This window comes from Borreliella japonica, assembly GCF_900099615.1.
Lineage (GTDB): Bacteria > Spirochaetota > Spirochaetia > Borreliales > Borreliaceae > Borreliella > Borreliella japonica.
This window is the reverse complement of the sequence record NZ_FMTE01000002.1, coordinates 404,758-456,229: the sequence shown is the minus strand read 5'-3', so window position 1 is coordinate 456,229 and position 51,472 is coordinate 404,758. Positions and strand designations below refer to the sequence as shown.

54 protein-coding genes, 4 tRNA genes and 1 other RNA gene (2 of these 59 running past the window's edge) are annotated in these 51,472 nt (G+C 27.9%); 42 read left to right on the top strand and 17 right to left on the bottom strand.

The genetic code is table 11. The annotated features are described in order from the left end of the window. Together BLO14_RS02150 and rsmI are read right to left on the bottom strand one after the other, a co-directional pair. Positions 1-265: the 5' end (the start) of a nucleoside 2-deoxyribosyltransferase gene (locus BLO14_RS02150; RefSeq protein ID WP_091972251.1), read on the bottom strand. Its footprint begins 284 nt before the window's first position; 265 of the gene's 549 nt are visible here — the first part of the coding sequence; the start codon lies at positions 263-265; the stop codon falls past the left edge of the window. Between the two features lie 92 nt (positions 266-357). Further along, positions 358-1,032 (bottom strand): 16S rRNA (cytidine(1402)-2'-O)-methyltransferase, encoded by a 675-nt coding sequence (gene rsmI / locus BLO14_RS02145; protein WP_200780481.1) that lies wholly within the window; start codon positions 1,030-1,032, stop codon positions 358-360. Positions 1,033-1,233: 201 nt separating this feature from the next. Here rsmI and BLO14_RS02140 point away from each other — a divergent pair, with 201 nt between their 5' ends. Beyond that, positions 1,234-1,551: a hypothetical protein gene (locus tag BLO14_RS02140; RefSeq protein ID WP_091972247.1), complete on the top strand. Its 318-nt coding sequence runs from the start codon at positions 1,234-1,236 to the stop codon at positions 1,549-1,551. 29 nt (positions 1,552-1,580) lie between these two features. Here the strand turns inward: BLO14_RS02140 and BLO14_RS02135 are convergent, their stop codons facing one another. After that, positions 1,581-1,970: a DUF1893 domain-containing protein gene (locus tag BLO14_RS02135; protein WP_006433995.1), complete on the bottom strand. Its 390-nt coding sequence runs from the start codon at positions 1,968-1,970 to the stop codon at positions 1,581-1,583. A gap of 117 nt (positions 1,971-2,087) precedes the next feature. Between BLO14_RS02135 and BLO14_RS02130 the strand changes: the two genes are divergently transcribed. From BLO14_RS02130 to BLO14_RS02120, 3 genes are all read left to right on the top strand, one after another. Then, positions 2,088-2,693, top strand: coding sequence for a YigZ family protein (locus tag BLO14_RS02130; RefSeq protein ID WP_200780479.1), 606 nt, complete (start codon positions 2,088-2,090; stop codon positions 2,691-2,693). A 93-nt stretch (positions 2,694-2,786) separates the two neighbouring features. Then, positions 2,787-3,539, top strand: coding sequence for a ParA family protein (locus tag BLO14_RS02125; protein ID WP_091972245.1), 753 nt, complete (start codon positions 2,787-2,789; stop codon positions 3,537-3,539). A 2-nt stretch (positions 3,540-3,541) separates the two neighbouring features. Continuing rightward, positions 3,542-4,285, top strand: a complete 744-nt coding sequence (locus BLO14_RS02120) for a hypothetical protein (RefSeq protein WP_091972243.1) — start codon at positions 3,542-3,544, stop codon at positions 4,283-4,285. Between the two features lie 238 nt (positions 4,286-4,523). Here the strand turns inward: BLO14_RS02120 and BLO14_RS02115 are convergent, their stop codons facing one another. The 3 genes from BLO14_RS02115 to gyrB form a co-directional block, all read right to left on the bottom strand. Continuing rightward, on the bottom strand, positions 4,524-5,306 hold the full coding sequence (locus BLO14_RS02115; protein WP_091972241.1) for a ParB/RepB/Spo0J family partition protein: 783 nt from the start codon (positions 5,304-5,306) through the stop codon (positions 4,524-4,526). Between the two features lie 118 nt (positions 5,307-5,424). Next, on the bottom strand, positions 5,425-7,857 hold the full coding sequence (gyrA, locus tag BLO14_RS02110; RefSeq protein WP_091972239.1) for a DNA topoisomerase (ATP-hydrolyzing) subunit A: 2,433 nt from the start codon (positions 7,855-7,857) through the stop codon (positions 5,425-5,427). An 11-nt stretch (positions 7,858-7,868) separates the two neighbouring features. Then, on the bottom strand, positions 7,869-9,773 hold the full coding sequence (gene gyrB, locus BLO14_RS02105) for a DNA topoisomerase (ATP-hydrolyzing) subunit B (protein ID WP_091972237.1): 1,905 nt from the start codon (positions 9,771-9,773) through the stop codon (positions 7,869-7,871). 186 nt (positions 9,774-9,959) lie between these two features. On the opposite strand from gyrB, the gene dnaA reads away from it, so the two are divergent. The 9 genes from dnaA to fbaA all read left to right on the top strand — a co-directional run bounded on the left by dnaA (position 9,960) and on the right by fbaA (position 18,520). After that, positions 9,960-11,417 (top strand): chromosomal replication initiator protein DnaA, encoded by a 1,458-nt coding sequence (dnaA, locus tag BLO14_RS02100; RefSeq protein ID WP_091972235.1) that lies wholly within the window; start codon positions 9,960-9,962, stop codon positions 11,415-11,417. A 240-nt stretch (positions 11,418-11,657) separates the two neighbouring features. Continuing rightward, entirely contained in the window at positions 11,658-12,815 is a 1,158-nt protein-coding gene (gene dnaN, locus BLO14_RS02095; RefSeq protein ID WP_091972232.1) for a DNA polymerase III subunit beta, read from the top strand. A 97-nt stretch (positions 12,816-12,912) separates the two neighbouring features. Beyond that, positions 12,913-13,212: a hypothetical protein gene (locus tag BLO14_RS02090; RefSeq protein WP_091972230.1), complete on the top strand. Its 300-nt coding sequence runs from the start codon at positions 12,913-12,915 to the stop codon at positions 13,210-13,212. 90 nt (positions 13,213-13,302) lie between these two features. Further along, positions 13,303-13,458 carry a 50S ribosomal protein L34 gene (gene rpmH, locus BLO14_RS02085; protein ID WP_004791483.1) on the top strand — a complete coding sequence of 52 codons (156 nt, stop codon included), beginning with the start codon at positions 13,303-13,305 and terminating at the stop codon, positions 13,456-13,458. Next, positions 13,439-13,774, top strand: coding sequence for a ribonuclease P protein component (rnpA, locus tag BLO14_RS02080; protein ID WP_091972229.1), 336 nt, complete (start codon positions 13,439-13,441; stop codon positions 13,772-13,774). Before rpmH ends, rnpA begins: the two co-directional genes overlap by 20 nt. Before the next feature lie 10 nt (positions 13,775-13,784). Next, positions 13,785-15,419 carry a membrane protein insertase YidC gene (gene yidC / locus BLO14_RS02075; RefSeq protein WP_091972227.1) on the top strand — a complete coding sequence of 545 codons (1,635 nt, stop codon included), beginning with the start codon at positions 13,785-13,787 and terminating at the stop codon, positions 15,417-15,419. Positions 15,420-15,431: 12 nt separating this feature from the next. Further along, entirely contained in the window at positions 15,432-16,163 is a 732-nt protein-coding gene (locus BLO14_RS02070; protein WP_091972225.1) for a Jag family protein, read from the top strand. Positions 16,164-16,208: 45 nt separating this feature from the next. Continuing rightward, the gene (locus BLO14_RS02065) at positions 16,209-17,276 is read left to right on the top strand and encodes an NAD-dependent epimerase (RefSeq protein ID WP_091972223.1); all 1,068 of its coding nucleotides are present in this window, start codon (positions 16,209-16,211) and stop codon (positions 17,274-17,276) included. A gap of 164 nt (positions 17,277-17,440) precedes the next feature. Beyond that, the gene (gene fbaA, locus BLO14_RS02060) at positions 17,441-18,520 is read left to right on the top strand and encodes a class II fructose-bisphosphate aldolase (protein ID WP_091972220.1); all 1,080 of its coding nucleotides are present in this window, start codon (positions 17,441-17,443) and stop codon (positions 18,518-18,520) included. Positions 18,521-18,911: 391 nt separating this feature from the next. Here the strand turns inward: fbaA and aspS are convergent, their stop codons facing one another. From aspS to BLO14_RS02025, 7 genes are read right to left on the bottom strand one after another with little or no spacing between them, the layout of a single operon-like run. Then, on the bottom strand, positions 18,912-20,672 hold the full coding sequence (gene aspS, locus BLO14_RS02055; protein WP_091972218.1) for an aspartate--tRNA ligase: 1,761 nt from the start codon (positions 20,670-20,672) through the stop codon (positions 18,912-18,914). Positions 20,673-20,675: 3 nt separating this feature from the next. Continuing rightward, positions 20,676-22,781, bottom strand: a complete 2,106-nt coding sequence (locus BLO14_RS02050; RefSeq protein WP_091972216.1) for a cation:proton antiporter domain-containing protein — start codon at positions 22,779-22,781, stop codon at positions 20,676-20,678. Further along, entirely contained in the window at positions 22,778-22,972 is a 195-nt protein-coding gene (locus tag BLO14_RS02045) for a hypothetical protein (RefSeq protein WP_091972214.1), read from the bottom strand. The genes BLO14_RS02050 and BLO14_RS02045 overlap by 4 nt, the downstream gene beginning before the upstream one ends. Before the next feature lie 14 nt (positions 22,973-22,986). Beyond that, complete coding sequence (locus tag BLO14_RS02040; RefSeq protein WP_091972212.1) at positions 22,987-23,280, bottom strand: HPF/RaiA family ribosome-associated protein; 294 nt, start codon at positions 23,278-23,280, stop codon at positions 22,987-22,989. Next, the gene (gene rpoN / locus BLO14_RS02035) at positions 23,270-24,529 is read right to left on the bottom strand and encodes an RNA polymerase factor sigma-54 (RefSeq protein ID WP_091972209.1); all 1,260 of its coding nucleotides are present in this window, start codon (positions 24,527-24,529) and stop codon (positions 23,270-23,272) included. Before rpoN ends, BLO14_RS02040 begins: the two co-directional genes overlap by 11 nt. 2 nt (positions 24,530-24,531) lie before the next feature. Beyond that, positions 24,532-25,065 (bottom strand): chromate transporter, encoded by a 534-nt coding sequence (locus BLO14_RS02030; protein WP_091972207.1) that lies wholly within the window; start codon positions 25,063-25,065, stop codon positions 24,532-24,534. Next, positions 25,062-25,667, bottom strand: coding sequence for a chromate transporter (locus tag BLO14_RS02025; RefSeq protein ID WP_091972205.1), 606 nt, complete (start codon positions 25,665-25,667; stop codon positions 25,062-25,064). Before BLO14_RS02025 ends, BLO14_RS02030 begins: the two co-directional genes overlap by 4 nt. Before the next feature lie 210 nt (positions 25,668-25,877). Between BLO14_RS02025 and BLO14_RS02020 the strand changes: the two genes are divergently transcribed. Then, the gene (locus tag BLO14_RS02020; RefSeq protein ID WP_091972203.1) at positions 25,878-26,720 is read left to right on the top strand and encodes a mechanosensitive ion channel family protein; all 843 of its coding nucleotides are present in this window, start codon (positions 25,878-25,880) and stop codon (positions 26,718-26,720) included. Here BLO14_RS02020 and BLO14_RS02015 read toward each other — a convergent pair. After that, on the bottom strand, positions 26,712-27,866 hold the full coding sequence (locus BLO14_RS02015; protein WP_091972201.1) for a glycosyltransferase family 4 protein: 1,155 nt from the start codon (positions 27,864-27,866) through the stop codon (positions 26,712-26,714). The two genes, BLO14_RS02020 and BLO14_RS02015, sit on opposite strands and share 9 nt — an antisense overlap. 56 nt (positions 27,867-27,922) lie before the next feature. On the opposite strand from BLO14_RS02015, the gene holA reads away from it, so the two are divergent. Both holA and BLO14_RS02005 read left to right on the top strand, forming a co-directional pair. Continuing rightward, positions 27,923-28,912, top strand: coding sequence for a DNA polymerase III subunit delta (gene holA, locus BLO14_RS02010; protein WP_091972199.1), 990 nt, complete (start codon positions 27,923-27,925; stop codon positions 28,910-28,912). 3 nt (positions 28,913-28,915) lie between these two features. Beyond that, positions 28,916-29,557, top strand: a complete 642-nt coding sequence (locus tag BLO14_RS02005; protein WP_091972196.1) for a hypothetical protein — start codon at positions 28,916-28,918, stop codon at positions 29,555-29,557. 65 nt (positions 29,558-29,622) lie between these two features. Here BLO14_RS02005 and uvrC read toward each other — a convergent pair whose 3' ends face one another. Next, positions 29,623-31,437, bottom strand: a complete 1,815-nt coding sequence (gene uvrC, locus BLO14_RS02000; RefSeq protein ID WP_091972194.1) for an excinuclease ABC subunit UvrC — start codon at positions 31,435-31,437, stop codon at positions 29,623-29,625. A 122-nt stretch (positions 31,438-31,559) separates the two neighbouring features. On the opposite strand from uvrC, the gene BLO14_RS01995 reads away from it, so the two are divergent. The 4 genes from BLO14_RS01995 to BLO14_RS01980 all read left to right on the top strand — a co-directional run bounded on the left by BLO14_RS01995 (position 31,560) and on the right by BLO14_RS01980 (position 34,674). Next, positions 31,560-33,077, top strand: coding sequence for a fibronectin type III domain-containing protein (locus BLO14_RS01995; RefSeq protein WP_091972192.1), 1,518 nt, complete (start codon positions 31,560-31,562; stop codon positions 33,075-33,077). Next, positions 33,070-34,380: a tetratricopeptide repeat protein gene (locus tag BLO14_RS01990; protein ID WP_091972190.1), complete on the top strand. Its 1,311-nt coding sequence runs from the start codon at positions 33,070-33,072 to the stop codon at positions 34,378-34,380. The genes BLO14_RS01995 and BLO14_RS01990 overlap by 8 nt, the downstream gene beginning before the upstream one ends. 62 nt (positions 34,381-34,442) lie before the next feature. Then, a tRNA-Ser gene (locus tag BLO14_RS01985) sits at positions 34,443-34,531 on the top strand. A gap of 56 nt (positions 34,532-34,587) precedes the next feature. Continuing rightward, positions 34,588-34,674, top strand: a tRNA-Ser gene (locus tag BLO14_RS01980). A gap of 25 nt (positions 34,675-34,699) precedes the next feature. On the opposite strand, the gene BLO14_RS01975 is transcribed toward BLO14_RS01980, so the two are convergent. Continuing rightward, complete coding sequence (locus tag BLO14_RS01975; RefSeq protein WP_091972188.1) at positions 34,700-35,407, bottom strand: hypothetical protein; 708 nt, start codon at positions 35,405-35,407, stop codon at positions 34,700-34,702. Between the two features lie 74 nt (positions 35,408-35,481). Between BLO14_RS01975 and BLO14_RS01970 the strand changes: the two genes are divergently transcribed. The 16 genes from BLO14_RS01970 (at position 35,482) to BLO14_RS01895 (ending at position 47,058) form a co-directional block, all read left to right on the top strand. Further along, positions 35,482-35,555: transfer RNA gene (locus BLO14_RS01970), tRNA-Arg, on the top strand. 16 nt (positions 35,556-35,571) lie between these two features. Then, a tRNA-Ser gene (locus BLO14_RS01965) sits at positions 35,572-35,658 on the top strand. A 3-nt stretch (positions 35,659-35,661) separates the two neighbouring features. After that, positions 35,662-35,758: signal recognition particle sRNA small type (gene ffs / locus BLO14_RS01960), an RNA gene on the top strand. Positions 35,759-35,997: 239 nt separating this feature from the next. Next, positions 35,998-37,683, top strand: coding sequence for a DNA polymerase III subunit gamma/tau (gene dnaX / locus BLO14_RS01955; RefSeq protein ID WP_091972186.1), 1,686 nt, complete (start codon positions 35,998-36,000; stop codon positions 37,681-37,683). A 4-nt stretch (positions 37,684-37,687) separates the two neighbouring features. Next, positions 37,688-37,987, top strand: coding sequence for a YbaB/EbfC family nucleoid-associated protein (locus BLO14_RS01950; protein WP_091972184.1), 300 nt, complete (start codon positions 37,688-37,690; stop codon positions 37,985-37,987). A 175-nt stretch (positions 37,988-38,162) separates the two neighbouring features. Continuing rightward, positions 38,163-38,672, top strand: coding sequence for a nucleoside-diphosphate kinase (locus BLO14_RS01945; protein ID WP_091972182.1), 510 nt, complete (start codon positions 38,163-38,165; stop codon positions 38,670-38,672). 285 nt (positions 38,673-38,957) lie between these two features. Then, positions 38,958-39,485, top strand: a complete 528-nt coding sequence (locus tag BLO14_RS01940; RefSeq protein WP_091972181.1) for a hypothetical protein — start codon at positions 38,958-38,960, stop codon at positions 39,483-39,485. Next, entirely contained in the window at positions 39,482-40,165 is a 684-nt protein-coding gene (locus BLO14_RS01935) for an LptA/OstA family protein (protein WP_091972179.1), read from the top strand. The genes BLO14_RS01940 and BLO14_RS01935 overlap by 4 nt, the downstream gene beginning before the upstream one ends. Continuing rightward, entirely contained in the window at positions 40,155-40,946 is a 792-nt protein-coding gene (lptB, locus tag BLO14_RS01930; RefSeq protein ID WP_091972177.1) for an LPS export ABC transporter ATP-binding protein, read from the top strand. The genes BLO14_RS01935 and lptB overlap by 11 nt, the downstream gene beginning before the upstream one ends. Then, entirely contained in the window at positions 40,943-41,632 is a 690-nt protein-coding gene (gene pgeF / locus BLO14_RS01925) for a peptidoglycan editing factor PgeF (protein ID WP_091972175.1), read from the top strand. Before lptB ends, pgeF begins: the two co-directional genes overlap by 4 nt. Position 41,633: 1 nt before the next feature. Further along, positions 41,634-42,380, top strand: a complete 747-nt coding sequence (locus tag BLO14_RS01920) for a Nif3-like dinuclear metal center hexameric protein (protein WP_091972173.1) — start codon at positions 41,634-41,636, stop codon at positions 42,378-42,380. 10 nt (positions 42,381-42,390) lie between these two features. After that, the gene (gene lspA, locus BLO14_RS01915; protein WP_091972171.1) at positions 42,391-42,897 is read left to right on the top strand and encodes a signal peptidase II; all 507 of its coding nucleotides are present in this window, start codon (positions 42,391-42,393) and stop codon (positions 42,895-42,897) included. Positions 42,898-42,948: 51 nt separating this feature from the next. Further along, positions 42,949-43,128: a hypothetical protein gene (locus BLO14_RS06105; protein ID WP_091972304.1), complete on the top strand. Its 180-nt coding sequence runs from the start codon at positions 42,949-42,951 to the stop codon at positions 43,126-43,128. Between the two features lie 13 nt (positions 43,129-43,141). Continuing rightward, complete coding sequence (locus tag BLO14_RS01905) at positions 43,142-43,963, top strand: TIGR00282 family metallophosphoesterase (protein WP_091972169.1); 822 nt, start codon at positions 43,142-43,144, stop codon at positions 43,961-43,963. Positions 43,964-44,065: 102 nt separating this feature from the next. Beyond that, a complete protein-coding gene (gene murA, locus BLO14_RS01900; RefSeq protein ID WP_091972167.1) occupies positions 44,066-45,349 on the top strand; it encodes a UDP-N-acetylglucosamine 1-carboxyvinyltransferase in 1,284 nt (427 codons plus the stop codon). Between the two features lie 344 nt (positions 45,350-45,693). After that, on the top strand, positions 45,694-47,058 hold the full coding sequence (locus tag BLO14_RS01895; RefSeq protein WP_091972166.1) for an MATE family efflux transporter: 1,365 nt from the start codon (positions 45,694-45,696) through the stop codon (positions 47,056-47,058). Between the two features lie 195 nt (positions 47,059-47,253). Here BLO14_RS01895 and BLO14_RS01890 read toward each other — a convergent pair whose 3' ends face one another. Continuing rightward, positions 47,254-47,643: a hypothetical protein gene (locus tag BLO14_RS01890; protein ID WP_091972164.1), complete on the bottom strand. Its 390-nt coding sequence runs from the start codon at positions 47,641-47,643 to the stop codon at positions 47,254-47,256. 489 nt (positions 47,644-48,132) lie between these two features. Between BLO14_RS01890 and tuf the strand changes: the two genes are divergently transcribed. The 6 genes in view from tuf to rplB are tightly spaced (at most 51 nt apart) and all read left to right on the top strand, a layout consistent with a single transcriptional unit that may run on beyond the window. Then, positions 48,133-49,317, top strand: coding sequence for an elongation factor Tu (gene tuf / locus BLO14_RS01885; RefSeq protein WP_091972162.1), 1,185 nt, complete (start codon positions 48,133-48,135; stop codon positions 49,315-49,317). Between the two features lie 51 nt (positions 49,318-49,368). Then, positions 49,369-49,680: a 30S ribosomal protein S10 gene (gene rpsJ, locus BLO14_RS01880; protein ID WP_091972160.1), complete on the top strand. Its 312-nt coding sequence runs from the start codon at positions 49,369-49,371 to the stop codon at positions 49,678-49,680. Positions 49,681-49,715: 35 nt separating this feature from the next. Continuing rightward, positions 49,716-50,336 (top strand): 50S ribosomal protein L3, encoded by a 621-nt coding sequence (rplC, locus tag BLO14_RS01875; protein WP_091972158.1) that lies wholly within the window; start codon positions 49,716-49,718, stop codon positions 50,334-50,336. Between the two features lie 9 nt (positions 50,337-50,345). Next, a complete protein-coding gene (gene rplD, locus BLO14_RS01870) occupies positions 50,346-50,975 on the top strand; it encodes a 50S ribosomal protein L4 (RefSeq protein WP_091972156.1) in 630 nt (209 codons plus the stop codon). Positions 50,976-50,997: 22 nt separating this feature from the next. Beyond that, on the top strand, positions 50,998-51,294 hold the full coding sequence (rplW, locus tag BLO14_RS01865; RefSeq protein WP_091972154.1) for a 50S ribosomal protein L23: 297 nt from the start codon (positions 50,998-51,000) through the stop codon (positions 51,292-51,294). 21 nt (positions 51,295-51,315) lie between these two features. Further along, positions 51,316-51,472: the beginning of a 50S ribosomal protein L2 gene (gene rplB / locus BLO14_RS01860; RefSeq protein ID WP_091972152.1), read on the top strand. It continues 677 nt past the right edge of the window; 157 of the gene's 834 nt are visible here — the first part of the coding sequence; the start codon lies at positions 51,316-51,318; its stop codon lies off the right edge, out of view.

Here is a 51,472-nt window from a genome sequence, read left to right as displayed (position 1 = left end):
AAGCTGTACCTGCATCAACATAATTAACCAAAGCTAAAACAATATCGCTACTAACTAACTCTTTTAAGTCCATTTCCCTTACCTTCTCTCTTACATCTCTATTTGCAAACTTATAATCAACCTTTTCAAGCAATCCCATCTTTTTGACAGCATGATGCTCTGGAGAAAATACATCCAAATTAAATTCTTCAAGAAATTTCAAAACCTCATTTCTCAGTTTAATTTGCTCTTCGTTAAAAAATGGAGAAGCTAAATAAATTTTCATAAAAACCCCCATTAAACTTAATTATAACACAATAAATCAATCGAGTAAAACTAGTAATAAATAAAGTTTTGACTCTAAATAGAAAACATTTATTATGAACGACTTCTACTGACTAAAATAGTAAATTCTCCTTTAACCTTCTCCTTACTCGATTCAAAATAATCTTTTAATTCTAAGGGCTTACCAATTTGATATTCTTCATAAATTTTTGTCATCTCGCGCCCAATAAGAATCTTCACATCCAAACTAACAGAAGAAATTTCAACAAGCAATTTCAAAAGTCTATGACCAGATTCAAGCAATACAAATGCATCACCCCTTTTGTATAGCTCAGCAATTCTTTTAAATCTTTTAAGGCCTTTGTTGGGCAAAAATCCCTCAAAAAGAACTGATTTATCTCTAAAAGGATTAACGCTTACAATCGTATTAAAAGAGCTTGCCCCAGGAATTGGACAAACTTTATATCCCTCTCTAAAAGCAGCGGCAACTAAAAGGCTACCCGGATCACTAAGACCTGGAGTGCCCGCGTCACTCACAAAAGCTACAGAATCTCCTTTTGCTAAATAATTCAACAGTAAGCCTATTTTCTTATTTTCTGTTATGGCATTACAAGAAATCATCTTTTTATTAATTTTATATCGCGACAAAAGTTTGCTAGTAACTCTCGTATCTTCTGCAAAGATAACACTTACCGATTTTAAAACATCAATCGCCCTATAAGTGATATCTCCTAAATTACCTATTGGCGTAGCAATAATGTATAACATAATTCTTTCTAATTCCTCCAAAAATCAAAAATAAAGATACTAAAAACATCTTTCTTAATGAAGAAAAATTTAAAATCCTTTATTCACTAAATCAAGCTATAAGCTAAATTTTATATGTCTATCGAAATACTTGCTTTTGTATTACATTTAGTTATATCATTAAGTATTAATGATTAAAAAGTTAAAAGAAAGGGAAAGTTTATGTTTGCATTAATTAGAAAAATATTTGTAATTTATTTTCTATGCATTACTCTTGCAGGCTTTGCCATGATTTTTATTGACAGTAAATTTACCGAACAGCCTGATGCTAAAGAAAATCAAAACAAAATTAATCAACATACAATCGAACCTAATTTAATTATGTTTACATCTTCTATAGGGGGATTTTTAGGTGTTTATGCTGGAATTTGGATCTTTAACTACAATAAAAACAATTTTTACCTAAATTGGGGAAATTTAATAATATTAATATATAATATAGCCCTAATTATCACTATATACTCAAAATCACATAGTTAGCTAAAGCACAACTTAATTATTTTAATAATTTACAGGCTGTTAACTATAATACCTCTTTTGATCATATACTTGTAAACCTCTTCAGGATTTTCCAAGCTTTCAATCAAGCTTTCTGCCCTGTCATTTATTTTTTCCACCAATTTCTTATAAGCTACTTTTATTCCTCTACTTTCTAAAAAATCCTTTGCAGGTTGAGAAACAACTCCAGCTTGAACATTTTGAAGCCCTATATTATAAATAATAATAGCCGCCGCCTTGCCTACAACTTTATCATAAATCTCTAGCCCCTCTTTATTCTGAATATACTTATTGATAAAATTATCTACTTCTAAAAGGGGCTTCAACCCCCTTTCCATGTTAGAATAAAGTATTTTATGATCTTTAAACAACCTTAATGTTGGATTTAAGCCTGATATCATTTAAAACCCCTTTTTTTGACCATACTTTATAATAATCAATAATAAAACAAACACTATTAATAATATACATAAACAATAAATACTGCAATATCTAAAAAGATAGTATACTTACGTTATATGATGTTCGTGCCAAAAAACAACAGTAATTCTAAAATTAAAATAAAAAAATCTATCTTTATTTCATATATTTTTAATATTGAAAAAAAAGAAGATATAAATAAAACTATTAAAAAATATAAAATAAAATTTAAAAATGCTACGCATGTAGTTTATGGATTTAGAATTGGAAATAAGAATTCATTCTTAAATGGAATGAATGATGACAAAGAGCCTAATTTAACGGCTGGAAAACCCACATTAGATGCCATAATACATAATAATTTAACTGATACCTTAATAATCACATTGCGATATTTTGGAGGCACTTTGCTTGGCAAAGGGGGATTAATTAAGGCATATTACAAATCCGCCAAAGAAGTTATTAAGAATACATCTATAATGGAAAAAGAAGAATTAGAAATTTTAAGCTTAAATTTAAATTATAATCAATACAATTTACTATTAAAAATGAAAAACAAACTTGAAATAGAGATAACAGACTCAAACTTTTCAAATAAAATAAACACTTCGATTAAATTTAAAACAAAAAACAAGCAAAAAATATCTGAATTTTTTATAAAAAACGGCTTAATTCAAGAAATTTTCAAGCCTCATAAAGAATAATATACATGTCAAATAATCAAATATTTAAAACCTAATTTAAAGTATTATTATTTTTGCCATTTATGTTTTAAAATATAAAAAGAGAAAATTTATATGAAAATAATATCTGTAATCAACCAAAAAGGGGGCGTAGGAAAGACTACAAGCGCCATTAACATTTCTTATTCAATGACCTTGCTTAATAAAAAAATTCTTTTAATAGATATTGATTCACAAGGAAACTCTACTAGCGGCACAAACACATCAGAATACACAGCCGAAAACTCAAGTTATGAACTTATTAATAAAAAAATAAAGGTCAAACCTTTAAATCATTTTAAATTAGACATAATCCCATCTAGTATTAAATTAGCCTTACTCGAAAAAGAATTAATAAATGAACTCTCAAGAGAAAATTTTTTAAAAAATGCATTAACGCTATATGAAAAAGACAAATATGATTTTATTATTATTGACTGCCCTCCCACACTTTCAATATTAACTATAAATGCTCTTATTGCAAGCAATTGCTTGTTAATACCAATTGAAACAGAATTTTTTGCATTTGAAGGTATAAATCAACTGATAGACACAATAAATACCGTAAAGCAAATAAACAAAAATTTAGAAATTGGGGGTGTTTTTATAAACAAATATGATATAAGAAACAAAAGTAAAGAAAAATATGTAAGATCGTTAAAAAAAGTATTCAAAGAAAAACTTTTAAATACAAAAATAAGGAAAAATATAGCCATTTCAAAATCTCAAGAAGCAAAAATACCTGTATATGAATATGATAAAGAAAGCAATGCTGCAAAAGATTTCTTAGAACTCTCAAAAGAGATAATAAACAAAATTAAGGAATAACTATGTCTGACAATCTAGAAACTTTAATGTTTTTAATGGGAAAAAAATTAAAAACATCTTCGAACAATTTAGAAAATACAGAAAAAAAAGAAATTATTTCGATTGAAATAGAAAACTTTGACTACAGCAAGCTAGATAAAGATATTTCTGATTTTTTAAAAACAAAACAATATGAAATTTTCAATATTTTTAATAATACTTATACAAAAATTGGAAAGATACTTAAAGACGCTCAAGATAAATTAAAAGGAAACAATCAATATAACGGACTCTTTTACCAGTGGTTCAAAAGTATGGGATTTAAAAAAGACAAGGTTTACGCTTTAATATCAAGATACAATCTGCTTATCGAAAATTCCGACAAGCAGATCGCTATAGAAAAATTACCATTATCATTATCATATGAAATATCTAAAAAATCTTGCCCATCTATTTTAAAAAACGAAGTTCTAAATGGCAAAATAAATTCTTTAAAAGAATTTAAAATTGTTTATAAAAAAAGTTTTGATTTAAAGAATGCACGCAAATCATTGCTCAAAAAAGATAAAAAATATGAAAACGATATAAAAGAAGCGCTGGACTTCATATTAAAAAATACAAAGGAATTTAAAAATATTGAATTTAACAAACTAAATCAAGAGAACTTGAAATTATTTTTTCATTCTATTTTAGAAATAAAGAAAAAAATACAATATATTAAAAATAGTTCTATCCATATTTACAACAGAGCCAATGAATATAAATAAAATATATATTCTTATTGTTCATTTTGCAAATAATAGGTTGTCTTTTGCTTTTAAATTTAACTATAAATAACATAATATAAACTTTACCCTTCATTTAAAGCTTAAGATTTCTTTACGAAAACTAGATAATTCTAAAACAAGCTTAAAAAATTTATACATTGTAACAAATACTTAAAAAATAAAAACTCTCATAAAATTAAGAAAAAATATTTTACAATCTTTAAATTATAAAAACAATTTAGCTAATATGGCCGAAAAAGGAAACAATCCTTCTTAAATCACCCGATGTAAAATACTCTATCTCTATTTTCCCTTTATCTTGATTTCCCTTAATATCTATTTTTGTTTGAATTTTATCAAATAAAAATTCTTTTATATTGCTTAAAAAAGGATCTTGTTCTAGTTCTCTTTTTTTTACTATAGATTTATAAAAATTTTTAACATATTTTTCTGCATCTCTTACAGAAAATTTTTTCTTCAGTATCATTAAATAAAGATTATACCTGTCTTGCTTATCTTTTAAAGATAAAATAACCTTAGCATGCCCAAAAGAAATTTCTTTCCTGTGAACTGCATTTAATATTTCTTGTTCAAGATCTAAAATTCTAACTAAATTTGAAATATAAGCCCTACTTTTGCCAATTTTTTCAGACAAATCCTTTTGAGTTAAAGAATATTTATTCATTATATTTTTATAAGCATAGGCTTCCTCAACAGGCGTAAAATTTTCTCTTTGAATATTTTCAACCAAAGGCATAAAATCTCTACAAGATTCTTTTATGTCAACCTCGATAACAGGAATACTTGTCATCTGGATAAGTTTAGCAGCCCTAAACCTTCTTTCTCCTACTATTATTTTATATCTCTCATTTGCTTTACAAACAATTATAGGTTGCAAAATTCCATTTTCTTTTATGGAAACACTTAACTCTTCTAATTCAACAAGACTAACAGATTTTCTTGGCTGATCATTATCAATATCTAAAAGTTGAATATCTATCATTTTAAAAACTCCATCCATATTGTCACAACCTCCTACAACACAAAATTTTATCAGGTTATAATATTGAATTACAATTTAAGAATAAAAAAAAAGAATGTTCCACGTGGAACATTCTTAAATAAAAAAAACCAATTTTTTACTTAATAAATTTTGAAACAGAAATCAAGCTGTCATTATCAAGAAATAATACTTGAATTCCTCTAGCATCTTTGCCTTGTTCGGATACTTTTCCAGCTACTGTTCTTAAAGCTTTTGAACGTTTACTTACAAGCAAGATTTCATCATCTTCTGAAACTGCTATAGCATCAACAACACTACCCGCTTTTTTATCAGATTTTTTATAACTAGTATAACCAGTGGCTCCTCTTTTAAGCTCAGATATTTTAGAAATGCTCAATCTTTTTCCATATCCATTCTCAGAAACAATCAAAAGATAAGGATTTTCTCTAACCGCTAAAACTTTAACAAACAAATCCCCTTCTTTTAATTTCATTCCACAAACACCCTGGGTACCTCTATTAGTAAGCCTAACATCCTTTGAATTAAATATAAATGCACTACCCTTTTTAGAAAGACAAATTACTTTTTCATCCTTATAAACAATCTCTGCACTTGTAACAAAATCTTTATCATTAAGTTTAACAACAATAACACCTCGAGACTTTACTGTTTTAAAATCTGTAGATTCAAATCTAGCTATCTTTCCAGTTGCAGTTGTAAGCAATAAATAGGCATCATCAGTAAAATCCTTACTATTCTTAATAGTTAATATTTCTTCCTGGTCTCCCAAATTAATAAGCTCACTAATATTTTGACCTTTTGAAGCCCTTGAAGAATCTTTTATCTCATAAGCATTAATTAAATAAAGTTTCCCTTCATTTGAAATCATAAACAAATAATCGTGAGTATTGACACACAAAGCAATAACAATCTCATCTCCATCACCAAGATCAAAAGAACTTAGACCTTTTCCTCCCGTACCTTGCAATTTATACTCATTTTGTGAAAGTCTTTTAAGGAAACCCTTCTTTGTAAGCATAACAACAATATTTTCTTTTTGCATTAAATCCGACATACTAGTTTTTAAAACCTCCTCATCATAAATTATTTTAGTTCGACGTTCATCGCCAAATTTCAAACCTAAATTTATAGTTTCTTCTCTTATGATATTAATAATCCTTACTGGATTCAAGAGAATATCTTCATAATCTTTTATTAAGCTTAAAAGAACATTAAATTCTTCTTCAAGCTTAAAAAGTTCAAGAGCTGTAAGTTTTTGCAACTTCATATCAAGGACAGAATTAGCTTGAATCTCTGAAAGGCCAAAATTTGCAACAAGCCTCTCTTTTGCATCTTTTGCTAATTTAGATGATTTAATAATCTTAATAACCTCATCTATATTATTTAAAGCAATATTCAATCCCCCAAGAACATGTGCTTTCTCTTTTGCCTTTCTCAAGTCAAATTCAATACGTCTTTCAATAATATTTTTTCTATGCTCAATAAATTCAAATAATAATTCTTCCAAATTCAACTGCTTGGGAATACCATTAACAAGAGCTAAATTATTTATACTAAAATGCTTTTTAAATTCAGTATATTCATAAAGCAAATTCATAATAACATGAGGATCAAATCCTCTTTTAACTTCAAGAACTATTCTAATACCTTCTCTATCAGACTCGTCTCTTATATCTAAAAGTCCTTCTAGCTTTTCTTCTTTTGCCAAAAACGCAACTTTCATAAGAAGTGCAGATTTATTTACTGCATAAGGTATTTCTGTAACAATTATAGCACTTTTATCTTCTATTCTTTCTTCAATATGATATCTTGCTCTAATAACAACACTTCCCTTGCCAGTTTTATATGCTTTAATCAAATTATCATTATAAACAATCTCTCCAAAAGTTGGAAAATCAGGACCTTTAACTATCTTGAGTAAATCAAAAATGGAAACATTCTCATTATCTAACATATAAACAATAGCATCACAAATTTCTCTTAAATTGTGGGGCGCCATGCTAGTGGCCATTCCAACAGCAATTCCACTAGAGCCATTCACCAAAAGAAATGGAAATGATGAAGGCATAATCTCAGGTTCACTTAAAGAATCGTCATAATTAGACTTAAAATTAACAGTTTCTTTATCTATATCCTTAACAATACATTCAGTTATCTTTTCCATTTTAGCTTCAGTATATCGCATAGCAGCGGGAGGATCTCCGTCAATAGATCCAAAATTTCCCTGCCCCCGTATTACAGGATATCTAAGTGAAAAATCTTGAGCAAGTCTTACAAGAGCATCATAAATTGATTGATCTCCATGAGGATGATATTTCCCAAGAACATCCCCTACTATTCTTCCAGCTTTTTTAAAAGCTTTATCAGAACGAAGTCCCATCTCGTACATAGAATAAAGTATTCTCCTGTGAACTGGCTTAAGACCATCTCTTACATCTGGAAGAGCTCTGGAAACAATAACTGACATTGCATAATTCAAATAAGAAGTTTTTATTTCATCTTCTATCTTAATATTTAATATTTGTTCTTTACTTTCTCCAACTGCCATTAAAGCTCCAATTACACATCAAGATTAATTACATTAAGTGCATTCTGTTCAATAAATTCTTTTCTAGGTTCAACCAAATCTCCCATAAGAGTAACAAAAATTTTCTCAGCCTCAACAGCATCATCTATATTCATCAATCTCATCTTTCTTCTAGCAGGATCCATTGTAGTTTCCCAAAGCTGAGTTGGATTCATCTCTCCAAGTCCTTTATATCTTTGAAGAAGAACGCTATTGCGATTTTTAGTTTCAATAGAATCTAAAAATTTTTCTTTTTCCTTCTCGTCATAAAAATAATAAATACGATTATCATACTTTATTTTATAAAGAGGAGGCATGGCTATATATATATAGCCATTTTCAATTAAATCTCTCATATATCTAAAGAAAAAAGCTAAAAGCAAAGTTCTAATGTGAGATCCATCAACATCGGCATCTGCCATAATAATGACCTTGTGATAACGAAGTTTTGTAATATCAAAAGTTTTACCAACCCCTGCACCAAGAGATGCAATTATAGGAATAAGCTTATCATTGGTAATCACCTTGTCTTCTCTTGTTTTCTCAACATTAAGCATTTTTCCCCATAATGGCAAAATGGCCTGAAAAAATCTATTTCTACCCATTTTAGCACTTCCTCCAGCAGAATCACCTTCTACAATATAGATCTCTCTTTCCAAGGGATTTTTAGAAGTACAATCAGCCAATTTCCCGGGCAATGCCAAACTTTCAAATGCATTTTTTTTTCTTTCTGATTCTCTTGCTTTTCTTGCAGCCTCACGAGCACGAGCAGCTTTTATTGCTTTCCCAAGAATAGTGTCTATCTCTAAAGGATTTATATTAATAATTTCCAATAAATGCTCATAGACAACAATCTCAACTATTTTTTTTATCTCAGAATTGCCAAGTTTACTCTTTGTTTGACCTTCAAATTGAGGTTCTGGAACTTTTACAGAAATAACAGCTGTAAGTCCCTCTTTAAAATCATCTCCTGTAAGATTTGGAATATCTTTTTTACTTATTTTTGAATTTTTAAAAGCTTCGTTCATAGCCTTAGTAAGACCACTTTTAAAGCCCGCAACATGGGTCCCTCCTTCTCTTGTATTAATATTATTAACAAAAGAAAGAATATTATCAGAATAGCTTTCGGTCCATTTAAGCCCCACATTAACAATAACATCATTAAGAAAACCATCAATATAATAAGATTCCGATTGAAAAGCTTTACTGTTATTAGTTAAATAATCTACAAAAGATTTTATCCCGCCTTCAAAATAAAACTTCGAAGATCTTTCTTTACCAAATCTTTTATCTTCAATTGAAATGCATATTTTATCGTTTAAAAAAGCAAGCTCTTTAAGCCTTTTTTCAAGAACATCAAAATTATAATCTAAAGTTTCAAAAATTTCAGAATCTGCTAAAAAAGTAACCTTGGTTCCTGTAATAGAAGATTCTCCCACAACTTCTACTTTAGAAGTTGGAATACCTTTTGAAAAGGTTTGCCTAAAAATCTTTCCATCTCTATTAATACAAACCTCTAAAAACGAAGACAAAGCATTTACAACCGAAATTCCAACACCGTGCAATCCTCCAGAAACCTTATAAGTACCTTTATTAAATTTTCCACCAGAATGTAGTTTTGTTAAAACAAGTTCAAGCGCACTAATTCCCTCCTCTTCATGGATATCAGTAGGAATTCCTCTCCCATTATCAATTACAGTTATAGTATTATCTAAATTGATAACAACATCTATTCTGTCACAAAACCCAGCTAAAGCCTCATCAATACTATTGTCAACCACTTCATAAACCAAATGGTGTAACCCATTAATAGAAACAGATCCCACATACATGCCAGGCCTTTTCCTAACAGCCTCAAGTCCTTTTAAGACCTGAATGTTACTAGCAACATAATTCATAAACCTTCCATTCATTTAATCAAAATTAAGACACAAATAAATTCTACATTAAAAAAAAAATAATATCTATTACATAAAAAGTACCAAAAATTTAAAAAAATCCACAAACGACTCAGATAGAATCTGAATTCAATATTATACTATATAATGTTAAAAGTATAGTACTAAAACCAACAAGGACAAAAAATGGAAAAATCAAAAAATATATGGAGCTTGATTTTAACAGAAATAAAAAAAGAACTATCAGAAGAAGAGTTTTATGTTTGGTTTGAAAATTTATGCTTTTTAGAATCAATAGGAGAAAATATTCAAATATCTACTCCAAATTTATTTCACAAAAATCAAATAGAAAAAAGATTTGCAAAAAAAATCAAAGAAATCCTCACAAACAATGGCTACAATAACGTAACCATTGTATTTACAAATCAGCCGACTAAAACCCATTTTAACAAACAAGAAAGCGAAAAAACAATTCTTAACGAAACTTTTCCAAATTTCGACAAGCTTAAAGGAAACACACTTTCTAAAGAACCAATTCAAAGCATTAAAGATCGAATAAAAATGTATATCAAAAAGGAAGAAGAGCCTACACATTTTAAAAATCCCTTTCTTAAAAAAAGATATACATTTGAAAATTTCATTATAGGCCCAAATAATAAGCTTGCATATAACGCCAGCTTGTCAATCTCAAAAAATCCTGGTAAAAAATATAACCCGTGTCTAATTTACGGTGGAGTTGGACTTGGAAAAACGCATTTACTTCAAAGCATAGGAAATAAAACAGAAGAACTGCATCATAACCTTAAGATATTATACGTTACTGCTGAAAATTTTTTAAATGAGTTTGTAGAAAGTATAAAGACAAATGAAACAAAAAAATTTAAAAAGAAATATAGATACCTAGACATGTTGCTTATAGACGATATCCACGACTTACAAAAAAAAGAAGGCATACAAGAAGAGCTTTTTCATACATTTAATGCCCTTTATGAAGACAATAAACAATTAGTATTCACGTGTGACCGATCTCCTTCTGAACTTACAAATTTTACAGATCGATTAAAAAGCAGATTCACAAGGGGACTAAATGTTGACATATCAAAACCCAATTTTGAACTCAGAGTAGCCATTATTGAAAAAAAAGCAGAGGAGGATGGCATAAAGGTCCCTAAAAATATACTAAATCTGGTTGCACAAAAAGTTACAACAAATGTAAGAGATCTTGAAGCTGCTGTAACAAAACTAAAAGCATATATAGATTTAGATAATATAGAAATTGACATTGACATTGTTGAAAAAATAATCAAAGAAATAATAATTTACGAAAAAGAAACAACCAATGAACCAAACAATAAAATCAATATCGAAAATATAAAAAAAATACTCTTAAGAGAGCTAAAAATTGCGCACAAAGACATTGAGGGGCATAGTAAAAAACCAGAGATAACAAAAGCTAGACATATTTATGCATACCTTTTGAGAAATTTTACAGAGCTATCAACAGTTGAAATTGGAAAAATTATTGGGGGGAAAACCCATTCAACAGTGCTTTATTCGATAAATAAAATAGATAGAGACAGAAATAATGACAAAGAAATTAACAATTTAATCACAGAACTTATGAACAAAATAAAAAAAAAATAAATCTAATTGAAAAATCAAAAATTCTTTTAAACAATTGAAACAAATAATTTATCAAAATTACACCAAAAAACAACCTATAATTAAACAATACATTTCTTTATATCATATACTACTAGATACAATTAAACAATCAAACAGAACCCTACTACTGCTACTACTATATATATATATAAAAATCAAAATATAAAAAATAAAAAAACTTACAAAGATAAAATGTAATAAAATATATAGGGAGGCATTATGATAAATAACACATTTTTTATTTGCGAAACAAATCAAATTATAAATGAGATAGAAAAAGCAAAAGGAATAATATTAAACAGAAATATGAATGACATTTGGAGTGCATTGTTAATCGAAGTAAAAACACCTAATCTCATAATTAGATCAACAGACCGAAATATATTTTTTGAGAGTACAATTTCAATTGTTTCAGAAACAGATTTTAAGGTGTTAATTAATGCTTCAAATTTTTATGATGCAGTAAAAGCATTCAATTTTTATAAGAAAATTAAAATAGTTTTTAATGAGAGTAACAGCAAATTGGAAATTATGGGAGAATCAAAAGATGAGAAAGAAGAATATGAAGATCATTTAAAAGAACCCACCTTTTCATATGAAGAAATAGAAAATTACAACTATGATATGGTTAATGAAAATTACACTTTTGAAATTGAAGTAAAACAAAAATCTTTTAAAAAAATAATAAGCAGAATAGCTTTTTCAGCACATCTTGATGAATCCAAGAACGTATTAAATGGTGTGTATTTTACAAAAGATGAAGATTCCAAGTTATTACTTGTTTCTACCAATGGACACAGAATGTCTATTTGTAAAACAGAAGTCATATTTAAAGAAGATGTAAATTTTATAGTTCCTGTAAAAATATTTAATTTTTTAAAACATCTCATGTCAGGAGAAGGTATGGTTAAAATAAAATCTTCGGATAAAAAATTTTATGTTGAATTTGATAATTATAAAATAGCTTGCAGCTTGATTAATGGTAATTATCCCGATTATAAGAGTATTATACCTAAAGAACAGGAAAATAAATCTTTAGTTTCGCTAGGTATTTTAAAAGACAGACTTTCAAGAGTTAATTTATATGTTGATAGGTCAAGAAAGTTGATTTTAAATTTTTCTGATGCTCAATTAAAACTTCTTGGAGAAGATTTAATTACAGGAAGAAGAGGTGAATTTTTTATTAAAAATCCAAATTATATGTATGAAGGATCAGATGAAATTATGGCTATTAATATTTCATATTTTATTGAAGCCATTACTGTTTTTGAAACTTCAAAGATAGAGATACAATTTAATTCGGGAAATGTATTAAAATTGAGTGAACCCGAAAATTTTAATTTTACGCACTTGATAATGCCGATGTCTTTGGGTTAAAGTAAATTATTAATGTGGTTTTGAGTTTGAATATTAAAATGAGATTTTCTAAAGTTTATTCAATGTTATTTTTTGCATTGTGGTATAAAAAATTGCTATGAATGATTCTTCTTTTAAAAAAATAGGCAATGTTCTTAAAAATTATTTAGAATCTAATTTGCTTATTGATAAAAAAATAAGTTCAAAATTATTGATTGCTGATAAATGGAATCAGATTTTTAAGACTTTATCAGATGATGTGAAATTTTTAGATCTTAAAAATGAGAGGATTCTTTTTCTTAAGGTAAGTAATTCAAGCATTTTATACAGTATATCGATCAATAAGTCAAAGATAATAAGTTTAATAAAAAAATTAACGGGAATTGAAATACTAGATATAAAGGTTTTAGTAAAGTAGTTATTATTGACAATCGCATTTATATGCTATACCATGGTAGTGTTCAATTTATAGCTTAGTAGCGGGAAATTGTTTTAATGGAGGAGCGTTTTGAAAAGGACTTATCAGCCTAGTCGTGTTAAAAGAAATAGAAAATTTGGGTTTAGAGCTAGAATGAAGACTAAAGGTGGAAGACTTATTCTTGCAAGACGAAGGGCAAAGGGAAGAATAAAATTAACTGTTTCTGATGAAAAAAAGAAATATTAGTCTAAAATCAAAAATAGAAATTCAAAAAATTTTCAAAGAAGGCAATTTGATTAGATTTAGCAATCTTAATCTTAAAATGTTCTTTAAATCAAATAATTTGATTTATTCCAGACTTCTTGTTACCTTTTCTAAAGACTTTAAGGGGTCTGTTAAAAGAAATCGTACTAGAAGGCTTTTTAAAGAGGTTTTTAGGAAAAGATTAGAATTATTAGAAGATAGAGCCGTAGATTTTGTTTTTGTAGTTTCTTATAACAGGTTAAATTTGACTTATTTTGGTATTGAATCCCTTATGAAAAGTTTAGTTTTAATGGTATGAAGGGGTATAAGTGAATCGAAGTAAGAAAATTTTAAGAACGGTTTATTTATCTTTATTTTTAATAGGTCTTTTTATGCTTATTAATGATATTTTTTCTTCCAACATGTTGAGCTTTAGATCTTCTGAAAAGGAATTGCAGTTTGATTTAAACAAAAGTTTTAATGACAATAAAATGCCTTTGGGTAAAAGCAATGGTTTTGATTTGATTAATAAAGCTCAAAATATTGTTGTAGAAACAGAAGTATATTTTGCTACTTTTTCGACGTTTAGAGGAAATTTAGTTTCATTAAAGCTTAAAAATCATTTAAATTTAGAAAAAGATCCTACAGATTTGATTAATGCTGATTATAAAAATGAAACTTTTTTTGATATTAATTTTGACTATTTAGTAGAGAACTTATTTTTGTATAAAAAAATAGATGATTTTAACCATGAATTTAAAGCTTATTTTAAAAATAATGGGAAAACTTATGAATATATAAAAAAGTATACATTTTCGAGAAAAAATGAATACTTGATAAACTTTAAAGTTATTGTAAATGGTCTTGAGGATTATAATTTATTTGATATTGATTCTTATAAAATTATTTTTAGTTCTGAAATTGAAAGGTTGAGCGATAAAGCTAAGTTACAATATAACAATTATTTATCTCAAATAATTTACTATGACAATAAGCTTAGATATGGTAAAGATGGTCTAAGGATTAACAATCCTAGATGGATTGGCTCTAGTACGAAGTATTTTGAAGTGTTGGTTTTTAAAGAAGATATGGAGGTTGAATTTAAGAAGGAAAGAGAAGTTCTTAAATCGTTTATTATTAATAATATTAAAAATAAAAAAAACATTAGTGATGAGTTTTTTATTTACGCTGGGCCCAAGGATAATAGATATTTAGACATTTTTGATAAGAATGATACTAATACTTTTGGCTTATCTGATATTGCTTTTGGAATGTCAGTAGAAAAGAGTTTATGGTATTTAATTCAAGTTCCTATGCAAATGGTAATGCAAGTTTTTTATGATGTTATACCTAATTGGGGACTTTCAATTATTTTTTTGACAATTGTTGTTAGAATCCTTATATTTCCTTTAACATTTAAGGGATTTAGAGCTACTGCGGAGCTTTCCAAACTTCAACCTAAAATGAAAGAACTTCAAGCAAAGTTTAAGCATGATTCTAAGAAGTTAAATGAAGAGATGGGAAGGCTTTATAAAGAAGAAGGAGTTAATCCTCTTGGGGGATGTCTTCCCGTAATTTTGCAGCTTCCTATATTTTTTGCTCTTTATTCACTTGTAAATAATTTATTTTTATTAAGAGGAGCTAGTTTTATTCCAGGATGGATTGATGATTTATCTATAGGCGACAGTGTATATCATTTTGGATATAAGCTATATTTTGTTTCTTGGACTGATATTAGAATTTTGCCTTTTATTATGATGTTTACTCAATTGGGGTCTACAATTGTTAGTTCCAATGTTGATTTAAAAAATCTTGGAGCGCAGCAGAAATTTTTATATTTTGGAATGCCTATTATGTTTTTTTTCATACTTTACAATATGCCATCAGGACTTTTAATATATTGGATTACAACAAATATTTTTACTATTTTGCAACAATACTATATAAAGATACATTTGTCTTAAAGGGGGAATAATATGAGTTATGAATTTTACGGAAAAACCGAACAAGAAGCAATAAAGAAAGCAATGAGAGACCTGGAATTAAAAGAAGGCGAGTTTGATGTAGAAATTTTAGATAAAGAAAGGGTTGGATTTTTATTTAAGAAAGAAATGATTAAAATAAGGGTTTCTCCCCATGTAAAAGAGGTTAAAAAAGACGTTTTTGAAATTAAAATTGGGGATGAAATTTGTGATAGAATTTTAGAATTTGTAAAAGAAATGTTAATTAAAATGGGATATTCTGTAAACTTGACAATAGAATCCAAAGAAGGGGGATATATTAAGATTTCTATTGAAACAGATAGTCCAAATATTTTGATTGGACGAGAGGGTAAGAATTTAGATTCTTTACAGCTTTTGACAAATGTTTATGCCTCTAAGCTTATTGGTGAAGCTGGCACCTTTAATAGTAGGGTTTTATTGGATATTGGAGATTATAGAGAGAGATTTAAGTCTAGGTTTATTAATTTAGCAATAAATTCTTTTCACAAAGTCAAAAGAACTAGACGTTCTATTTTGTTGCCATCAATGAATCCTTTTGAAAGAAGAATTATTCATACAACTTTAAATCGTTATAGTGATATAAAAACTGAAAGCGAGGGCGATGGAAATATAAAAAGAATAAGAGTTTCTTATGTCAGAAATAATAGGTTTGGCAGCAATAATTCTCGCAGTTATCAAAAAAGAGATCTTGGTTTTAAAAAATAGATTGATGGTGTTAGTTTGTATTGAATTTTAAAGAGGAATGATAATATGAAAATTTTTTTAACAGGAATTGCAGGGTTTATTGGATTTCATGTAGCTAAAAAGTTTGTAGAAGAAGGGCACGAAGTTTTGGGTGTAGACATATTAAATGATTATTATGAACTTAAATTTAAGCATGAAAGATTAAATGCTTTAGGTTTTTGTTCTAAGGATGTCAAAACTTATAAGGTTATTAAGAGTGAAAAATATAATAATTTATCTTTTGTTTATCTTGATATACTAAATAAAGATAAGCTGCTAGAACTTTTTAAAGAGTTTAAGTTTACGCATGTTTGCCATTTGGCTGCTCAAGCAGGTATTAGAGATAGTCTTGAGAATCCTGATAGCTATGTTTCAATAAATATTGTTGGGTTTTTTAATGTTTTAGATGTATGCAGAATTTATAAAGAAAGCATTGAACATTTTGTTTATGCTTCGACTTCATCGGTTTATGGTATAAATGAGAATGTTCCGTCTAGTGAAGATTCTGTTACAGACCATCCTTTAAATTTATATGCAGCTACTAAAAAATCTAATGAGATGATAGCTCATGCTTACAGTGCCTCTTTTAACATTCCCACAACAGGGCTTAGATTTTTTACAGTTTATGGAACTTATGGAAGACCTGATATGGCTTTGTATTTATTTTCATATGGAATTAAAAATGGTGAGTCTATTAATATTTTTAACAATGGGAATATGGCTAGAGATTTTACATATGTAAGTGATATTGCAAACGGTGTTTATAAAGTGTTGAAAAATCCGGCTAAGAGTGATTGTAATTTTGACGTTAAAAATCCAAATTCGTCAACATCTTCTTTTCCTTACAGAATATACAATATAGGAACTGGGCATGCAACTAAATTGTTAGATTTTATTAAAGAGCTTGAGGCTAATTTTGATAAAAAAGCTTTAAAAAGTTATATGCCTATGCAAAAGGCAGATGTTGTGGAAAGTTGTTGTGATATTTTAAAGCTTAAAAATGATGTGGGGTATGAGGCCAAAATTTCTATTAAAGAAGGAATAAAAGAATTTTCGCAGTGGTATAAAATGTTAGACTCTACTGAAAAGGTTTGACTTTGAATTTTTTTGTGAAGAATAATAGATTTTTGATAAATTTTACGCTTACTTTTATTTAAATAATTATTTATTGATTGATTTAAATTCAATTCTACTTCTTAGGTGTATAATTTATTATAGTTATTTGATAAAGAAAAATAAAATAGAAAGGAGTAATATAAATGGGTGTTTTAGATAAGATTAAGCCGGGTGTAGTTTATGGAAAAGAGTTGCACTCTTTATATGAGATGTGTAAAAAGGAAGGATTTGCTATTCCTTCTATTAATTGTATAGGAACAAATTCTATTAATGCAGTTTTAGAGGCAGCAAAAGAAATTAATTCTCCTATTATGATACAATTCTCCAATAGCGGTTCTGCTTTTGTTTGTGGGAAAGGATTGAAGATAGAAAAACCACAAGGAGTTTCAGTAGTTGGAGCTATTTCTGGAGCTATGCATGTTCATTTGATGGCAGAGCATTATGGTGTTCCTGTTGTTCTTCATACTGACCATTGTGCTAAAAATTTGCTTCCTTGGGTTGAAGGACTTTTAGAGTATGGTGAGAAATACTATAGTCAGCACAAAAAGCCATTATTTTCTTCACATATGTTAGATTTGTCAGAAGAACCTATTAAAGAAAATATTGAAATTTCTAAAAAATTCTTAGAAAGAATGGCAAAAATTGAAATGTTTTTAGAAATAGAGCTTGGAATTACTGGTGGGGAAGAAGATGGAGTTGATAATTCGGACAGAGCTTTGCATGAACTATTTTCGACTCCCGAGGATATTTATTATGGATATTCAGAACTTTTAAAGATTAGTCCAAATTTTCAGATTGCAGCAGCTTTTGGGAATGTTCATGGAGTATATAAACCAGGGAATGTTAAGCTTACTCCAAGAGTGTTAAGGGATGGTCAAGATTATGTTATATCAAGAACAGGAGTAAATACCGCTAAGCCAGTTTCTTATGTTTTTCATGGAGGGTCTGGATCCACAATTGATGAGATTAATGAGGCACTTTCTTATGGAGTTGTAAAGATGAATATTGACACAGATACGCAGTGGGCTGCCTGGGAAGGTGTTTTAAATTATTATAAAAAAAATGAAAATCGTTTGCAAAGTCAATTAGGAGATGGTAAGGATATCGATATTCCAAATAAGAAATTTTATGATCCAAGAGTTTGGTTAAGAGAAGCTGAAGTTTCTATGAAAGAACGTGTGAAGATTGCATGCAAAAATCTTAATAATATTAATAGAAATTAAATAAAAATTCACTAATTTTTATTTGCGAGCTGCTTTTTGAGCGGCTTTTTTTATTATTCTATTATGTTTCAGATTATTGAATTATAAAATTATTGATTATTCTATATATTTTTTCTATAATTTATTTTTAAATGATTGCTAAATGTCATGTTTATTAAGTTCTTATTATTTAAGAGGGAAGTAATTAAGATTTTTTCTAGATTTTAAAAAAGCATTTTGTTTTAGATTAATTTTATGTTTTTTTCATAATGTTTGCTGTTTGTGAAAAATTAAAATTAAGCTTTGATGTTCAGTTTCTTGAAAAAAATATTAGATTATTAGAAAATTTCAAGAATATGGTTAACTGTTTTTTATAATTTTAAATGTGTATGTTATAAGTTTTATTATTAATTTAAGCATCATCAGAAACAATGCTGATTCCCAGTTCTTTGAGTTGTTCATTTGAGATTTTAGAAGGCGAGTTGTCAAGAGGACTTGCCGCAAAAGAATTTTTTGGAAATAGTATTACATCTTTTATTGAAGTTGATTTTGTCATTAACATTATGAGTCTATCAATTCCAATTGCAATGCCACCATGATTTGGAGCCCCATATTCTAATGCTTTTAGGAAAAATCCAAATCTATCTTCTAATTTTTCTTTTTGAAATCCTATTATGTTAAAAATTCTTTGCTGAAGTTCTTTGCTATGTATTCTGATTGAGCCTGAACCAAGCTCTACACCATTTAAAACAAGATCATAAATTTCACCTATGGTTTTGTTTGGATTTTTTTCTAAATTGGCAATATGTTGCTTTTTGGGAATCGAGAACATGTGGTGAGCTGGTGTATAGGTTTTTGTATTTTCGTCATATTCAAATAGTGGAAAGTCGTAGACCCATAGAAATTCAAATTTATTCTCATCTATTAGTCCAAGATCGTTTGCAATTTTTATTCTAATTTGGCCCATTACTTTGCAAGCAGTTTCCCATTTGTTATTAGCTGTAAAGAAAATTATGTCATTATTTTCTAGAGAATAAGCTTTTATCAATTGATGTTCTTCTGTTCTTAAAAATGTTGCAATTCCTCCAGAAAATTTATTGTTTTCAATTTTTGTAAAGTAAAGTCCTTGTGCTTTGTAAAGCTTTGCAATTTCTTCTAAATTATTTATTTTTGTTCTTGAAAACTTATCAGCTTTATCTTTTACTATTAAAATTTTAATTGAACCTTTATTTTTTAGAGTATCTTTGAATACATTAAATTCTGAATTTTTTAGATTTCGACTTATATCTTGCAGTGCAAGTTCAAATCTGGTGTCTGGTTTGTCGCTGCCATATTTATTCATTGCCTCTTTGTATGTTATTTTTTTAAATTTTTTAGGCAAGTTAATATTAAGGCAATTTTTAAATATTGAAAAAATCATATTTTCTATTAATTTAAAAATATTTTCTTTTTTGACAAAACTCATTTCAAGATCAAGCTGCGTGAACTCTGGTTGTCTATCGCCCCTTGAATCTTCGTCTCGATAGCAACGGGCTATTTGAAAATATTTATCAAATCCCGCTATCATTATAAGCTGTTTGTAAAGTTGTGGAGATTGAGGTAAGGCATAAAAAGATCCTTTGTGAATCCTTGATGGAATTATAAAGGATCTTGCGCCTTCGGGTGTTGATTTTACAAAAGTTGGAGTTTCTAGTTCTAAAAATTTTCTTTTTACTAAAAAATTTCTAATAAGATGAGTAGCCTGAGATCTTAAAATGATTTTATTCTTCAATGAATCTCTTCTTAAATCTAAGTATCTATATTCAAGTTTTGAGTTTTCACTTGCATTATTGTCATCTTCTATCATAAACGGCAATTCATTACACTTTGAGATAATTTCAATGTTTTTTGCCAATATTTCAAAATATCCTGTTTTCATATTTGTATTTATCATGTTGGGGGGCCTTTTGATCAATAATCCTTGAATTTTAATGCAATATTCAAGCTTTATTTTTTCTACGATCTTTAAAAGATGTTCTTCGGTTATCAGAACTTGAGCTTTCTCATATCTGTCTCTTATGCTTAGAAAGGTAAATTTTCCGTGGTGTCTAATTTTTTTTACCCAAGCATTTATTTCAACTTTTTTGTTTATCAATTTTTCATTCAATTCATTGCATTTGATGACTTTAAACATAATTCAGCTCACTATTATATTATAAATTTCTTTATCCGTTTTTGCATTTAAAATTTCTTTTTTATATAGATCAACTTTGCCTACAACAGATGCTAAAATTCTAGGGTAGCTAACATAATCTTTTGCTGGGCACAATATTAATATAAAAACATGGCTTAAATTCTTGTCAAGAGCATTAAAGTCAATCCCTTCATGGCTTATTCCTATTGCAATGTGTATTTTTGAGATTAAATTTGTTTTTAAATGAGGAATAGCAAAGCCTTCTTTTAGCGCAGTAGTAATTAATTTTTCTCTTTCCATTAAATCTTGAAATATTCTTTCTTTGTCAATTTCAATGTTTATTACGCTTAGAAGTTCTCTTAGCACATCAGGTTTATTGCTGGATTTTAATTCTAGAATAATGTTTTCCTTTTTTATTCTTTTATTTAGGTTGATCTTACTAAGAATTTTATCATAATTTATTGAGTAATCTAGTTTTTTTGCTCTTAAAGAGACTGTTTCAACTTCTTTGGTTATTTTTTCTAGGTTTAAGATTGTTTCTCTAAAAAGATCTTGTATTATTATTAAGTGATTATTTGGGCATTCGAATGTGATTTTACTACCTTCTCGTTTTATTGAGAAGGATATATTGTTTTTTCTTGCATTAATATATTGTGAGGAATCATTTTTAATTTGTTGTGTGAAAAATCCTTCTTTTCTTAACTCATTTTTTAAGTCCCATATAAGAATTTTGGCTAAATTATCATATTCAAATGATACGCATATGTGTGTATTTTGATCTATTGGGAGTTCTTTTTTAAGTCCGCTTTTATTTATTTTGAACAAGAAGTTTATTATGGGTGTTGCAATGATTGTTGGCAAAAATACCATTATTATTATAATTCCAAATATTTTTTGACTAATAAATCCTGAAGATAATGCTACATTTGCCATAATAAGTGAAACTTCTCCTCTTGGGACCATTCCGGTTGCAATTTTTAAGGCTCCAAGTTTATTAAATCCTAAAAAGAGCGCTGGAATAAAGCAAAATGTACTTTTAGTAATTATTGCTATTGCGCTAATTGCTAATCCTAAAATAAGAACTTCTTTTGAGAGTATTTCATTGATATCTGACATAAGTCCAATCGATGTAAAAAAGATTGGGATAAAAAATCTTTCAAAGATTGTTAGTTTGTCTTGAATTACATATGCTATGTCTGTTTTTGACATAGCAAGCCCAAATACATAAGCTCCAACAACAAAAGACATTTCTAGATTTTGGAAAATGCTTGCGATAGTAAGGGCCAAAGAGAGTGTTATTACGGTTGCTAAGGTTACACTGTTTAATTTTTTCAGCAGCTTTGAGAGCGTTTCTGATACATATATTAAAGAGAAAGTTAAGCATAGCCAAATTACTATGTTTTGAATTATAGTTTTGATTGAGCTTGCTATATCAAGATCCGATATAGATCTTGATATAGTTATTACGCTTGTAAGCATAAGCATTGAAAGCACGTCATCAATAATTGAAGTTGAGATTATTGTCACCCCTTCTGAAGTACTCATTTTTTTCTTTGCTGAGAGTATACTTGCTGCAATACCTGCTGATGTTGGGGTTCCAATTATTCCAATAAAAAGGGAGGTTGGACTTATTAGAGGAACATTAAAAATTATGCTGGCCATTAGTACAAAACCTGTGAAGGTGCCAACAACTTCTATTATTCCAATAATTCCTCCGCGTGGCAAAAATTTGATAAACAATTTTAAGTCAGTTTCAAGTCCTGCCGTGAAAAGTAATATTATTGAAGCTATGGTAGAGATTGCAAATATTTTTTCATCTATTAAATAGTTTTCTCCAATTTGAGTTATCCCTAATGGAAATAATAAAGGTATTTTAATTTTTCCAAAGGCATTCGGACTTAGAATTATTCCTGCCGTTATTTGTCCTATTACTTTTGGAATACCTATTTTTGCTACTAGATTTCCTAGTGAAATAGATGAGATTACAATGATTGCCAGACTCATGACAAAATATGACATTTTTGCCTCAATATCATATTTTGTTGAGTATGAAAATAAAAGATTAGGTAAGTGTAGTAATATTGTTATGTAAAAATTTTTTTTATTCATTTTTCAAGCTCTTTTGAAAAATTATATTTTAGTAAATTTAACAAAATTTTAATTGCTAGTTTTTCTTTTTCACCAATGACTGTTATTTTTATATTGCACGAAAAGTATTTATTTGCAAATTTAGCAATGATGTTTGCTGAGCTTGAATGTATTTTATCTTTATTTATTATCCTGATTTTTACTTCTTGCATTTTTTGCTTATATCTTATTTATTGTTTTTTTTCTCTTTTTCTTTAGTTGCCGATTTGTAAAGTTTTTCCATTGCACTATCAATAAGGTTTAGAAGTATTTTTCCATCTTCTCTTATATGTATTATTTTACCCCAATTAAAGTGAAGATGTGCGTCTAATTCAAAAAGCTCACGTTCTTTTTTGATTGTAATTTTTAAATTTTCTACATGTTTCTTGATATGATTGTCAAATTTTTCTAGCTTTTTAAAAATAAAATTTTTTTCACTTTCATCTAAGTTATAATTAACAGATTGAATTTTAGGTTCCATAATATATTCTTCCTTTCTCAGATTTTAATTCATTCCTATACTTGTTTACTGTTCTTCTAGAAATAGAGATTCCTTTGGATTTCAGTATAGCAGAAATTGCTTTATCTGACATCTTTTTATTTACTTCTAACAACTTATTTACTGTTATTTTAATGCTTAATTTTGAAAATTCATTTGTTTTTGCTCCACCGACAGAGCTAAATAGCTCTTTAATCAATATTGTACCCCATTCGCATTTTAAATATTTGTTTTTTATTGCTCTTGATATTGTTGATTTTGATACACTGATTTTTTCTGACAAAATGCTCAAGTTCATTGGCCTTAAGCTTTTAAAGCCTCTTCTTAGAAATTCTTTTTGCAATGTATATATGGCTATTCCTATTTTTGCAAGTATTTCGTCTCTATATCGTAATGATTCAATCAACCATTTTGCTTTTTTTTGTTTTTGAGGATTTTCTGTTGTCCTTTTAAGTTCTTTCTTAAAGATGTTAACTTCTTTGATTTTAATTTCAAATTTGTTATTGTGGTTTATTATTAATATATCTGGATCAACATAGAAATTAGTATCGTTTGGATCTTTAAATTCGAGCGTTGGGTTGGGGTTGAGTTTTTGTCTGATAATTTCTAAGGCCGTGTTAAATTCTTTATTTCTTATTTTGAGCTCTTTTTTTAACTTTTCTTGAGTTTTTTCAAGAAGTTCGGCTTTTTCAAGAATCTTGATAATATTAGTTTCTAATTTATGATGCTTTGCTTGCAAAATTAACGATTCTATTATATTGGGGACACAAATTCCAATTGGATCAAATTTTTGAATAAGTTCAATTATTTTTTTTACTTTTTCCTTCTCTTCCTTTTTGAAAAGATCGTAAGGATTTATTATATGAAAACCTTTGTTGTTTAGATTGTTTATTAATATTTCACCTATTTTAAGTTCATCTTCATTTATTCTTTGAATCCTTAATTGTAGCAAAAGGTGCTCTTTTAAAGAAGTATTCGTTTTTGTTTTTTCAAGAGCTATGTCGTATTGACTTTTTATTATATCATCTTCTTTGTAAAATATTTTTTTAAACTTATATGTTTTCAATGTTTCAAAAAATATTTTATTTGAGTCTATTTCTAGGCATTCGTTATTTTCGCTTTCTTCTAGTATAAGTTTTGTTAATTCTTTTTTATTAAGGCTTAATATCTTTATTGATTGTATTTGAATTGAATTTAAATTTTGGGATAACTTTAATTTTTGTTTAATCATATTTATATTAATGTATACAAAAATCCGCTAAGCATAATTACTAATGCTGGACTTATTTTATTATAAAAAAATAAAATAAAAAAATTAATTCCTACAACAGTCAAGGTTCTTAAAAGCTCTGTTTTGTTGTTCTCTATTTTTAAATATGTGTTTTCAAGCAAAATTATTATTGTAATTATCCACAGTGCAACAATAATAGGTTTTAGATTTTCCAAACAATAATTTAAAAAGCTTATTTTGTGTAGCATTGAAAGAATTATAATCATTATTAATATTGGAGCTGTTATTAGTGCCAATGTAGCAATTATTGCTCCTGCAATTCCTGCAATTTTCATTCCAACGTATGTTGCTATATTTGTGGCAATAGGTCCAGGGGTTATTCTTGATATTGTAATCATATTAATGAATTCGTCTTTTGTTATCCATTGTTTATTATTAATTAATTCATTGTTTATTATTGCTGCAATTCCATTGCCCCCTCCGAAATTTAATAATCCGATTTTTAAAAATGTGATGAATAAATTTATTAGAATCAATCGATATCCTTTTTTTGTTTAGTTAATATTTTTTTTATTGTTATATATTTTAGCGTATATATTAAAAAGAAAATTAGTAGTATATATGATATTTTTATTTTTAATTTAGAAATTGCAAAGATTACAAGAAAACATATTGTCCATTTCATTATGGAATTATTCAACATTTTTTTTGAAAATTTTAAAACAACTGTTAACATTATGATAATTGAAGAGATTTTTGCACCTTCTAGAAATTTTTCAACATGTATATTATCCGACACTAATTCTAGGTAAAAGAAAACCATTACTATTGCAATAATGGAAGGTAAAATTCCGGCAACAACAAGTAAAAGTGCGCATGAAAAACCCCCAAATTTTTTTCCTACTAGGAACACAAAATTAATCGCTGTAACTCCAGGAATAACATTTGATGTTGCAAGTATTTTGTTGAAATCGTCCTCGGATATTATCTTTCTTTTTTTAACAAGTATTTTTTTAAGCTCAGATATAATTACTAATCCTCCGCCAATTGTAAATGTTGCTGTTTTAAAGACAAGTAAAAACAATTTCAGAATCTCATATAACTTTTTTTGTTTCTTTTTATATATTTGTTTTGTCAAAATTAGTAAAAACCCTTGGTATACTAATTTTACCACAAATATTGTTGTAATGTATTTTTTATTATTGATTGGTGTTGATTAAAAACATGTTTTATTATGTTTTAATCGATTGACTTATTGTTTTTACTAGAGTTTTTTTATTGAAAGGTTTGTTTGTTTTTTGTGCTATAATTCAGTTAATTTATGTGAAGTCTAGAGGGAAAGTTTAGTTTGTTTAAGGAGTTTTTTATATTTCAAGATTATTTTAATCATATTTTTGAGAGTGTGGTGGGTTACAGTTTAAAAGTTTCGATTGCTATAGTGTTGTGGTATTTTTTAAAGTTGATAGTTAAAAAAATGGGTAAAATTTTGTTTAAGACTTTGGAAAAGTCTAGATTAGAGGATAAGTTAGAGGTTACAGTTTTTAATTTTTTGAAATCTTTTTTCAAAATATTAACAGATTTTGTTATTGTTTTAATAATATTGCCATATCTTGGGGTGCCTACAACATCTATTATTGCTGTATTCGGATCATTAGGGCTTGCTATTGGGCTTGCTGCTCAGGGTATTTTGTCTAATTTTGTTAGCGGATTTATTGTTTTAAATTCTAAATTTTTTAAGTGTGGAGATCACATTAAATGTGGTGATGTTGAAGGTTTGGTTGAGAATGTCCAAATTTTTTTTACTACACTTAAAACATTTGACGAAGAAATTATTAAGATTCCAAACAGTAAGCTTACATCCAATTTTGTTGTTAATTTTTCGGCAAATCCTAGAAGAAGGGTTGTGTTTTCTTTTCAAGTTCCCCATGATACGAATATTGGTTTATTAAAAGATAAAATAGAAGATTTGATGATTTTCAATAATAAGAAATTTAATGTTGAGATTTGTTCTCCTACTCTTATTGTTAAAGAATACACTCCTTATTATATAGTCGTGCAGGTTAGATTTTTTATCAATACGGATGTTTTTTGGGATTTTCAATATTTTATTGGTGAGTCCATTAAGAATGTTTTATTTGATATGAAGATTAAGTTTCCAATTTGCTTCATACCTTTTGATAAGCTATATTAATGATTTTTTTTTTGCAATAATTTCTGAGTAATAATTTTCAATTTTTTTTGTAAAAAAATGACTTGAAAATTTAGTAGAATATTTTTTTGCATTTTGTTTAAATGTTTTTAGTATTTTATCATCTTTTATTACTTTATCTATGTAATGAGATAAGTTTTCACATTTTTTTATTAAGAATCCGTTTATTCCTTCTTTTATTACGTCTTTATATATATAATCATTTATTAAAATGGCAGGTATCCCAACAGTCAATGCTTCTATTACTGTCATTGGATATACCTCGCTTCTTGATAGACTGGCAAAGATATCAGAGATTTTATAGTAATAACATATTTCTTCCCATGGAATTGTTCCTATTAGCAATATTTGTTTTTCAAGTCCATGTTTAATGCTAAAATTTTTTATTTCCTTTTCTTCGCTTCCTTTGCCAATAATGATAAGCTTATAATTTCTGTTTTGTATTAAAAGGTCTTTTAAATGTATCACTAATGAATTGATGTTTTTTTCTTTATTTATTCTTCCAACAAATATGATTATTTTGTCTGTTTGCTTTATATTGTGCTTTTTCAAAATTTCATCTTTTTTTTCTTTACTTAGAGTTTTTATGAAAAGCTTTCTATCAACTCCATTTGGAATTATTTTATAGTTAGAATTATTTGAAAGTTGAAAATATCTTTCTTTTGCTTTACTTGATGGATAAATAAAATATTTTATTTTATTATAGTGTTTTCGTATCATTTTATCAGGTTTAATAAAATATTTAAAAATTCCTAAGTAGTGTAAATAATAATCCCACATTGTGTGGCTTGTGTGAACTATTGGTATATTTTGTTTTAATGCAATTTGTTTTCCAATTTTTCCCATAGAAAACTCAGAGTGAGTATGAATGATGTCTGGTTTATAGCTTTGTATTATTTTAGCTATTTTTCTTTTATTGGGAAAAGCTATTACGGCGTCAAGTTTTTTATTTATTTGAATAGATGAACATCTATAAACGTTTTTTTCGTTTGCAGATTTTTTGGATTTTGGACAAAATATGTAAACTTCATAGCCATTTTTTTCAAATCCTTCTTTAATTTGCTTTATTGACGTTGCTACCCCATTTTTTTCTGGGATATAGGTATCTGTAAATATTGCAACTTTCATATTCTCCTCCTAGCTTAAGTATAATATATTTGTCACTTGGATTATAATTTATTTTGATGCAAGTGGTTTATTTATTGTTGGGCAGTGAACAAGGTTTAAAAGAAGCTTATTTAAAAGAGCTGTTAATTAAGTTAGATGCTTTTAAATCGGAAGTTTCGGTTACTAAAATTTTTTTGTCAGAACTCTCAGTTGTTGAATTTGTTGAGAAACTATTTTCCAATTCTTTTTTTTCAGAAAAAGAAATTTTCATTGTTTATGAGTCTGAACTTTTAAAAGCAGGGAAAGATTTAGAACTAGTATGTAATGCAATTTTGAAGTCTAATAATAAAACTGTTATTTTTGTTTCTAATAGCAATTCATGTAACATTGATTTTAAGAACAAACTTAAATTTATAAAAAAAGTTTTTTATGAGATTTCCGATGATGATAAATTTACATTTGTAAAAAGAAATTTTTTTAATCTTAATGTTAAGATTACAGATTCTGCAGTAAATTTAATGCTTTTGATGCTAAATTCAGATACTAAAATTTTGAAATTTTACATAAATTCTTTTGCGCTTTTTGCCAAGAACAACACTATCGATGAGGAAGATATAACTTCTTGGATTAGTTTTGTTCGTTTTGAAAACACTTTCTCTTTATTTAATTCAATTTTAAGAAAAGATATGGCACATTCTTTGATAAAGATTAAATCTATTTTGGATCAGGGGGAAGATTTGCTTAATGTTTTAATGAGTCTTATTTGGCAATTTAAAAGATTATTGAAGGTGCAAATAGATTATAATACATATGGAAGCTTACAGAGTGCATTGAATAAAAATAAAATCTTTTTTTCATTAAATAAAATTTATAGAGTAGGGGTTAAAAATTATTCAATTGCAGAAATAAAAATTGTTTTGAAAATTTTATATAATTTTGATTTATATTTGAGAATTTATTCTAAAAGTATTCATCAAAATTTGTCATATTTATTAATATTTTCAATCTTAAAGCTTAATAATAATTTTTTTAAGCATACTTTTGCAGAGTCAAAATTTAATTTTTAGTATATGAAGCAAAAATTAAGTTGGATTTTACTGTTTTGTTTTTTATCTTGTAGATCTGAATCTAGATTGGCGGAAATTGTTTTAATAGGGTTTTTTGATTCTATTAAAAACTTGCAAAGCAATCCCGAAATATTTTTTGATTATTTAAATATTCCAAGTGATGATGACCTGAGAGCAAAAATTTGTGGGTTAAAGTCTCAGGCAAAAGATGATTTTATTTTTTATCCTTTATTTTTTAATAATCTAAGATATGAAATAATAGGTAAAAAAAATATTTCTAAAGGTTTTGAATTTGAAGTTATTATTAAAAATATAAACTTTCAAAATGGGATAGAAAAATTTTTGGATAAATTAAATAAAATTGAAGGAAGACCTTCAAAGATTAAAAATTTAGAAAAGAAAGAGCGTAAAAGGATATTTGATAATTTAATAAATGAAGTTATTGGCGAGCTGGATAATTTTGACTACACCGAGATTGTTCATTTTTTTAGAGTAGTTAAGAGTTTTTCTGGAAGATACAAAATAGAGCTTTTGGGAGATGTTTTAAATATGCAAGTTAGAAACAAGCTTATTAATAATCTTTTTTTAGTTTTATCGCCTGGAATTTCAAATAGTATTTTAATTTTAAAAAGCATTAATAAATAATAATCTAGTTTGAAATTTTGTAATTTTATTGGTAATTTACTGGTTATATAAAATTTTAATTGAATTTAAAATTTATTGTGATTATAATTTTTTATTGAGTTTTCTTTTATTGCAAATTCTTTTATTCTTTTTGCAAGTTTAATATTTACTTTTATTTTTTCTGAAATTTCATTTTCACTTAAAGGCAATATATCCTTATAGGTTCCTATTGTTTTTAATATTTTTTGAGCTGTTTTTTCTCCAACTCCATTTATTTTTGTGTACAATAGTGTTATTTTTTCTCTTCTTTTTCTGTTAAATCTGTTAGCTTTTCTGTGCGCTTCATCTCTTACGTTTTGCAGTATCCTAAGAGCAAGATGTCCTTGAGGTAGATTTATCCCTTTGTTTTTTGTTGTTAAGAATATTGTTTCGTGTTTTTTTGCCAATGAACAGATTTTAACCTTGTTTTCTATTTTTAAGTCTTTTAAGCTAGAAAAAGCAGCATTTAATTGTCCTTTTCCTCCGTCAATTAAGATTAAATTTGGAAGCTCTAAGTTTTTATTGATTATTTCTGAATATCTTCTTAAGATTACTTCTTTTATTGCCTTAAAGTCATCAATTTCTCCTTTTAATAGTGAGTTTAACTTGTAAAGCTTGTAGTTTTCTTTAAAGGGCATTCCCATTTTAAAAGTAACCATGGAAGCTACTGTTTCTTGCCCTTTAAGATGAGCAATGTCAAATCCTTCAATTATTTTGGGAAGTTTATCCATTTCTAGAAAAATTTTTAAACTCTCCAGTGCTTTATTGTTTTTATTTTCATATTCTTTTAATGATAATTCAGCATTAGATATAGCCATTTCCATTATTTTTAAAATTTCTTCTGTTTCTTTGTAAATAATTTTTGTTTTTGTATTTTTAACGTCATTTATTAGTTTTTCAACATTTTTAGTGTCTACATCTTTAAGAAAAATATTGATTTTGTCGGGCACTATCATATTAATAGCTGTGTAATATTGAGTCAAAAATTGTAAAATCAGCTCATTTTTTTTGCATATGCTCTCATCAAAGTTTGCATCTCTTTCAACTAATTTCCCATTTCTATATTTTAATACTATTATTGTATTTACATTTTCTCCTGGATGAACATGCACATAATCTGTGTTTAAATTGTTGGTTTTTGTAACGATTTGGATTTGATTAATCTCTGTTAAAGAATTTTTAATTTCTTTTAATTTAATAGCAGTTTCAAAATCTTCTTTTTGTATGGCAAGTTTTAATTTAATGTCAATTTGGTTTAATATTTCGGATGTATTTCCTTTTAGTATAGATTTTGCTTTATCTAGTTCTTTTTGATATTCTTTTTCGAGATTTTCCTTGTAGCATGCTCCAAGGCATTGTCCCATATGGCAATATAGACAAGGAGTTTTAGATTTTTTTTTGCACTTTCTAAGTTTAAATGTTTTGTTAATAAAATCTAATACTTGGTCCAATTTTTTTACATTGGTAAATGGTCCGAAATATTCACTTTGGTCGTTAATTATTTTCCTGGTTTTGAAAATTCTTGGATATTTTTCACGAGTTATCCTTACCATGGGATAACCTTTCCCGTCTTTTAATTTTACATTGTAATCAGGCTTATGAGTTTTGATTAGATTGCATTCTAGAAGCAATGCTTCGTATTCACTGTTTGTTGTGATAACTTCTATTGATTTTACATTTTCCATTAATATTTTTATTTTGTGGCTTTTTTTTTCTAAAAAATAACTTTTTATTCTTGATCTTAGATTTTTTGCTTTTCCAATATAGAGTATTTTTTTATTTTCATTTAGCATTTTATAGCAGCCACTTGTAGTTGGTAGTTTTATTGCTTTTTCAAATAAATTTATTAGGTTGTCTTTCATAATGTCAGATAGTTTTTAGATTTTAGAAATCATCTTATGATATAATCATTGTATCATAAGATGATTTGTTTTATGTTATGAGATATTTAAAAATGTGAATAATAACAAATAAAAGGTCAAAAATGAGATTAATTTTAATGTTCTTGCTATTTTTTTTATGCTTTTTTATTCTTTTATCTCAAGAATTGAAGTTAATACTTGATTCAAAAAAAAATTTTAAATTTATTCAAGATTCTAGCAATATTACTTTTGAAAGAGATATGAGAGGTTTGCTTGGTATTTATTTGGATAGATATAAAGCTGTTTTGGATTTGAAAAATATTGATTTACGCTTAGAAATAGGAAGAGATAATAAATTAAAAGACACATCTTCAAATTATTTAGTTAGTGCAAAAAGCTTGAGAGTTTCAAATGAATTTCGTAATGTTTCCAACGGCTCTTTAATTTTTTATTCAAATCAAAATCCTGTCAAGTTTAAGCCATTAACAAAGAAAGCTTTCTTTTTTTCAGGCAATACTGTTTCTGATTTTACTATTAAGTTTTGGGTATATCGAACAACTTCTGTTACAGGAGAAATTATTTTTAGTTGGGATGGTTATAAAAATATTAATAATTTGTGGGTAGATCAGTCGATTAGATTGGAAAGCGATGAGGGAAATTTTGTTTGGGTTTTAAACAATGTATTTTTAAAAGATAATAAAGATCCTATTAAAATTAGAATGAAAAGCAATGATGATTTTATTCCAAAGAAATGGCATTTGCATACTTTAAGATATAGACAAAGGGACGGCATACTTGAATATTTGATAGATTCTAAACCTCAAGCAATAGAATATATAACGGATAATAAAAAGGAAGGATCAGGATATTTATTAAGTATTGGAAATTTTATTGATTTTACCTTAGGAACCTATTTTACTGGTGCGGTTGAGAATTTGGAAATACATAAAAGCTTTGAAGAGATTAGTAATGCTTTTTTTTCAAAGAATATGGGATACATTATTACAGAGCCTATCAAGCTTTCTAAATATTATTCTCAAGTATTGTCTTTTGATGTTGATTCTAATGTTCCCAAGGATACAGAGATTGTTTATTATTACAGATTAGATAATAAAGTATTTTATAATACAGATAGCTATGGGAATATTAAGAAAAATTTAACTGGGGCGTGGATTCATTTTGATCCTAAAAAAGATTTTCCAGATTCAAAGATAGCAAAATATATTCAAATAAAAGTTGAATTTTATCCCAGTGGAGATTCTGTAAGCAGTCCTTCTCTTTATAGTATGTCGATTACCTATGTTCCTGAAGCAGCCCCATTTCCTCCCGTAATAACAAAAGTTATTCCAGGCTCCAGGGAAGTTTTTATTGAATGGATTCCTGTTGTTAATAGTAGTGTTGAAGGGTATTATATTTATATTGGCGTTGCCTCTGGTAATTATCATGGAAAAACCGGCAGTGTTTTAGCTTCTCCTATTGATGTTGGAAGTCAAACTTCTTTTAAGATTACAGGACTTGAAGATGGAAGACTTTATTATATTAGTATTGCTGCTTATAATTTAGATAAAAGTGTTAATAAGACTTCTTTCTCGAAGGAAATTTCTGTAAGGCCTATGGAGATTTTTAAAAAATATGAATAACTTTAGTTTTGAGAAAGCTTTGAATTTTTATAAAAATGGTGACTTTAAAAGTTCTCTTGACAATTTAGATGTTTTTGATGAGAATTTTGATTCTCTTTCACTTAAAGCGCTTATTTATTTTAAGAAAAAGGATTATAAGGCTCTTTTATATGTGTTAAATACTTATTCTGTTGTTTTGAGCGAATACAATTTTTTAGTTAAGCTTATAGATTATGGTAAAGTTGAAAAGAATAGAGATGATTTAGGCCCTTTTGAGAATTATAATTTAGGTGTTTTTTATTTCAATTTAAGAGAATATGAACTTGCATTAAGTTGTTTTTTAAAGGCTAAGGAGCAAAAATCTGGTTTTATACAAGCTTTAAATAATAGTGCTGTTTTATTTGAAATGTTGGGCAACAAGGACGAGGCTTTAAAATTGTTTTTTGAAGCTAGAAATTTGGATCAAAGCAATTCTTTTGTTAATCTTAACATTTGGGTTTTAAAAAATAGCGAATCTCATGAGACACCAAGCTTTTTGAAAATAGATGAAATTTTTTCTGATGTCAATCTTGCTTTTGTTGTTAATTATTTAATGTATTATTTCTATTCTATTGGGGAAATAAGCAGGGCAATTAGACTTTCTGAAAAATTTTTAACAGATTCCCATTATTCTAAGTATATTTGGCATAATAGGGCAACCATTTTTCATAAAATAGGGAACATGACTCAAGCCACAGCATCTTATGTTAAAGCCATTTTGAATTTTTCAAATATTTATACAGTTTATAATATGCATATTGCAACAATTGAGCTTTTAAAATTTTCTCCTAAAAAGTCTATTGAAAGAATGGTTAATGATTATTCTAATCTAGATTTGATATATTTGTATGCAACTTTATTTTTTCTTAGAAATCGTGATCTTGAAGATGCCTATTTTTATATGAAAAAACTTTGTGAGCTTAATCCAGGGCCTTATTCAAAATTTTTAAAATTACTTGAGTCTAGCGAGGATATGTTGATTGAAAATTTGCTTGAAGAATTTGCAATATCTTTAAGAGCAAATTGGTATTTGGAGTATTTATTTTTTATTGACAATTCTTTAAATTTGAGAGATCCTGTTTTTATTTTTGATCATAATATAAGAGTAAATACATATATTTGGAGAATTAAGGATGAGTGCATTGAATTAAAATTTAGCAATAATGAGGAGAAAATGGTTCAAGAGATCTTGCAAGAGGAATTTATTTGTTCTGAAACTGACATCTCTATTGGAGATTTTCAAAATTTAATAGATGCTTACAAAGAGTTTAGAACGAATTACTAATATTTGTAATTTATTTAGTTGACAATAATAATATCTCTAAGATAATATGTATTAATATTGTAGGAGAGATGCCAGAGTGGCCGAATGGGGCTTCCTGCTAAGAAGTTGTCCTTTTAAAAGGGGACCATGGGTTCGAATCCCATTCTCTCCGTAATTATTTAAATCTTGACAGTGTGTGCTTTATTTATTAAAATTTGTTTTAACTCTGGAGAGGTGGCAGAGTGGTTTAATGCTACGGTCTTGAAAACCGTTGTAGGTGTAAGTCTACCGTGAGTTCGAATCTCACCCTCTCCGTAATTATTGTGTTTTATTTTAAGCGTTAAGAGTGTGGGGTTTTATTGAGCTCATACTCATTTTCTGTGTTTTCATGTATGGGAAATTGAAACTCGATTTTATCGCATTCATTGCAATCAGTTAATAATGGATTATAAAAAATTATAATTTGATTATTTTTAAAGTAATATTTATATCTTGGAAAGATTGTTGTGAATTCTTTTTCTAATTCGCTTAGATTGTGTTTATCTTTGATGTTAAGATCTTTAATTTTACTTTTTACCTGTTCTTTTAATACGTTTATTAGAGAATCCAGCTGATCTTTTGATATTATTTCTGAAATTTCTATTTTTTTGTTGCCTTTTAAGTTTAAAGAGGAATATTTTAAGAGGGTGTTTGATTCTTTTTCTTTGAAAGATTCTTTATACAAAATAGATGTAATATCAATATTTTCATTTTTAAATATTGTAAAGTTAGAAAAATAAAAATATTCATTTCTTGAATTTCCAGTTTTTGATATTTTATTTTCTACATTTTTTTTCCATTTTTTTATAAAATTTTCAAATTCAAAGTTTGCATTTTCCATAAAAGGAATTTTTGCGTCTATGTGTAAAATATTATTATTTTTTAATATTTCTTTTTCTTTAATATTTTTAGTTTTAATTATGAATTCATAATTAACTTCATTCAAGACCGATTTAGAGCATGATAAAGTAGATAATATTAAAAGGAAAATGTTTATTTCAGTCTTCACAACTTCTCCATTTTCTGTTGAATGTTTTTATTGTAATAAATAGTAATTTTTATTACAATAAAAATTAATTGTTTGTGTCCATAGCTCAGTTGGATAGAGCGTTAGATTGCGATTCTTAAGGTCGGAGGTTCAAGTCCTCTTGGACACGAAAAGTTTGTTAATCTGGAGAGATGGCCGAGTGGCTTAAGGCGCACGCTTGGAAAGCGTGTATACGGTAAAATGTATCATGGGTTCGAATCCCATTCTCTCCGATTCCTAGGACCCGTACTATCAAATGTTGCTAAATCCCGTCAGGACTGGAAGGTAGCAGCGGTAAGTAATTTTTTTGGTGAGTACGTAAGTCTTAGGTTTGATTTTTAGTCAAAAATGCAATACTTTGTTTTATGTTAAGATATGAGTTTATCTTTTTAGAACTTGCAGCCTTGTTATATTTTATTGAAAAGCTTTTTTTGTTAGATATTTTTTATGTTTTTAAAATTTTTTGATACCTTTTCTAAGGTAATAGTTCTAAGATATAAATATATTGTATAGTATATATTTATAACATTTTGCCTATTAAGGCATATTAAAACATTAGGAGGTAAAAGTTAATGGCGTCTTCAAGAGGCACTGCTCTTAAGAAACGACCCAGGGATTTCAGCTCTCTTGAAGGGCAAGATTTTGTTGTTGAAACTCTAAAGCATTCTATAGAAAAAAATAAAATAGCAAATGCTTATATCTTTTCAGGACCAAGAGGTGTTGGTAAGACTTCATCAGCCAGGGCTTTTGCTAGATGCTTAAATTGTAAGAATGGTCCAACAGTTATGCCTTGTGGAAAGTGTAGCAATTGTAAATCTATTGAGAATGACAGCAGTCTTGATGTTATTGAAATTGATGGCGCTTCAAATACTTCGGTTCAGGATATTAGACAAATCAAAGAAGAGATAATGTTTCCTCCTGCAATTTCCAAGTATAGAATATATATTATTGATGAAGTTCATATGCTTTCTAATTCTGCTTTTAATGCTCTTTTAAAGACAATTGAAGAGCCTCCAAATTATATTGTTTTTATTTTTGCCACTACAGAGTCACACAAGCTTCCAGAGACAATAAAAAGCAGATGTCAGCATTTTAGTTTTAAACTTTTATCGTTAGAAAAGATTTATAATATGCTTAAGAAGGTTTGTTTTGAAGATCATATTAAATATGAAAATGAGGCTTTAAAATGGATTGCATATAAAAGTAGTGGTAGCGTAAGAGATGCTTATACTCTTTTTGATCAGATAGTTTCTTTTACTAATTCTGACATTAAATTAGATCAAATAAGATCTAAGATGGGTTTAACCAATGATGAATTTTTAGAAAAGCTATCAGTTAGCATTCTTAGTGAAGATGTGAAGGGGTTAATTTGTGTTCTTGATTCTATTTTTTTGGCTGGAGTGTCTTATGAGCAATTTTTGTTAGATTCAATCGAATTTTTTAGAGAGGCATTATTTTTAAAGATAGGTATTAAAAATTTTGAGTTTATTGGAATTAAATCTGAAGATTTGAGAAAGAAACTAATTGAGTTTGATTTGAACTATCTTGAAAGAATTATTGTTGTTTTGCTTGAAACTTACAGAGATTTGCAATTTTCAGTTAATCCAAGATATGAGCTTGAGATTAATTTTATTAAAATTTTAAGACTTAAAAACTATATTCCAAATCATGTTTTAATAAAACAAATTCAAAATCTTGAAGACAATTTGTTAGAAAATACGGTTTTAGATTTAAACAATTTTGATGTTTTAACGAATAAAAAGAGCAGTAAGGATGATTTAGCTTTTATTTCAGTAAGGTCTAACTTAGAGTATGAATTACCCGAAATTAAATCTTTAGAAAAAAAGGAAACTGATTGTGATGAGAATTTGTTAACAGAAATTAATAGAAATCTTTTAAAGACCAATGATATTGATGATATTGATGAGATTTTTATTGAGGATGATGATTCAAGCAAAGAAAATGATTTTATTGATATAAGAGATAAATTTATTTATATTGTTTCAAGATATATTCAAACTTTAGTTCATTCAGGAGAAGTTATTATCGATGATAATGTTCTTTATTATAAGGTGTTTAGTGAATTCGAGTACAATGAGCTTCAAAGTTATAAAGGTGAGATAAGGTCTGAATTTTATAAAGAATTTCCTAATTTAAGCATTGTGTTTCAGAAAAATTTCAAAAGCCTTGAAAAGGATTTTGAAAAATTAGAAGCTGTGAAAAATATTTTTGGAGCAAGTGAGGTTCTAGAGGGATGAAAATATGGCAGTAAATCCGTTAGATTTTTTAAAAAATATGTCTAATGTTAAGAGTAATATTGACAATATTAAAAAGGAAATGTCCAAAATTACGGTTTGTGGTAAGGCAGGTAGCAATATTGTTGTTATTGAGATGGATGGCGAATTTAATGTTAAAAAAGTTTCAATCAATAAGGAATTTTTTAATGATTTAGACAATGATGCTTTTGAGCAAATGGTTAAATCTGCTTTAAATGATGCTGTTTCTAAGGTTAAAGAAGAGATAAAATTAAAAACCATGGGTACTCTTCCTTTTGGAATGTAATTGTTGGCTTTGTAAAAGTTATATTTTGATTTTTCAATATAATGCTAAGTGCTTTATAATTTGTGGTATTTCTTATAAATTTAATCAATTAGATGTAATTTTGTTATTAAGTTAGGTATTTTAATTTATTTAATTATTTTTTTAAAATACATGTCCTAAATTTTGGGAGGATTTTATGTCAATGTTATTGCAAAAAACTTTATGTATTATTAAACCAGATGGGGTTAGAAGGGGTTTAATTGGCGATGTAGTTTCTAGATTTGAAAGGGTAGGTTTAAAAATGGTAGCTGCTAAAATGCTTGTTGTTGATGAGAGCATAGCAAAAAAACATTATTTGTATGATGATATTGCTTTTAGGCATAGTGAAGAGGTTTGGAAATCTTTAATTAAATTTATTTCTAAATCTCCTGTTTTTGCATTTGTTGTTGAAGGGGTTGAAAGCATTGAGGTTGTTAGGAAACTTTGTGGTGCTACTGAACCAAAATTAGCCATTCCCGGAACAATACGAGGAGATTTTGCTTATCATAGTTTTAGGTATTCAAATGAAAAAGGTTTTTCAGTTTATAACGTGATTCATGCATCTGCAAATGAGGTAGATGCGATTCGTGAAATACCGATTTGGTTTAAAGATAATGAAATTTTAAACTATAAAAGAGATGATGAATGTGAGCATTATTATTGTTAATTTTTATAATCCATTTCTTTAAAGAGATAAGTATTAAATTTACAATTTAATACTTATCTAAAATAAGAGCAATTTTTGTATTTTTGTTTCAATTTTTTGTATTTTTAGGAGAGTTTTTATACAGAAAACTATTCTTAAGGGTGGTATTTTTATTTTGCTTTTATTTTTTACATTATAATTGATTATATAAATAAATTATATTTGATAAAGTTTTTAATGTTATATTGTTATGCTTAATAGATTGTCAATTTAAATAGAAAATTTCTAATCTTGTGGAAAATATTTATGAAAATACTTAGGCTTTATTCGTTATTTTTGTTTTTTGCTTGTACTTTTGATTATGATGAATATTCTAATAGGTCTGATGTGGCTAAAAAGTTTCCTTCAATAGAAATATTAGGAATCAAGTATTATGATGTTGTATACAATAAAGAACAAACTGTTTTAGAGTCTTTAAGTTTTAGTTATTTTAATGATTATAAAATTTATAAGGCAGAAAATGGAAGATTTTTATATTATTCTCTAGATAATGAAATTTCAGGGAAGTTTAATAATTTAGAAGGTTCTTATATTACAAAGGATTTGGATATGAGAGATTCTGTAGAATTTAAAATAGAGGATAAAAATAATTATTATTTGCTTAATTCAAATAGGCTTTTATGGAAGGAGAAAGACAAGAAGTTGCAATCCCCACCAAATGAGCTAGTGTTAATTAGGTTTAATGATAGCAAAATAAAAGGAAAAGGATTTTCTTATTTTTTAAAGAGCAATGTTTTTTATTTTGATTCTGGGGTTGAAGGAATCATGAATTGAGGGATTTAATTTTAATATGGATTTTTATTATTTTTATTAGTAATATTCAAGCAGCACAAAGAGAATCTAGGCCTGAGTCTGAAAAAATTAAGGAAAATGAAGAAAGAGGTGCTAATTTTACCTTTAAGTCAGATTTTGCACAAGGAATAGTGTCTTCTTTTTATAGGAAAATTGTTTTAAAAGGGAATTCAGAGGTTATTTCGTTAGATTTTAAACTTAGAGCAGATGAAATTGAAATTTATGGAGAAAATGGTTCATATCTTGAAGCTCGAGGCAATGTTTTTTATGAGGATTATAAAAATAAGATGCATGTTAAGGCCCAGTTTTTGTTTTTTAATAGAAAATTGGATAATTTTTATCTTCAAAAAGGGGTTGAGCTTGAAGACTTGGAAAACAGTATGCTCATTAAAGCAGAAAGAGTTGAGGGCAGTAATAAATCGAATGTTTATATTATGCAATATTCTGTTAAAATATATAAAGACGATACTTTCGCAAGAGCTGAGAGTGGGACTTATAATAAAGAAGAAAAAGAAATAATTCTTGAGGGAGTTCCAGTGATTTATCAGAAAGATAACCATTATTCTGCTTCTAGAATAATTTTTAATACAAATACTAATAGGTATAAACTTGAGGGAGATGTTGAGGGGGAGTTTACTCAGGTTGAAAATGATGTTTCTTAAGAAAAAAAATAAAATAAAAGAGATTAAGGAAAGTCTTAACCTTAATTCTGTTAATAATGTTGTCTTAAGAGCAGATAACATTATTAAAAAGTATGGTGAGAAATTTGCTGTTAATGGCATTTCGATTGACATTCATAAAGGTGAGGTTGTAGGACTTTTAGGTCCAAATGGAGCTGGCAAAACAACAACATTTTATACGATTGTAGGCTTTATTAGGCCTAATGCGGGCAAGGTTTTAATAAATAATTATAACATTTCATTTCTTAATATGTATGAGCGCGCACGGATAGGAATCGTGTATCTACCCCAAGATGCTTCAATTTTTAGGGAACTTACAGTTGAAGAGAATATTATGGTTGCTTTAGAGAGAAGAGAAGATCTGTCTAAGGCTGAGCGTAAGATAGAACTTGTGAATTTACTTAAAGAATTTGAGATAAAAAGAATACAAAGCCAAAAAGCTTATACCCTTTCTGGTGGAGAGAGAAGACGGGCAGAGATAGCAAGAGCTTTGGCCGTAAATCCTTATTTTTTGCTCTTAGACGAACCTTTTGCCGGTATTGATCCTATTGCGATCGGAGACATAAAGAATATAATAAAAATTTTAAAAGAAAGAAGCATTGGAGTTCTTATTACTGACCATAATGTAAGGGATGCTTTTGATATAATCGATAGAGCTTATATTGTCTATCAGGGGCAAGTACTTGATGAGGGTGATGTTGATTATATAATAAGCAGCGAAAAGGCCAAAAAGCTTTATTTGGGAGAAGAATTTAGATTATGAAAACAATAGATCATGAACTTTATTATGAATTTAGGGTAGCTGATGATGTTAGAATGATTTATACTAAAAAACCTTTTAATCTAAATTTAAAAGAACTTAGTAATGATAATTTCAACTTTGTTCCTAAGTCAAAGAAAATAAAATATTTAAAGCAATTGCACACAGATATTATTTATAAAGTTGAAGATGATTTTGTAAATTTTCAAGAAGGAGATGGTCTTATAACTAGCTCTTTAGATGTAGCTCTTGTTGCTTACTTTGCGGATTGTCTTCCAGTATACTTTTATGATTCAGTGAAAAAAATTATAGGACTTGTTCACAGTGGATATAAAGGAAGTTTTAAATTGATTATTTTAAAAATGTTGTTTTTGTTTGAAAAAATGGAATCATCTTTTGAAGATTTGAAAATTGTTTTTGGACCCCATAACAGATCTTGTTGTTATGAGGTTTCTGAAGCTTTCTTGGAAGAAGTAAGTAATAAATTTAGCAAAAGTTTATTAAATACTGCTTTTTCTGTAAAAGATGATAAAATGTACTTTGATAATGCTAGTTTTAATTTAAATTTGCTTTCTAGTTTTAATTTAAATATTTATAATTCAAAACTTTGTACGTATTGTTTGAAAAATCTTTATTCTTATAGAAGATTAAAAGAAGGTCAAAGTTATGCTTTAATTTGGAGAATTTAATTTGAATGTGAGAGATTTGTCTTTTAAACTGGATTTAATTTTTGATATAAAGAAGTATGAACATTTTGATAAAAATTTAAATGGTCTTCAAGTAGGTAATCTTAATGCCAAGGCTAACAAGATTGCTTTTGCGGTTGACGCTAGCTATTCAACTTTAAAGGAAGCAAGGGGAAATGATTTTTTAATTACTCATCATGGTATTTTTTGGTCAAAAAAAGAGCGCATTGTTTCTAATATGTATGATAAAATGAAATTCTTGATTGAAAATAATTTAGCTCTTTATTCAGTGCACTTACCTATGGACGCTCATTCTGTTTATTCCCACAGTAAGGTATTCTCAGATTTTTTAGGATTAAAAAATCCTTTTGCTTTTGCAAATTATGGAGGGTTTAATCTGGGAATTATTGCTGATTCTGATTTTGATTTTTCTGAAATTTTAGAAAAAATTAAAAAGGAAAATAAGCATATTCTTTTTTCGAAAAAGTTTAAAGAATCGGTGAATAAGGTTGCGATTGTTAGTGGTTCTGGGTACTCTTTTTTTGAAGAGGCTTTATATCATGGTGTAGATTTGTTTATAACCGGAGATACTTCTCATCAAATATATTCTTTAGCAGAAGAATGCGGTGTGAGTTTGATTTTTGCAGGTCATTATTTTACTGAAACTTTTGGCTTAATTAAATTAATGGAAGATTTCAAAATTCAAGAAGATTTAGAGGTTAAATTTATCTATAGAAATACTAATTTATAAGGATTTTTGTATGAGCGCTAAAAGTAAGCAATATTTCAATATTTTTGTATTTATTATTAGTTTGATTTTTTTTGATCAACTTTCTAAGTATTTGGTTGTGAAGTATGTCAAATTGGGTTCAATATATTTTTCCTTTTTTGAGAATTTTTTTAGAATAATACATGTAAGAAATACAGGCATTTTATTTTCTATAGGTTCTAATATCCATTATAGTTTGAAAAAATTTTTTTTTCTTGCAGTACCCATTTTAATTTTAATATTTGTTTTTTATCTCTCTTTGAAAGAGAAAAATTGTGTTGTCAGGATTTCACTTTTATTAATTTTTTCAGGGGGAGTGGGAAATGTTATTGATAGGTTGTTTAGACCTTCTGGAGTTGTAGATTTTTTGGATTTCAAATTTTATGGAATTTTTGGACTTGACAGATGGCCTACTTTTAATCTTGCAGATAGCTATGTTGTTATAGGAATGATTTTATTTTTGGTTTATGATTTTTTTTATAAAAAGAAAAGCGTTTAATACATGAAGATTTTGGGTTTTATTTTATGCATGTTAATGAACTTATCTTTAATGCTTTTAGTTTTTTTTTTAGAGTTTCTTTTGGTTGTTAGGTTTAATATTATCGTAAAGCCTTATTTGCAATTTATATTGATTTTCATGATGATTGTTTTTGCTGTTTTGGTGGGATATTTTGTGTCAATTTTTATTGTAAGAAGTTTTCTCATTAAGTTGTTTGAACTAGATCAATAAAAAGAGAGGCTTTGTGTCTTTAAGGGTTTTAATTTCTGGAGAGGTTGTTGGTAAAGCTGGAATTATTGCAATAAAATCTTTTTTATCATCCTTTAGGATTAGAAATAGAATTGATTTTGTAATATCTGGCAATAATTTTACTACTGGTTTAAGAGGACTTGGCAAGAAGCATGCCTTTTTATTGAAGAAGTATGGAGTTGATGTTTTAACCTTAGGTGAAAATGCTTTTGCAAGATCCGATTTGTCCGATGATCTTGATAAGTATAATTTTATTTTAAAGCCTTTAAATTGTCCTTCAAAATTAAAAGGATATTCTTATTTTATTTATAATGTTAATGGTAAAAAATTGGCTGTGATGAGAATTGTAGGTCAAACAGGAGTAACTAAGTATAAATTTAATCATCCTTTTTATAGTTTTGATTTTTTTTATAAAAGAATCAAAATGCAAACAAACAATATTATTGTTCTTTTTGATTCAAATACTACTGCTGAAGTTAATGCTTTGTTTTTTTATCTAAAATCAAGGGTTAGTGCCTGTCTTGGAACCGGGAAAAGAATTTTAACAGCTGATTTGAGAATTTTAGATAATACTGCTGTTATAACTGATTTAGGCAGGGTTGGAAGTTTGGACAGCGTTATTGGATATGATCCTAATTTAGAGATAGATAAATTTTTGAAAGGATTTTTAAATCAGAAATTTAATGAATCTTGGGAAGGGATTGGCTTTAACGGTGTTTTAATTGATATCGATGAGGATGGGCATTCTTTTTCTGTAGAGGCTGTTAGAGAATATATAGATTATAAATCAAGTTTAAAAGATGTGGATATTTTTTAATATTTATTTTTTTTCAGATATTTTTTTAAGTTTAATTGATCTTATCTGTATGATTTATTTTTATTGGTTTTCTTATGTATAGTATGTATAGGAGGATGGATTATGGATAGTTATATTGTAGAAGGTGGTTTTAAGATAGGTGGTCAAATTACAGCTAGCGGTAATAAAAATTCTGCCTTACCTTGTATTTTAGCCGCTTTGCTTACCGATGAAGATGTTATTTTAGAAAATATCCCTAATATTAATGATGTGAAAGTTGTTTTGGATATTTTAAGTGATATAGGAGCAGAGATCGAAAGAAAGGGAAATGCTTTAAAAATAAAAGTTTTAAATGTTGTAAAAACAGAAATTGATTCTTCTCTTACGGATTTAATTAGAGCTTCCATACTTTTATTAGGACCTTTTGTTTCTAGATTTGGAGAAATAGATATGGCGCTTCCAGGAGGAGATGTGATTGGAAAGAGGCGACTTGATACTCATTTTTACGGTCTTTGTAAGCTGGGGGCTAAGTTAAGTAAAAAAGATGGAAGGATCGTTTTAAAGGCCAATAAGCTTGTTGGAGTTGAAATGTTTTTAGATGAAGCTTCTGTTACAGCTACAGAAAATATCATTATGGCTGCAGTTCTTGCCGAAGGAAATACCGTTATTATGAATGCTGCTTGTGAGCCACATGTTCAAGATTTGTGTAATATGCTAAATTCAATGGGCGCTAATATTTTGGGAATTGGTTCAAATGTTTTAGAAATAAAGGGTGTAAAAAAATTAAGTGGAACCATATTTAGAATAGGAGCCGATTTCATGCAAGTTGGTTCTTTGATTAGCCTTGCTGCATTAACAGGGGGTGAGTTGGAAATTAAAAAAGCGGATCCTCAGCACTTCAGGTTAATTAGGCATATATATTCAAGACTTGGTATTAATTTTGAATATGATAGGGACAATGTATATGTAAAAGATAAACAAGAATTAAAAGTTAAGCTAGATTTTGGTGGGCACATTCCAAAAATTGATGATGGTCCATGGCCAGCCTTTCCAACAGACCTTATGAGTATTATTATAGTTACTGCAACTCAAGTAGAAGGCACAGTCCTTGTTTTTGAGAAGATGTTTGAATCCAGGATGTTTTTTGTAGATAAGTTAATAAAAATGGGGGCTAGAATTGTACTCTGTGATCCACACCGTGTAGTAGTTACGGGTAAATCTCCTCTTAAGGGCAATGTTTTATCTTCTCCGGATGTACGGGCAGGAATGTCTCTTCTTATTGCTGCTTTTGTTGCTGAAGGTCGCAGTGAGATTCAAAATGTTTATCAAATTGAAAGAGGATACGAAGATGTAGTTAGCAAACTAATTAATTTAGGGGCAAAAATCAAGAAAGTTAAAAGTCAATAGTTTGACATTAGATTGAGAAAAATTTACAAAGGTAGTTCTGATTTTTAATTTTTGTCTTTATAATATTAATTATCATTCTAAATGAGTGTTTATTGTCCAGCTTTAATTGCGTGAATGGTTTTAATTTTTCTGATTTTGGATATGATTTTTTTGGTGTAGAGGGTTAATAGACTTTATTTGTATCTTGACTATTGTAGCGCATAACATGTCAATTGCTAATTTTTTGACGTTGCATATTAGTTTTTAATTTTTTAAATTAAAAACTAAATACTTTTTTATTATTAATTGATAAATTTGAGTTTAGATTTTTTATAAAAAAATATTTTAGATAAGGATAGAATTTTATGTCTACAGATAAGAGTAAGACTAGAGAGTTAATATTGAATGGCAATTTATACAAAGTTCTTTTTTTAATAAGTTTTCCTATTGTTATAACTAATATTATTCAAGCTTTTTATGATCTTACTGATATGTTCTATGTTGGTAAGCTTGGAGCTATGCCTTTGTCAGCGCTTTCACTTGCTGGTCCTGTAAATTTTTTTATTATGGCTATTGCTATGGGCATGTCTACAGGAAGCATTTCTTTGATTTCAAAATGTATAGGAGAGGGAAATTTTTCTCGTTTTTCAAGGTATGCAGGGCAACTTATTGTTTTAAACTTTGTTTTATCTTTATTTGTTGCTATTTGTGCTTTTTTTTTTATTGAGCATCTTTTAGATTTATTGGGTGTAAAAGGTGAGCTTAAAGAACTTTCAAGGGCTTATTTTTATGTGACAATTTTTGGAATACCTATTATGTTTTTAAGCATTTCAATTACATATATTTTAAATGCCCAAGGAGAAACTATCCTTTCTATGACAATAGTTTTATTTGCCAATATTGTTAATTTTATTCTTGATCCAATTTTAATATTTAGTTTTAATATGGGTATTACTGGGGCCGCTTGGGCTACTTTATTTTCAAAATTGCTAACCGTTGCTTTTTATTTATTTTTGACTTACAGACTGAACCGTGGATTAAAAATTTATCCGAAGGATTTAGCGCTAGATATAAGATCTATTAAAGAAATTGTTAATTTAGGATTACCTTCAACTTTTGGGCAAATAATGGTTTCATTGTCTTTTTTTATTTTCAATTATATCGTTATTGAGATTAGTCCCAAATTTCTAGCAGCGTATGGACTTACAAATACTATTATTTCTTTTTTATTTCTTCCTGCTATGGGAATTGGTACTGGAATTATTTCAATTGTTGGTCAAAATCTTGGTGCTAAGAAAATCAATAGAGTGGGAGAAGTTTTGAAAAAGGGATTTTTTATTTCTTTAGTCATTTTATTAATAATAAATTCGATTGTTATTATTAATAAACAGTTTATACTAAAGTTGTTTACAAATGATTTGGAAGTTTTAAATTATGCTAATAATTATTTATTGTTAACAACTATTGGTACTTTTGGATATGGCTTGCAACAGGTATTTTTTGCAGGGCTTATTGGGTCTGGTAGGACAAAAATCGCAATGATTATTATTTTTATTAGATTATGGCTTATTCGTCTTCCAGTAGTTTTTATTTTTCAGTATTTTGGCATAATTGAAAATTCTTTAGGTTATGCTTTTATAATTTCAAATTATTTAGCAGTTATAATTTTAGTTATTTTTACTTGCAATCGTTATTGGACTAAACCCATCTTAATTAAAAAATACAAATAGCAATTAAGATTTATTTATATTTGTTAAAAGGAAATGATTGATTTTGTTTTTAACAAATCAATGTTTTTAGCCTTTAAAATAGCTTTTAGGTTGTTTTTTTTAATCTATTTTTGAGTGTAATATTTTTACTTGAAATAAAGTTTATTTTAAGCTTTATTAATTTTAATAATTTTGGTTTTAAATTGCTCTTCTTTGTTATTGTTTTTCAAAAATATATAATATGTTTTTTCTTTTAGTATTGATTTTAGTTTTCAAATGAAAAGTTTTTGTTTCAAATCCATTAAGTTTTTCTTTGATTAATTCACCTGTTTTGCTTCCTTCTTTAAAAATTGCTAATGAATTTGCATTTATATTTTCTTTACTTTTGTTTTTAAGAGTGATTATTAGATTATTTTTGCTGTCAGACTTGTAGCCCACTATTTCTACTTTTTTATTAGTTTTTATAGTGCTAATAAGATAGGTAATTTCTTTTGCATGTTCTTTTGATTTTATTGTGCTTGTTTTAATGCAAGACGTAAAAACAATTGAAATGCTAGAAATTGTAAGTATTGGTAGTAATTTAAGCTCAAATTTTTGAGTTTTCATTGTTTTTATTATATTTTTTTATTGGGTTAGTGTTAACCTTTTTTATAAAATAAAGATGTTTGATTAATTTTCAATGGCGGCTGGATTCAAAAACTATTTATTACTGTTTTTAATTTCATGTTTTTAAGAGTATTAATTGAACATTTCTTATTTTAAGTAGATGTTTTTAAAACTTATTTTTTAGTATTTTGTGCTTTTTTTAGTTAATATGAAGTTCATGTTGATTCTTAATGCTATTATATGCGCGATTAATTGAGTTTAAAAGTTTAAGCATATTGACTATATTTTATAAAATGTTTAAAATTTTAAAGCTATTAAAGTTTTTTAGAAAAACACGCAGTGCGGGTCAATTTCTAAAAATTGATTTTTTATTTTTTTGATTATTTGTAGCTATTTTCTTATTTTGATAAGAATAAATTTTTTAAAATTTTTAAAAGAGATTAAATGCAAGTAGCTATTTAGAATGTGAGGAGATTTAGGAGGTTAATCATGGCAAAAGAAGTTTTTCAAAGAACAAAACCGCACATGAATGTTGGAACAATAGGTCATGTTGATCATGGTAAAACAACATTAACAGCGGCCATTAGTATTTATTGTTCAAAATTAAATAAAGATGCAAAAGCATTAAAGTATGAAGATATTGATAATGCACCCGAAGAGAAAGCAAGAGGAATAACAATTAATGCTAGGCATATTGAGTACGAAACAGCTAATAGGCATTATGCTCATGTGGATTGTCCAGGCCATGCTGATTATATAAAAAATATGATTACAGGAGCAGCTCAAATGGATGCAGCGATACTTTTAGTTGCTGCTGATAGTGGTGCTGAGCCCCAAACAAAAGAGCATTTGCTTCTTGCTCAAAGAATGGGAATAAAAAAAATAATAGTTTTTTTAAATAAATTAGACTTGGCAGATCCTGAACTTGTTGAACTTGTCGAAGTTGAAGTTTTAGAGCTTGTTGAAAAATATGGTTTTTCAGCTAATACTCCAATAATCAAGGGTTCGGCTTTTGGGGCTATGTCAAATCCAGAAGATCCTGAATCTACAAAATGTGTTAAAGAGCTTCTTGAATCTATGGATAATTATTTTGATCTTCCAGAAAGAGATATTGACAAGCCATTCTTGCTTGCTGTTGAAGATGTATTTTCTATTTCAGGAAGAGGCACCGTTGCTACTGGGCGTATTGAAAGAGGTATTATTAAGGTTGGTCAAGAAGTTGAAATAGTTGGTATTAAAGAAACTAGAAAAACCACTGTTACTGGTGTTGAAATGTTCCAGAAAATTCTTGAGCAAGGTCAAGCAGGGGATAATGTTGGTCTTCTTTTGAGAGGAGTTGATAAAAAAGATATTGAAAGAGGACAAGTTTTGTCAGCTCCAGGTACAATTACTCCGCACAAGAAGTTTAAAGCTTCAATTTATTGTTTGACTAAAGAAGAAGGCGGTAGGCATAAGCCATTTTTCCCAGGATATAGGCCACAATTCTTTTTTAGAACAACTGATGTTACTGGCGTTGTTGCTTTAGAGGGCAAAGAAATGGTTATGCCAGGTGATAATGTTGATATTATTGTTGAGCTGATCTCTTCAATAGCTATGGATAAAAATGTAGAATTTGCTGTTCGAGAAGGTGGGAGAACTGTTGCTTCAGGAAGAATTCTTGAGATATTGGAATAGTTTAAGGCTTTGGAGATATATTTAATACTCTCTAAAGTTTAGGAGAATAAATTGATTGCTAAAGATAAGATACGCGTAAGATTATTTAGTTTTGATGTTAAAATATTAGATCAGAGTGCTGAGTCTATTGTTAAGGCTGTTCATAAGGCTAAGGCCCAGATTAAGGGTCCAATCCCTTTGCCGACAAAAATAAAAAAATATACTGTTTTACGTTCTCCTCATGTTAATAAAAAATCAAGAGAGCAATTTGAGATGAGAACTCATAAAAGGCTTATTGATATCTTAGAGCCCACTTCTGCGTTAATGGATTCTTTAATGAAATTAGAGCTTCCAGCAGGTGTTGAGGTAGATATTAAACAGTAAATGATATTTTAAGTATATGAATTTGAGGTGTTTTAATGTTGGGATTGATTGGAAAAAAAGTTGGCATGACTCAGATATTTCAGAAAAATGGCATTGTGGTTCCTGTTACTGTTATAGAGTTTCAGCCCAATTATATTATAGGGAAGAAAACAGTTGATAGAGATGGTTATAGCGCTCTTATAGCAGGTTCTGTTGATCTTAAGGGTTCTAAAGTTTCAAGACCTATAAGAGGTCAGTATAAAAATTTAAAAGATATTGAGCCTAAAAAATATGTAATAGAGCTTAAGGGGGTTGAGGGGTATGAAGCTGGTGATGAGATTAAGGTCGATGTTTTTAAGTCAGTTAAGTGTGTAGATGTTACAGGTATCACTAAAGGTAAAGGTTTTCAAGGGGCTATGAAAAGGTATAATTTTAGTGGTGGGCCATCTTCTCATGGATCAAAATTCCATAGACATCTTGGTGGAACAGGACAAGCTACTACTCCCGCAAGAACATTTAAAGGGACCAAAATGGCTGGTAGAATGGGTGGAAATCAACAAACTATTCAAAATCTTGAAGTTGTTTTAATTGATGAAGAAAAGAGAGCTATCCTAGTAAAAGGAGCTGTACCTGGGGCTAAAGGTTCTTTTGTTGTCGTTAAGAAATCTAAAAAGTAGGTATTTAGTATGGAAAGAAAAGTTTTTTCTAAAGATGGGAAAGAGATTGGGACTATAAATTTGGATGATAGAGTTTTTAATATAGAAATTAGTCATGGTTCTATTTATAATGCTATAAAAAATGAGTTGTCTAATATTAGGGTTGGAACATCTTCAACTAAAACCAGATCAGAGGTCAGGGGTAGTTCTAAAAAGCCTTGGAAGCAAAAAGGAACCGGTAGGGCTAGAGTGGGTACAAAGCGAAATCCAGTTTGGATTGGCGGAGGCATAGCATTAGGGCCAAAACCTAGAGATTATAGCTACAGATTGCCTAAAAAGGTAAAAAGACTTGCATTTAAGTCTGTATTGAGTTTGCGTGCTGCTGATGAAAATAGTTTTAAAGTTATTGAAAATTTTAATATTGAATCAGGAAAAACAAAAGATCTTGCTTTAATAATAAAAAATTTTGCAAGTTTTAATGGCAAGGTAGTTATTCTTTTGGGCAACGATGATCAGATGATTAAAAGGGCTGGCAAAAATATAAGAGATTTGAAGATTTTGTCTTTTAATAAACTTAGAGTTGTTGATTTGTTTTATGCTAAGAATTTAATAGCTCTGGAATCTGCTGTTAACAAGCTCAATGAGTTTTACGTTAAATAAAAAAAAGATGTTGAGGATAAGTATGAAAGCTTATGATATAATAGTTTCACCTATGCTTACTGAAAAAACCAATACTCAAAGGGAAAATATTAATGTTTATGTTTTTAAGGTTAATAAGAGAGCAAATAAAAAAGAGGTTGGTGCAGCAATAAAAGAACTTTTCAATGTTACTCCAGTGTCGTGTAATTTGCTTAATATTAAAAGTAAAGCCAAGGTTGTGGTGTCTCGAAGAGGATATCCTATAGGTAAAGGGAAAACTTCTTCATGGAAGAAGGCATATGTTTATCTTAAAAAGGAAGATAAAATAGATATTTTTTAGTGGTTTTGGAGAAAAATAAATATGGGTATTAAGACTTATAAGCCAAAAACTTCTTCTTTGCGCTATAAGACGACTTTATCTTTTGATGATTTGAGCAAAGGTAATGATCCTTTGAAATCTTTAACAAAAGGTAAAAAATTTAAATCGGGCAGAGATTCTTCTGGTAGGATTAGTATTA

Coding starts and splice junctions, on each gene's coding strand:
- rsmI (WP_200780481.1), bottom strand. CDS start 1,032: ATGTTATACATTATTGCTACGCCAATAGGTAATTTAGGAGATATCACT.
- BLO14_RS02140 (WP_091972247.1), top strand. CDS start 1,234: ATGTTTGCATTAATTAGAAAAATATTTGTAATTTATTTTCTATGCATT.
- BLO14_RS02135 (WP_006433995.1), bottom strand. CDS start 1,970: ATGATATCAGGCTTAAATCCAACATTAAGGTTGTTTAAAGATCATAAA.
- BLO14_RS02130 (WP_200780479.1), top strand. CDS start 2,088: ATGATGTTCGTGCCAAAAAACAACAGTAATTCTAAAATTAAAATAAAA.
- BLO14_RS02125 (WP_091972245.1), top strand. CDS start 2,787: ATGAAAATAATATCTGTAATCAACCAAAAAGGGGGCGTAGGAAAGACT.
- BLO14_RS02120 (WP_091972243.1), top strand. CDS start 3,542: ATGTCTGACAATCTAGAAACTTTAATGTTTTTAATGGGAAAAAAATTA.
- BLO14_RS02115 (WP_091972241.1), bottom strand. CDS start 5,306: ATGGATGGAGTTTTTAAAATGATAGATATTCAACTTTTAGATATTGAT.
- gyrA (WP_091972239.1), bottom strand. CDS start 7,857: ATGGCAGTTGGAGAAAGTAAAGAACAAATATTAAATATTAAGATAGAA.
- gyrB (WP_091972237.1), bottom strand. CDS start 9,773: ATGAATTATGTTGCTAGTAACATTCAGGTCTTAAAAGGACTTGAGGCT.
- dnaA (WP_091972235.1), top strand. CDS start 9,960: ATGGAAAAATCAAAAAATATATGGAGCTTGATTTTAACAGAAATAAAA.
- dnaN (WP_091972232.1), top strand. CDS start 11,658: ATGATAAATAACACATTTTTTATTTGCGAAACAAATCAAATTATAAAT.
- BLO14_RS02090 (WP_091972230.1), top strand. CDS start 12,913: ATGAATGATTCTTCTTTTAAAAAAATAGGCAATGTTCTTAAAAATTAT.
- rnpA (WP_091972229.1), top strand. CDS start 13,439: ATGAAAAAAAGAAATATTAGTCTAAAATCAAAAATAGAAATTCAAAAA.
- BLO14_RS02070 (WP_091972225.1), top strand. CDS start 15,432: ATGAGTTATGAATTTTACGGAAAAACCGAACAAGAAGCAATAAAGAAA.
- BLO14_RS02065 (WP_091972223.1), top strand. CDS start 16,209: ATGAAAATTTTTTTAACAGGAATTGCAGGGTTTATTGGATTTCATGTA.
- fbaA (WP_091972220.1), top strand. CDS start 17,441: ATGGGTGTTTTAGATAAGATTAAGCCGGGTGTAGTTTATGGAAAAGAG.
- aspS (WP_091972218.1), bottom strand. CDS start 20,672: ATGTTTAAAGTCATCAAATGCAATGAATTGAATGAAAAATTGATAAAC.
- BLO14_RS02050 (WP_091972216.1), bottom strand. CDS start 22,781: ATGAATAAAAAAAATTTTTACATAACAATATTACTACACTTACCTAAT.
- BLO14_RS02045 (WP_091972214.1), bottom strand. CDS start 22,972: ATGCAAGAAGTAAAAATCAGGATAATAAATAAAGATAAAATACATTCA.
- BLO14_RS02040 (WP_091972212.1), bottom strand. CDS start 23,280: ATGGAACCTAAAATTCAATCTGTTAATTATAACTTAGATGAAAGTGAA.
- rpoN (WP_091972209.1), bottom strand. CDS start 24,529: ATGATTAAACAAAAATTAAAGTTATCCCAAAATTTAAATTCAATTCAA.
- BLO14_RS02015 (WP_091972201.1), bottom strand. CDS start 27,866: ATGAAAGTTGCAATATTTACAGATACCTATATCCCAGAAAAAAATGGG.
- holA (WP_091972199.1), top strand. CDS start 27,923: ATGCAAGTGGTTTATTTATTGTTGGGCAGTGAACAAGGTTTAAAAGAA.
- BLO14_RS02005 (WP_091972196.1), top strand. CDS start 28,916: ATGAAGCAAAAATTAAGTTGGATTTTACTGTTTTGTTTTTTATCTTGT.
- uvrC (WP_091972194.1), bottom strand. CDS start 31,437: ATGAAAGACAACCTAATAAATTTATTTGAAAAAGCAATAAAACTACCA.
- BLO14_RS01995 (WP_091972192.1), top strand. CDS start 31,560: ATGAGATTAATTTTAATGTTCTTGCTATTTTTTTTATGCTTTTTTATT.
- BLO14_RS01990 (WP_091972190.1), top strand. CDS start 33,070: ATGAATAACTTTAGTTTTGAGAAAGCTTTGAATTTTTATAAAAATGGT.
- dnaX (WP_091972186.1), top strand. CDS start 35,998: ATGGCGTCTTCAAGAGGCACTGCTCTTAAGAAACGACCCAGGGATTTC.
- BLO14_RS01950 (WP_091972184.1), top strand. CDS start 37,688: ATGGCAGTAAATCCGTTAGATTTTTTAAAAAATATGTCTAATGTTAAG.
- BLO14_RS01945 (WP_091972182.1), top strand. CDS start 38,163: ATGTCAATGTTATTGCAAAAAACTTTATGTATTATTAAACCAGATGGG.
- BLO14_RS01940 (WP_091972181.1), top strand. CDS start 38,958: ATGAAAATACTTAGGCTTTATTCGTTATTTTTGTTTTTTGCTTGTACT.
- lptB (WP_091972177.1), top strand. CDS start 40,155: ATGTTTCTTAAGAAAAAAAATAAAATAAAAGAGATTAAGGAAAGTCTT.
- pgeF (WP_091972175.1), top strand. CDS start 40,943: ATGAAAACAATAGATCATGAACTTTATTATGAATTTAGGGTAGCTGAT.
- lspA (WP_091972171.1), top strand. CDS start 42,391: ATGAGCGCTAAAAGTAAGCAATATTTCAATATTTTTGTATTTATTATT.
- BLO14_RS06105 (WP_091972304.1), top strand. CDS start 42,949: ATGCTTTTAGTTTTTTTTTTAGAGTTTCTTTTGGTTGTTAGGTTTAAT.
- murA (WP_091972167.1), top strand. CDS start 44,066: ATGGATAGTTATATTGTAGAAGGTGGTTTTAAGATAGGTGGTCAAATT.
- BLO14_RS01895 (WP_091972166.1), top strand. CDS start 45,694: ATGTCTACAGATAAGAGTAAGACTAGAGAGTTAATATTGAATGGCAAT.
- BLO14_RS01890 (WP_091972164.1), bottom strand. CDS start 47,643: ATGAAAACTCAAAAATTTGAGCTTAAATTACTACCAATACTTACAATT.
- tuf (WP_091972162.1), top strand. CDS start 48,133: ATGGCAAAAGAAGTTTTTCAAAGAACAAAACCGCACATGAATGTTGGA.
- rplC (WP_091972158.1), top strand. CDS start 49,716: ATGTTGGGATTGATTGGAAAAAAAGTTGGCATGACTCAGATATTTCAG.
- rplD (WP_091972156.1), top strand. CDS start 50,346: ATGGAAAGAAAAGTTTTTTCTAAAGATGGGAAAGAGATTGGGACTATA.
- rplW (WP_091972154.1), top strand. CDS start 50,998: ATGAAAGCTTATGATATAATAGTTTCACCTATGCTTACTGAAAAAACC.